This window comes from Paraburkholderia sp. SECH4 (assembly GCF_030511745.1).
Lineage (GTDB): Bacteria > Pseudomonadota > Gammaproteobacteria > Burkholderiales > Burkholderiaceae > Paraburkholderia > Paraburkholderia madseniana.
This window is the reverse complement of sequence record NZ_JALOCP010000004.1, coordinates 1-56,108: the sequence shown is the minus strand read 5'-3', so window position 1 is coordinate 56,108 and position 56,108 is coordinate 1. Positions and strand designations below refer to the sequence as shown.

Sequence of the window (56,108 nt, the reverse complement as noted above, 5' to 3'; positions counted from 1 at the left end):
GTAACGGCCGCCTTCAACCGGACCATCGCATCCGTAGGATCGACGCCGTTCGCAATCTTCGCGGTCAGCTCGACGCGCCGCACCGGCAATGCGCTGTAGTTCGAGATTGTGTCCGAAAAGATCTTGTTGTTACCCACGATGGTTACCACATTGTCGGGCGTCACGATGGTCGTGCCGAACAGGCCTAGTTCCGAGACCGTGCCCGTGACGCCGCCCGCCATGACGAAATCCCCCACCTTGAACGGCCGCAGCACCTGCATGAAGATGCCTGCCGCGAAGTGAGCGAGCAAGCCGCCCCACGCCGTGCCGATTGCAAGACCGAGGCCAGCGAGCAACGCGGCGAACGAGGTAGTCTGGACGCCGAACACCTGCAGGATCGCAAGGATCAGCAGCAGGTTCAGCAGTGCGCCGAGAATCGAACCGAGGTAATGAGCGAGTGTTGGATCGACGTGGCCGTTTTTCGACAGCAGTTTGCGAAGCAAGCCGGTGATGAGGCCGATGACCCACCGGCCGACGATCCACAAGACGATTGCGCCGAGTACCTTGGTGCCGAGGTCGATGCCTCGGGTCATGATGAACACGCGTACGGTTTCGAGATCCAAGATGTTCCTCGCTGGATGAGTTGCCTTCGACTGATTGAACGGCGGTAGTGCAATACAGCGGCAAATGCCCGGCGACGGGCGCAAACGGCAAATCTCGATCTTCGAAAGTTATACGCGACGGCGCGTGCAACCGCAAGGTCCGTTCCTGTTGATGATGCGGATTGCGTAAGGGAAGAAAACGGGCCGTGTGGGACTACATCGGCGGTTGAGATTCGGAGTACGGGGACGTGCGAATGACCAGCGTGTTGTGGTTGGTTTTGGCGGCGCGCGCGCGACGTGCCACGTAGCGCGACGCCAATGCGGCAATGGCAGCAAGCACATACGCGCTGGCGCGTTCGAAGAACGCGGCCGGCGTGCTGAGTTTGCCATAGCGGCTCTGCGCATCGGCGAACACGAGAAAGGTTAGCGCGGCATCGAGCAGCAAGGCGGCCGAAATCATTGCGACGAAAATGTGCGCACCATTGAGCGCGGCGCCGGGTACGAACCGGTTGCACAGATGACATGCGCTCAGCACGATAGCCAGCAAAACAAGGTTCGAGACGAGGTCGAACAGAAAATTGGTCATGTTGACAGAATGAAAGCGCAGGGATCTGCGGCGTTGCCAAAGCGTCTGCTCACGCAGCGTTGCAGCGTGATTCGCAGAATCGGCGGCGATCATTGCACGTCTTCACGTCTCAATAAATATCAATGTTCGGAGTCCGTTGTATCTGTTTCGTATCGAAGAGGCGTGATGTAAGAGGGGGCCCGTGGGTGCGTGGGGTTTTGTGATTGGCGCTGTGAGAATGCTTCGCACGCGTGTAAAGAGTGCGGCGATATCGTTCCGATTTCGTCGCTTTCGCTCGTCACTCAAACGGTGTTTCTCGCGACGCCATTCGGTTGGGGCGATACGGACGAATGGTGACGGCGTGATTCGCCGAGACCGCGCGCGGATTCGAGCCGCAAAAAGAAAAGGGCTTGCACGCTGACGCGTGCAGGCCCTTGAATCTTTTGGTAGGCCGTACGGGATTCGAACCTGTGACCAACGGATTAAAAGTCCGCTGCTCTACCAGCTGAGCTAACGACCCAAAAGAGAAGCGAGATTATAGCGATAGGACCTATGGCCTGTCAACCCATGGTGGTGAGTCGAGCTTTCCGCACTTCAGATAGTGAAAAGCCCGAGGTATCGCTACCCCGGGCTTTCCGGCGAGAGGCGCGCGTGGCCGTTAATTTGGAGACTGCGCAGCCACTGCGCGTTACATCAACTGCCAAACCCTGTACGACTACTTGATCTGCGACAGCTTGCTCTGAGCCGACTGCGCGACGTCCGAGCCGCCGTACTGCGCGACGATCTGCTCCAGCGTCTTCTTGGCCGCAGCCTTCTGACCTTGCTCAAGCTGATTGTTCGCAATCGCGAGCAGCGCTTCCGGCGCACGCGGATGCTGCGGATACTTAGCCACCACACCTTGCCAGGTCGCCGTTGAGCCCTTGTAGTCGCGCAGCGCATACAGCGCGTTGCCGAGCCAGTACTGCGCGGTCGGCTGGTAAGGACTGTTCGGAAACTTGGAGATGAAGCTGCGGAACGAGGCCGCCGCATTCTTGAAGTCGCCGTTGCGGAACAACTGTGACGCCGCATTGAACGAATCGGTTTCGCCCGGCTGCACCTCACCCTGGACGCCATCCACCGTCTGTTGCTGCGGCTCGAATTTCTTCAGGCGCGTGTCCAGATCGGTGTAGTAGTCCTTCTGCTGTTTTTGCAGCGTGGTGAGTTGGTTGCCCATATCCTCGTTCTGCCCACGCAACGTTGCGACCTGCTGATTCAACTGGTCGAGGCGGTTGGACTGATCGAGGATCGTGCGCTGTGCGGCCGACAATTGGCTCGACAGGCTATCGGTCTTCGAACGCAGATCGAGAATGGCCTGACGGGCCTGATCGTCGTCAAAGATGCCCGCATGCGCAGGCATAGCCGCGAAGGCCGTGCCCGCGACGCAGGCCGCTGCGGCAAACCGCAGCCAGGAGAAACGATGCGTCATTCGGCTCATCACCTGTTACTTACTGTTGGTACACGAGGTCGGCGCGGCGGTTTTGTGCCCACGACGATTCGTCATGACCGGTAGCTTGCGGCTTTTCCTTGCCGAGGCTCACGGCTTCCATTTGCGAGTCCGTCACGCCCATCAGCGACAGCGAACGGCGCACAGCTTCAGCACGCTTCTGACCAAGCGCCAGGTTGTACTCGCTGGTACCGCGTTCGTCGGTGTTGCCCTGGATCAGGACGTGACGTTGCGGATGGCTCTTCAGGTATTGCGCGTGTTGTTGCAGCAGCGATTGATAGTCGTCCTTGACCGAGTAGCTGTCGAAGTCGAAGTAGATGCTGCGCTTGGCAAGCGGGCTGTTCGGATCGTTCAGCGGATCGACGTTGACCTGAGCGACATCGGTCGGATTCGGTTGCGTCGAAACTGCACCACCCTTGTTAGCGTTTTCGTCGAGCTTGACGCCCGAGTGACATGCGGCCAACGCACCGACCATCAATACGGCAAATGCGAAACGAAGTTTTGACATCATTTTGTTACTCTCCTTGTGTTGTTGCATGAACGTTACTGCATAAACGGGCCCCAGGATGGCTCGCGTACGCTGCCACCCTGAACGGAAAGGACCTGCCGAGTGCGACCGTCGGTCGATACTGCGGCCAACACGCCACGGCCGTTCACCTCTGTGGCGTAAAGAATGTACTGACCGTTCGCCGCGAAGCTCGGCGATTCGTCATGTGTGGTGTCCGTCAGGCCCGTTGCCGTGTTGCCTTGCAGGTCCTGGATATACAGCCTGAAGCCGCCGCCGACGCGCGAAATATAGGCGAGCTGCTTGCCGTCCGGGCTGACGCGCGGGCTGGTGTTGTAGCTGCCCGTGAAGGTCACGCGTTGCGCGGCGCCGGCGTTCTCGCCCTGGGCCGACATCTTGTAGATCTGCGGTTGGCCGCCACGGTCGCTGGTGAAATAGATCGACTGGCCGTCAGGAGAGAAGCACGGTTCAGTGTCGATCGAACTGCCTTGCGTCAGGCGCCGCAGGCCGCTACCGTCCGCATTGACGGCGAAAATCTGCGTGTTGCCGGTGCGCGAAAGCGCGACGGCCAGCGTGCGGCCGTCCGGCGACCATGCCGGCGCACTGTTGTTACCCTTCTGGTCCGATACGACCACGCGACGGCCCGTAGGCAGGTCGTGGATGTAGACGATCGGCTTCTTCTTTTCGAACGAAACGTAAGCGACCTTGGTGCCGTCAGGCGACCAGGCGGGCGAGATGATCGGCTCGGGGCTCGACAGCGCGATGTGCGCGTCCTGGCCGTCCGAATCGGAGATCTGCAACTGATAACGGCCACCGGTCTTGATGACGTACGACAGGCGCGTGGCGAACACGCCGCGGCCGCCCATCAGCTTCGCGTAGATATAGTCCGCAACCTTGTGTGCGCTCATGCGCAAGCCGCTTTCCGGGCTCACCAGCACGAGGCCGCCCAGGCTTTCGCCCTTGACTGTGTCGTACAGCTTGAAGCGCACTTCGTACTGGCCGTTCGGCAAGCGGTTCACGCTGCCCGACACGAACGCGTTGGCGCCCTTGGCCTTCCAACTGCCGAGGTCGACGGAATCGGTTTCCGCGACGGGCGTGCTGCCCGCGTCGATATTCGTGAATTTGCCGCTGCGTTGCAGATCCTGACGCACGATCGTACTGACCTGCTGCGGCGAGTTCGCTTCATTGGCGAAATTCGCCGTTGCGATCGGAAACTGGGTGGACCCGACGCCTGTCACGAGGACGTTGAGTTGTGCGTGGGCGGCGCCGCCGACGGCGATCAGGCACGATGCTACAAGTGTCCGCAGGCCTAGCTTGGTCATCAAACTCATGCTGAATGGTTTCCCCAAAAACGGTTTTACTAACACTTCACGACAGCAGAGAGACCCGAAAACATCTAATTCGTTCCCGGGCGCGCCGCGCTGGGCGGGGCGCGGCGTCTGCTGTCAACTGACTGTCAAACTGTTGCAATCAACCTGCCGGGCGCAACGTAATCTTGAAGCTGGTCGGCGTCTTCCCGTCGATGTCCTGAGGCATCGGATTGGAACGCTGGACGGCCCGCAGTGCCGCATCGTCCCACGCCGAGTTGCCGCTGCTGCGCGCGATCTGCGCGTCCAGCAGCGTGCCAGTCGGCGAGCAGCGCACGGAGATGACGGTCTCCAGACCTTCCGTTTCGCCACCCCACGAGATATTCGGGCGCACCACACGACGCACCTTGTCCGCGTAACCCGGCGATGTCGCCGTGCCACCCGAGCCGCTACCCGTGCCGCTCTTCGCGAGTCCATTGCCGGTCGAACCCGGGGCGCCTGCCGAACCTTGCATCTGGGCAAGCCGCTCACGACGTTCCGCATCCAGCTTCTTGGCTTGCGCCGCTGCATCGGCCTGCGCCTTGGCCTTCGCCGCTTTCTGCGCATCGGCTTTCTTCTGCGCCTCAGCGTCGGCTTGTTTCTGCTGCTCCTGCTGCTGCTTTTGCTGGTCGGCCAATTGCTGTTGTTTCAGCTTGTCGGCCTGCTGCTGTTGCTGTTGTTGCAACTGTTTCTGCTTGGCCGCGGCCGCTTTTTGCGCAGCCTGATCGGCCGCCAGTTGCTGCTGGCGCTTCGCCTCGGCTTCCTGCTGGGCTTGCAGCTTCTGCTGACGCAGTTGCTCGGCCAGTTGCGCCTGACGGGCCGCTTCCTGTTGCTGGCGTTTCTTTTCCTGTAGCGCGATATCGGCCTGTTCATCCGGCAGCGGCGGGGCAGGGGCGACGGGAACGGGCGGCGGTGGGGGCGGGCGCGGAATCGCCGAGTCCGGCACCTCGGTCCACAGTTCGGCCTCCGCGCCTGCCGGCGTGCTGTTCTGCCATTGAATGCCGTGATACAGGAAGAACCCGAGCAGCGCGTGCATCACCAGGGCGAACACAAAGGCTCGCCAGGTGCCGCGTTCACGCGGCGGCTGAAGCGGGTATTCGGAATTCTGGCGGATCATTGTGATTTGACGAGCAATCCAACGCGCTTGACACCCTGAGCCTTCAACTCGGACATCACGTTCATCACGACTTCATACTTCACGGTCTTGTCGGCGGCGATCACGACAGGCTGGTCAGGGTGCGACTGCGCGCGGTCCGAGATAAAGCCGTGCAGACCAGCCTTGGTCATGTCTTCCTGCTGCTGCGCGCCCGCGTCGTCCTTGTATTTGACGCTCATATTGCCGTCCGCGCGAATATTGACGATCACAGGCGGGGTTTGCTGCTGAGGCGCGGCGCCGCCGACGGTCGGCAGATTGACGATCGACGGGGCGACGAGCGGCGCGGTCACCATGAAGATCACGAGTAGCACGAGCATCACGTCGATGTACGGCACAACATTGATGTCGGCCATCGCGCGGCGCTGACGGGAGCCGCGCATGCTGGAGGAAGAGCCTGCCATCGTGGACTCCTTAATGTGCCTGACGCTGCAAAATGTTCGAGAACTCTTCGATGAAGGTCTCGAAGCGGATCGCCAGACGGTCGATGTCGTGCGCGTAGCGGTTGTAGGCGACCACGGCCGGAATCGCAGCGAACAGGCCGATTGCGGTGGCGGTCAGCGCTTCGGCAATGCCTGGAGCTACGTTCGCAAGCGTAGCCTGTTGCACGTTGGCGAGGCCGCGGAACGCATTCATGATCCCCCACACCGTGCCGAACAGACCGATATACGGGCTGACCGAGCCGACCGACGCGAGAAACGCCAGATTTGCCTCGAGCACGTCCATTTCACGCTGGAACGCGGCGCGCATGGCGCGGCGTGCGCCGTCGAGAATCGCGCCTGAATCGTTCAGGCGCTTTTCCTTGCCCTTGAGGAATTCGCGCATGCCGGACTCGAAAATCCGTTCCAGTGCGCCGATCGTGTGGCGGTTGTTCGCGGCGCTCTGATAGAGCGCCTGCAGGTCGCCGCCCGACCAGAAATCGCGTTCGAAGCGCTCAGTTTGCGCGCGCGCCCGGCGGATCGCAAACCACTTGCGGAAGATGAAAGTCCACGACAACAGCGACAGCAGAAGCAGCAGCGCCATGACGGCCTGCGCCAGCAGGCTCGCATTGAGTACGAGAGAAACGATCGACAGATCTTGTGTAGTGTTCATAAAGGTTCGTTTTAACGTCCCGGAAGGGGGCGTCCGGCTGCAAGGCCGCTCGAAGCTTGCCGTGAGCAAAACGGAAGCATCGGCGATATTGCAAGCCGAACCATGCTTTGTGTTGCTTGATCGATACGAGTTCACTGGCCCCGTAACAACGGGGTTCAGTCGTTGTCCGTTGACATGCCACCGTCGTTCACGCCCGGCCCGCGCCGCAAAGCCGCGAGAACCGGCGGAGGAATCGCGACCGGCCGCAGCGCAACGCGCTCGACGCAGCCGACCCGGATGGAGCCGGTAGCAAGCAGCGTGCCGTCCCGCCACGCTTCCTGCGCAAAATCGACCGACGCGCGGCCAAGACGTTCGATTCGGCTCACCACTTTGACGACATCGTCGAGCCGGGCCGGTGCCCGATAGTCGACTGCGGTGCTGCGCACGACGAAGATTGCGCCCGATTCGCCGGCGAGACGGTTCTGGTCGACGCCGCACGCGCGTAGCCATTCAGTGCGCGCACGTTCGAAAAACTTCAGATAATTCGCGTAAAACACGATGCCGCCGGCGTCGGTATCTTCGTAGTACACGCGGATTGGCCACGTGAAGCCGATTTCCGTGCCGGGCTGGCTGGTCGACATATTCATGCGGCGCATTTTACCGGAACGCACACCCCGAGGTCTGTTTCAAGATGTGCGCCCCGTCTGGCGGGCCTCAGCCGGGATTTCAGCCGCGATGAACGGACAAAGCGGAGAAGGATTGGGCCACCGGCATCAGCTCGATCGTGTTGATGTTGACGTGAGCGGGGCGCGTGGCGATCCAGTAGATCGAGTCGGCGATGTCTTCGGGTGTCAGCGGTTGTACGTTCTCGTACATCTTGGCCGCTTTTTCGTCGTTGCCACGGAAACGCACGTTCGAGAACTCGGTGCCGCCGCACAGGCCCGGCTCGATGTCGGTCACGCGCAGTGCCGTGCCGGCCAGATCGGCCCGCAGATTCAGACTGAACTGGCGCACGAACGCCTTGGTTGCGCCGTACACGTTGCCGCCTGCGTAAGGCCAGCTGCCGGCCGCCGAGCCCAGATTGAAAATGTGCCCGCGGTTGCGCTCCACCATGCCGGGCAGGAGCGCATGCGTGACCTGCACGAGGCCGGTGCAGTTGGTCTCGATCATGGTGTTCCACTCGTCCAGACTCGCTCTTTGCGCCGGCTCGATGCCGAGCGCGAGGCCGGCGTTATTGACGAGCACGTCGAGTGCGGCGAAATCGGCGGGCAACGAAGCCGGCACGGCCTCGACGGCGGCGCGGTCGCGCACGTCGAGTTCATACGGCAGAAGGGCGTCGCCGAGTTCGTCGGCGAGTGCCTGCAGGCGGTCCTTGCGGCGCGCGGTGGCGACGACACGATGGCCGCCCTTGACGAAAGCACGAGCGATAGCGGCGCCAAATCCTGCGGACGCTCCGGTGACGAACACGATCATTGCAGTTCCCTGGTTGGTAGGAGAGAAAGGCCCCAAGCCTACTTCCAATGCGGCGCTGCGGCAAGGATGAACCAGTCGCACGACTGGCTGCGGCAGTGACGCGAAGCGGGTGCCGGGCGCGCTTTCATCAGACGTTTGCGCGCCACTCGCAGCGGCGCCAGGACCGGCTTCGCGAGCGCCCGCCGGCCCGGCAGGAAGCCGGTTGCCTATTCGATCCTCTTCCAATAAACTAACGCGCTCATCCCTGCGTGACTGGCGATAGAACCGATTCGAGCAATCGGGTTCAAGGTGGAGCAACCCACCGTGAAGCGCAGGGAGCCGTTTTGCCGTTCGCCTGGGCAGCCGTGATCCGCGCGCATTGATCTGCGCTGACGGTGGCTGTCCTGCCTCGCGTGTGCGGCGACTCTCCATCCGCCACGTCAGGGCTGGCCCAGCCGCCAGCAGCGCTGCGTACCCTCTACGCAAGATTCGGCGCACGATCCGGTCAACCTGCACACACTCAACGGAATCCGTATGTTTGATAGAGCCCAAAGCACCATCGCCAACGTCGATCCTGAACTCTGGAAGGTCATCGAGCAGGAAAACCGCCGTCAGGAAGAGCACATCGAACTGATCGCGTCGGAAAACTACACGAGCCCGGCCGTGATGGCTGCACAAGGCTCGCAACTCACGAACAAGTACGCCGAAGGGTATCCGGGCAAGCGTTACTACGGCGGTTGCGAGTATGTCGACGTCGCAGAGCAACTGGCGATCGACCGCGTGAAACAACTGTTCGGCGCCGAAGCCGCCAACGTGCAGCCGAACTCCGGCTCGCAGGCGAACCAGGGCGTGTTCTTCGCCATGCTCAAGCCGGGCGACACGATCATGGGCATGAGCCTCGCGCACGGCGGTCACCTGACGCACGGTTCGCCGGTCAACATGTCGGGTAAGTGGTTCAACGTGGTGAGCTACGGCCTGAACGAAGCCGAAGACATCGACTACGACGCTGCTGAGAAGCTGGCTCAGGAACACAAGCCGAAGCTGATCGTGGCCGGCGCGTCGGCGTTTTCGCTGCGCATTGACTTCGAACGGATGTCGAAGATCGCCAAGTCGGTCGGCGCGTATTTCATGGTCGACATGGCGCACTATGCCGGCTTGATCGCCGCGGGCGTCTACCCGAACCCGGTGCCGCACGCCGATTTCGTCACCACCACCACGCACAAGAGCCTGCGCGGCCCGCGCGGTGGCGTGATCCTGATGAAGGCCGAGTTCGAAAAGCAGATCAATTCGGCAATTTTCCCGGGCATTCAAGGTGGTCCGCTGATGCACGTGATCGCCGGCAAGGCCGTCGCGTTCAAGGAAGCCCTGTCGCCGGAGTTCAAGGCGTATCAGCAGCAGGTCGTCGAGAACGCGCGCGTGCTGGCTGAAACGCTGGTCAAGCGCGGACTGCGCATCGTGTCTGGTCGCACTGAAAGCCACGTGATGCTGGTCGACCTGCGCGCGAAGAAGATCACCGGCAAGGCAGCGGAAGCGGCGCTCGGCGCGGCGCACATCACGGTCAACAAGAACGCGATTCCGAACGACCCGGAAAAGCCGTTCGTCACGAGCGGTGTGCGTCTCGGCTCGCCGGCCATGACCACGCGTGGCTTTGGCGTGAAGGAAGCGGAGCAGGTGGGTAACCTGATCGCCGACGTGCTGGACAATCCGGAAGACGCAGCCACGATCGAACGTGTGCGCGCGCAAGTCGCCGAGCTGACCCAGCGCTTCCCGGTTTACCGCTAAGCCGCCATGCACTGCCCCTTCTGCCGTCACGCCGATACGCAAGTTGTGGATTCCCGCGTATCCGAAGACGGCGCGACGATTCGCCGGCGCCGCCGCTGCCCGGCCTGCGACAAACGTTTCACGACGTATGAGCGGGTCGAGCTGGCGTTGCCGTCGGTCGTCAAGAAGGATGGCAGCCGCACGGAATTCGATCGCCGCAAGATCGTCGCAAGCATGCAACTGGCGCTGCGCAAGCGCCCAGTGGCAGCAGACGCGATCGACGCGGCAGTCGCCCGCATCGAGTATCAACTGCTCGGCAGCGGCGAGCGTGAGGTGCGCAGCGAGCGCCTCGGTGAACTCGTGATGAACGAGTTGCGTGCGCTCGATACGATTGCCTATGTTCGTTTCGCTTCTGTTTACCGGCGCTTCGAAGACGTCTCCGAATTCGAAGACGTGATCGAAGAATTTCGCCGCGCCTCTTCTCCTCCCAAGCCGTCCCGCAAGCGCTGATTGCTGTCGCGCCTGAAGTTGCGCGCCAGGTTCTGTTTTCCGCTGCGTAGGTTCGCGCATCTGCATCTCCGCTCCCGTCATGGTTCGTCACGCGTGCATTTTTGCGCGAGATAGCGTCTGAGTGCCACCTGGCCGTTCGGCCGATTGTTGACCCGCTCGTGAATCGCTAGATTGGCTGCATGCTTTGAAACGATCAGGGATGCAGATGAAATGGGATGCAGTCTGTTTGCGGCCGTGCCGCGGCTTTACGCTTGTTGAAACACTGGCTGTTGTTGCGCTGCTGGCGATAATCGCGGTGATGGCGACGCCGTCGTTCGTTGCATGGCACCTGCGGGACGAGGTTGACGCACGTGCGAAAGCGCTTGCCTCAACGCTCGCCTATGCGCGCAGCGAGGCATTGCGCCGCGGTGCTCGCGTCACCGTGTGCCGGATCGACGCGGCACGGCGTTGTCTTGCCGCAGGGCAAGCTTGTGGCAATGGCGTCACGGACTGGTCGTGTGGCTGGGCTGTATTGGCCGAACGGGGTGGCACGCTCTCACTACTGCGCGCGCATCCTTTGCTCGCAGCGGTCAGCATCACCGGGACGCAGACAAATCTCACGTTTACGCCGCCGGCGGGGCAGTTGATCGGCACGTTTCGCAGCTTTGAGATCGCGCCGCGCGCGCCGTCGAAAGCGACGCAAGGCGACAAGTGGCGACGCTGCATCCGCATCGCGGCGGGCGGGCGAGCGCGGATTGTCGAGGGCGCGTGTGGAGCGGCATCGTGAGCGGATATTCGTCGAATTCATGGGCGCGCAACTGCGCAGCAATGCGCTCAACGAGGCATAGGGGTAGTTCGCTGATTGAAGTGATGCTGGCCGTTGTCCTGATGGCGGTGACGGCGCTCGGGTTGATCGCCGGTCAATTGTGGACTGCGCGCGAAGCCCGTGCGATGGCAATGCGCGAGCACGCGGCATGGATAGCCGATTCCGTTGCCGAAGCAATGCGCGAGCCTTCGGCAGGCGATTCTGCGATCAGGCAATGGAGCGCGCGTGCAACGGCCTTGTTGCCGCATGGTGAGGCGTCGGTAGGGGAGCGCGGCGGTGTATCCGCCGCACGTGTCACGTGGACGGCCCTGCGCGACACGCCGCGGGCCGACGATGTCATCGACAAGCCCGAATCGTGCGGGGGTGCCGATGTTCCCCCAGGCTCCTCATGCGTTGTGCTGGCGTTCGCGAAATGACGCGGCGTATGGTTATCGCGCGTGGGCATACGCTCGTTGAGTTCGTGATTGCAATTGCGTTGGGGTTGGTGGTGACCGCCGGCGCGGTCGCGCTTTATGCAACGCAGCGTAACGTGTTCGAGCGCGCGGGTGATGCGATGCGGATCCGCGAAGCCGGCCTGGGCGCGCTTACGCTGATGGGCCAGCAAATTCAAATGGCCGGCTTTGTGCCCGCGGACGTCGTGAGGTTCAATGGTCCGCCACCGTTGTTCGGTTGTTCGGGCGGTCGCCCGACCGGCGCGGACGAGAGCGTTGCCTGCGAGGCGTTGCCGGGCCTCTCGGACGGCATCGTGGTTCGTTATGTCGGGGACAACGTTTCGACGTGGCCGTCAGCGACCGGCCAAACGACCGACTGTCTCGGCCAGGCGGTAACGAACAACAACGCGGCACTCGGCGGGCAGGGCGTGTTGGTGGTCAACCGATACTTCGCGAGAGTCAGCGGGTCGACGGGTGAGCCGGAGCTTTACTGCGAAGGCAATGGCAAGGCAGGGTCCGCGCAGCCGTTGGTCGAAGGCGTCGAGCGCGTGCGATTCAGGTACTGGCTGGCCGGTGGGCTGGCCGCAATAGATGCATCGGCGGTGACGGACGGCCAATGGGCAAAGATCGTCGCGGTCGATCTCTGCGTGCTCGTCCGCGGAGCGCCGCAAGGACGGCGTATGCGCTACATAGATTGCGACGGCGCGAGCACGCTTGGCGCCGACATGCGGGCGCGGCAGGCTTTCTGGCGACGGGTGGCGATACGCAATCACGCGGAGGATCCCCTGTGACAGAAGGGCTTTGCAATCCAACGCACCGCCGCGCGTCGTCGAAACATTTGACACGTCTTATCGGCACTGGTCGTCGATCTCGGGTTCGCAATCGCGGTACCGTCCTGCCGATCGTTTTACTGATTTCCGCGATGATGCTGACCACCTCCGCGGCCTGGTTCGAGACATCGCTTGCAGCGGCGCGCGGCGCCAACAACGTGCGCGACTATTTGCAGGCATTTCATGCCGCGGATTCGGCGCTGACCTTATGCGCCCGGAGCGTCGTCGCCGCGGCAGCTTTCGAGCCGCAGCCAGTGGCATCGCTCTCACCCGGCGAGCCGACGCAATGGAAGCACGAAGCTGCCTTTGAAGCCGGTGCCGTCGTGCCCGTCGCGCAATGGCCGGGATCGCTGCGTGCGCCGCAATGTTTGATCGAAGCGTGGCGTCTGGGCACTCGCGCCGATGCTCGAGCCTATTTACTGACGTCGCGTGGCTTCGGCCGGACCAGGGAGTCGCAGGTGTGGTTGCAGATGGAGCTCGTGATCGCAGGCGAACAGATCGAGCGCCATTGGCGTCGCGTTGCCGCACACCCATTTTGACGGGAGATTTATGGCGAGACCGCGCACATCCGCATTCACGCTACTGGAACTGATGATCGCGCTGGCAATAGCCGCCACGCTGGTCGTGTTTGCCGTGCCCTCGTACCGGAGCCATGTCGCGCGGACACATCGGGTCGACGCTGCGTCCGCCCTTTATCGCGCAGCGCAATTTGTCGAGGGATCGGCAAGCGATGGCCCCGCGACATTGCCGCCGGGTTTGGATCAGGCTCCGCAGTTCGGCACACCGATCTACCGGCTGCAAGTGCTACCGGCAGACGATGCAAACGGTGGTTATTCGGTAGAGGCCGTGCCGGTCGAAATCGGCCCCATGCGGGACGACGCTTGCGGCACTTTCACTCTGGACGCGACAGGGCTGCGAGGCAATAGAAGCGGCGCAAACGGTACAGCGCCGGCAAGCGGCGAATGCTGGAATACGAGCTAGGGACCGTTACTGCAGAACGCGAGTTGAGGCGTGCTAGTGCCCAAGGACCAGGCGACAAACTGCTGCTGCAAGGCGCACGCAGGAAGCGGTCGACGATCCCCGCGTTTCAGTACCCGCTATCAACCGTGTCTTCCTTGCTGTCGGCCGACGCAGCGGAATCATTCTTTATCTGCTTCCAGATTCGATACGCTTCCCAGCCGGCAAGCGCAAGGCTGCCCCATTTGAGTGCGGGTTTTGCACCTGCTGCAATAGTCGCGCGCAGCGGCTTCGCCAACAGCAGCGAAGCGATCGAACTGATGATCGGATACTGTTTGAGAAGCGCGCCAATGCTCCCTGCGTTGAGGAAGCTCGCCTTTGATCCGCGGCCCACGCGCATGCCACCGAAGCCGGGCAGAATGAATTTGAGCCAACTGAAGTGCGTGACTGCCTGCCGCAATTCGATGGTCGCCTGAGCGAGTTCCATGCGCTCGACATCCGCGCGCACCAGCAGCAGTTCCTTGCGTAGTGCCCGCAGGTGCGGCGCACTCAGATCTCTGACCTGGTGGCGTTTGTTGCGGAATGCGGTATCGGAATGGGTTTGGCTCATGGCGTGTCGGCGGCAGTGGAGGTGGGGCAGTAAAACTGTGCTGCAAATCGCTCGAGGTATTGACGAAGTCTCTTCGAAGGCGCGGGGCATGTGAGGTCCGCCCATGAGCCCGTTATGCCTGCTGCGTCACGGTTTGCGGAACACGTCGCGGTCTTTTTCGAACTCGGCAAGCGTGGCTTCGAACACCATGGGAGCGTTGCGCAAACCACTGCGCGCTTTCAAGGCACACGCTATCCCCGCGACGGCATAAACCACCGTGATGCCGGCGAGCGCTTGCCACCGGTAGGTGTCCCAGAACGCGATGGCGACCAGTGCGGTCAATGCGATCAAGGCCATCGTCGCGAGCATCATGGCGGCGAGGCCGAGGAACAGCACGCCGAGCAGACGGTCTTTTTCTTCGGCGAGTTCGATGCCGACCAGTTCAAGCCGTGTTTGCAAAATGGCAAACACGGATCCAATGATACGGCGCAACGGACTATGTTCGCCGTGCTGCGATTGTGTTTCGATCGTCATGGCTTTGGGCGTTGCGCGTGAATGCTTAGCCGGCGCGTGAAAACGAGCGCGCCAAAAGAAGCGGACCGGCCAGACGTGCGCCGGTCAACTCGATTCGCTGATGTGCCGGACGCGGATTCGCCCCGGCAGCCTCACCAGTGTTACTTGCGGTTGATCAACAGCCCCAGCAGTACGCCGACGCCCGCGGCGATGCCGATGGATGCCCACGGATGCTCATGCACGTAGTCGTCGGTGGCGCGTGCGGCCTTCTTGCCTTTCTCGACCACCACGACCTGCACGTCAGCCGCCTTTTCCTTAGCCTGCTTCAGGCGCGTAAGCGCCGTTTCACGCAGTTCCGAAGCGCGCTCGCCAGTAGCGCTCGCGGCCTGTTTCAGCAAATCTTCAGCGTCCGCGAGGACGGTTTTGATATCCGACATCAATCTCTCCTTGTTGACTTCCGACATTGACAGCTCCCCTTCGTCTCACGCCACGCGTGAATCGTAACCAAAGAAACGGCCGCTGGCGAGCGTAGCGCTCGATTCATGAACAATCGCACGAACCGTTCCTGGTTGAAGCAAAGCCTTAAAAACTCCACCCTTGCGGCGCAGGGCTGCAAAGTTTGCTTAAGATGGAGTTGATCTGTCCCGCAAAGTTTCCACTAAATCGGTGAAAATTACAAAAACGCATAAAGTAGTGACGCGATGTTGGTTAGTTGTTCACTGTCACTCCCGTATGCTGTACTTTTGCTGCGCGTTGCGGGCGAATGCTCGCGCGGAATGTCCGAATACAATCAAGGAGCTGCAATATGAGTCTACGTCTTGGCGATACCGCACCGGATTTCGAACAGGAGTCGAGTGTCGGCCGCATCAACTTCCACGACTGGCTAGGCGATAGTTGGGGCGTGCTGTTCTCGCACCCCGCCGACTTCACGCCGGTCTGCACGACCGAATTGGGTTTGACGGCGAAGCTGGCCGGCGAATTCGAGAAGCGCAATGTGAAGACGATCGCGTTGTCGGTCGACAGTGCCGAATCGCACAAGGAATGGATCAAGGACATCAACGAGACGCAGGCCGCCAATGTCGGCTTCCCGATTCTCGCCGACGGCGATCGCAAAGTCTCCGAGTTGTACGACATGATTCACCCGAACGCCAATGAAACCTTTACGGTCAGGTCGCTGTTCGTGATCGACCCGAAGAAAAAGGTGCGTTTGACCATTACATACCCGGCCAGCACCGGGCGCAACTTCGACGAAGTGCTGCGTGTGATCGACTCGCTGCAACTCACCGACAACCACTCGGTCGCTACGCCCGGCAACTGGAAGCAGGGAGACGACGTGGTGATCGTGCCGTCGTTGAAGGACGAAGAAGTCATCAAGCAGAAATTCCCGAAGGGCTATAAGGCCCTGCGCCCGTACCTGCGTCTGACGCCGCAGCCGAACAAGTAAGCGGCTGACGCGTCACGTAGCGCACCGCTAGCTGCAACGCGGCGGCGCAACGAAAAAAGGCCGGTTCAAAAAAGAACCGGCCTTTCCTTTCCTGCTGTTCGATTTTCCATTCAGCGGCCAGGACGAAACGCCGCCATCGGGGCACTCAGTGCATCAGAAAAACGCCTGAATCCCCGTTTGTGCGCGCCCGAGAATCAGCGCGTGAATGTCGTGCGTGCCTTCATACGTGTTCACGACTTCCAGATTGACCAGATGACGCGCGATGCCGAACTCGTCCGAGATACCGTTACCGCCGAGCATGTCGCGCGCGAGCCGTGCGATGTCCAGCGCCTTGCCGCACGAATTGCGTTTCATGATCGACGTAATTTCGACGGCGGCCGTGCCTTCATCTTTCATGCGGCCGAGACGCAGCACGCCTTGCAGGCCGAGCGTGATTTCGGTTTGCATGTCGGCGAGTTTTTTCTGGATCAACTGGTTCGCGGCGAGCGGCCGGCCGAACTGTTTGCGATCCAGCACGTACTGACGTGCCGTGTGCCAGCACGATTCCGCCGCGCCGAGCGCGCCCCAGGCAATACCGTAGCGCGCCGAGTTCAGGCACGTGAACGGACCGCGCAAGCCACTGACTTCGGGGAAGCGGTTTTCTTCCGGCACGAACACGTCGTCGAGAACAATCTCGCCGGTGATCGACGCACGCAGACCCACCTTGCTATGGATGGTCGGCGTGGACAGCCCCTTCCACCCCTTCTCGAGAATGAAGCCGCGGATCGAATCCTTGCCATCCTCTTCGAGCTTGGCCCACACGACGAACACGTCGGCGATCGGCGAATTGGTGATCCACATCTTCGCGCCTGACAGCAAATAGCCGCCGTCCACCTTCTTCGCCCGCGTGATCATGCTGCCCGGATCGGAGCCGTGGTTCGGCTCGGTCAGGCCGAAGCAACCGATCCATTCGCCGGTGACGAGCTTTGGCAGGTACTTCTGCTTTTGCGCTTCCGAGCCGAATTCGTAGATCGGGACCATGACGAGCGACGACTGCACCGACATCATCGACCGGTAGCCGGAATCGACGCGCTCCACTTCACGTGCGATCAGACCGTACGCCACGTAGTTCAGGCCAGGGCCGCCGTATTGCTCGGGAATCGTCGGGCCGAGCAGGCCGAGTTCGCCCATCTCGCGGAAGATCTCGATGTCGGTCTTCTCATGACGGAACGCTTCGAGCACGCGCGGCTGCAGCTTGTCCTGCGAGTACGCGGCGGCGGCGTCGCGCACCATGCGTTCGTCTTCGGTGAGCTGCTGATCCAGCAGCAGCGGGTCTTCCCAGTGAAACTGCGCGGCCTCTGCCATGACGTATCTCCTGATTTCCTGATTTCCTGCTTGACTAAAACGCGTTTGAGCTTGACTTAAGTTCCGCTATGCGAAACAATGTTTTGCAAACCACGCCCGAGTGTATCACCACATGACGCCCATATCTACTCTCTCCGAACCGCTTGACGAGCGCAAATTCGTCGTCGCCCTCGCACGTGGGCTGGATTTGCTGCGCGCGTTCAAGCCGGGCGAAACGATGCTCGGCAATCGCGATTTCGTCGAACGCACGGGCTTGCCGAAGGCGACCGTCAACCGTCTGGCCTACACGCTGACCGTGCTCGGCTATCTGCGGCTCGACGAAACGCTCGGTAAATATGCGCTGGACGCTGGGGTGCTGTCGCTCGGTTTCGCGCTGCTCTCGGGCACGGACACGCTCGAACTCGCGCGTCCGCACATGCGCACTTTCGCGCGCGAAGTGGGCGCGGCTGTGTCGCTCGGATGCCGTGACGGCCTCGACATGATTTATCTGGAGACGATCCGCAGTGAAACGGCGCTGACGCTCGGACTCGCCTCGGGCTCGAAACTGTCGATGCTGACCAGTTCGATGGGGCGCGCGTATCTGGCGGTGCAGCCATTGGATGTGCGCGCCGCCTTGCTGGTCGAGCTCAAGAAGTTAGCGGGCAAAGAGGGCGCTGCGTTGCTCGCCGATGCCGAAAAGGAAATCGAAGCCTTCGCCCAGGAACGCTGCTGCTACTCGTTCCGGGCATGGCATGACGACGTGAATGCGGTCGCGGTGCCGTTTCGCGAGCCGCGCGAAGGCCGCTGGCTGGTGCTCAGTTGCAGCGGGCCGGCGTCGTCGATGGGAGAGGATGTGTTCCGGGAAAGCGTTGCGCCGCGGCTGAAGGCGTTGGCGCGACGGTTGGGCGATACCGGTTGACGTGCCGGCCAGCGCCGCCGCGCGGCGTCAGCAGAATACTCACACCGCCCGATCGTGATAATGCGCGGTGAATAACGGCCCTTGTACGAAGCGCACGTCGTACTGCTGCAGCGCGAGGAACTGCGGCTCATCCATCACCCGATTGAAGATCAGTGGAACCCGCAGCCGGCTCGCATAGCCAACTAGCGGCTTCACCATCGCGTCGCGCAACGCGACCGCCGCATCCATCTTGATGAAGTCGAGCCGCGCCGTTTCCGACACCGACAGAATCTGCCCCGCGTTCGAGAGATTCCCCGCCACCTTGAAGCCGTAGCGCTGATAGCTCGTGGTCAGATAGCCGAGGAACGTCTTATGCGCGACCGCGGCCGCCGGCAACTCGATCACCACCCTCGACGGGTTCAGTCCGAACGACAGCAGCACGCTCGAGAAATGCCGTCCGTGGTCGTATTTGACGCTCTTGAGCAGGCGCTCGTGCACGCGCAGAAAGAGCAGCCCGTGCCGTTGCGCGCCGAAGAAATTGATGGCGTGCAGCGCGCGCGACATGCGGTCGAGGGCGACCAGTTCCTGATCGTCGGCGATATGGTCGAAGGGATCGAAGGCATCGAAGGGCGCGCCGTCGAGACGCTGCGTGACCGCCTGGAACCCGAGCTCATCGCCGAAACGATCCACGCCCTCGGCGCCCGACGACAACGACTGCGCCAACGCATGCACGCTGATATCGAAGATCGGCTCATAGGCACTGGCGAGTTCGACGCCGCCGAATTGCGCCAGCGCGATGTCGCTATGCACGCCGGTTCCCATCGCCAGATGTTCGCCGAGAAATGGGTGATCGGCGGCGCGTGCAATCAGGTTGGGGATGGTCGGCGGAATCATGTAGGCGAATGGATGGCGATAGGTGCGCACTCGGCGCCCGGCAACGCGACTCGGTTGCCGCATCCATTGATGGTAGCAGTCCGCGCCGCGCGCACTTGAACAAAATGCTCATAACGTTATCGGCCGAACGCTTGTCAGTACAGGCTGCCGCGGCTTTCGCGGCAAGTTTCCAGGGTATACGTTAATTTCACTATACGTAATTCGTTTTACTATACGTAAATTGCAGCGCGGTTGCGACGGCGGGCGCGTTTGTGTCTCCTTTGCGGGCGGCTTCTGCGTGGTCGGCGGACAGTCGGCGGTCAACGCGCTGCCACGCGGCAACGCGGCAGCCCATCCGAGCCGCGGACAGCCTGAGACAGACAGCGCACGCCGACAGATCAAGTATCAACGGAGAACCTTGCATGGATACCCCAACACGCACGCCGAATACCGCCAGATCGCGACTCGAAATCGAGCCGGGTTACCAGTCGGGATTCGCGAACGAATTCGCTACGGAGGCTTTGCCGGGCGCGCTGCCCGAAGGCCGCAACTCGCCGCAACGTCCGGCCTATGGCTTGTACGCCGAGCAACTGTCGGGCACCGCGTTCACTGCGCCGCGTGGACATAACCGCCGTTCGTGGCTGTACCGGATTCGTCCGGCGGCCGTTCACAAGCCGTTCACGCTGCTGCCCTCGGAGCGGCTCGTCGCCAACTTCGCCGAGGTGCCACCAACGCCGCCTAACCAGTTGCGCTGGGATGCGTTGCCGATGCCCGCCGAGCCGACTGATTTCGTCGACGGCTGGATAACGATGGCGGGCAACGGCTCAGCCGAAGCGATGAACGGCTGCGCGATCCACCTGTACGCGGCGAACCGCTCGATGAATGATCGCTTCTTCTACAACGCCGACGGCGAATTGCTGATCGTGCCGCAGGAAGGCCGCCTGCAGATCGCCACCGAAATGGGCCGACTCGATGTCGAGCCGTTCGAGATCGCGGTGATCCCGCGCGGCGTGCGCTTCGCGGTGAGCCTGCCGGACGGCACCGCGCGCGGCTATATCTGCGAGAACTTCGGCGCCCTGCTGCGTCTGCCGGACCTCGGCCCGATCGGCTCGAACGGCCTCGCCAATCCGCGCGATTTCCTCACGCCGCATGCTGCTTACGAAGACCGCGAAGGCGACTTCGAACTCGTTGCCAAAATGAACGGCAACCTGTGGCGCGCGGATATCGGCCATTCACCGCTCGACGTGGTGGCGTGGCACGGCAACTACGCGCCGTACAAATACGATCTGCGTCGCTTCAACACGATCGGTTCGATCAGCTTCGACCATCCGGACCCGTCGATCTTTCTGGTGCTGCAATCGCAAAGCGATACCCCGGGCGTCGACACGATCGACTTCGTGATCTTCCCGCCGCGCTGGCTCGCGGCCGAAGATACGTTCCGGCCGCCCTGGTTCCATCGCAACGTCGCGAGCGAATTCATGGGCCTTGTGCACGGTGTGTACGACGCGAAGGCGGAGGGCTTCGTGCCGGGCGGCGCGAGTCTGCATAACTGCATGTCGGGTCATGGGCCGGACGCGGACACCTTCGAAAAAGCGTCGCATGGCGATACGTCCACGCCGAAGAAAGTCGGCGACACGATGGCCTTCATGTTCGAAACGCGCACGCTGATCAAGCCGACCCGCTTCGCGCTCGAAACCGCGCAATTGCAGGCGAATTACTACGAGTGCTGGCAAGGTCTCAAGAAACACTTCAACCCGGAGCAACGATGAGCGCATTGAGCGATCTTCAGGCGACGCTCGATCCGTCGCGCAAGAGCTGGGTCGAGTCGGCTAACGATTCGACCAACGATTTTTCGATCCAGAATCTGCCGTTCGGTATTTTCAGCGACAGGACCAACGGCGCGCGCCGCGTGGGCGTGGCGATTGGCGATGAGATCGTCGATCTGCGTGTTCTCAAGGCTGCCGGCTTGCTCAAGCTCTCGACCGCCTCGGCCGGTCAACCGATTGCGACGAAGGACTGGGCGTTCGAGCAACGCACCCTCAACGATTTCATCTCGCTTGGCCGCGATACGTGGCGCAGCGTGCGCATCCAGTTGAGCCATCTGCTGGCACGCGATACCGCGACCTTGCGCGACGACACCGCCTTGCGTGCGAAAGCACTGGTGCGTCAGTCCGATGCGCAACTGCATCTGCCGGTGCAGATCCCGGGTTACACGGATTTCTATTCGTCGAAGGAGCATGCGACGAATGTCGGCTCGATGTTCCGCGACCCGAAGAATGCGCTGTTGCCGAACTGGTCGGAGATGCCGATCGGCTACAACGGACGCGCATCGTCGGTGGTGGTGAGCGGTACGCCGGTGCGGCGTCCGAACGGCCAGTTGAAACTGCCGGATCAGGAGCGTCCGGTGTTCGGCGCATGCCGCAAGCTGGATATCGAGCTGGAGACGGGTTTCGTGATCGGTAGCGGCAATACACTGGGTGAGCCGATTGCCTGTGCCGATGCCGAAGCGCACATCTTCGGCATGGTGCTGCTGAACGACTGGAGCGCGCGCGATATCCAGCAATGGGAATACGTGCCGCTCGGCCCGTTCAATGCGAAGACATTCGCGACCACGATCTCGCCGTGGATCGTGACGCTCGACGCGCTCGAACCGTTCCGTGTCGAGCAGCCCGCTCAGGAGCCGCAGCCGCTGGCGTACTTGCGCCACGACGGCAAGCACGCGTTCGACATCTCGCTTGAAGTGATGCTGCGGCCGCAAGCGGCCAAGCAGGCCACCACGATCTCGCGGACCAACTTCAAACACATGTACTGGACGATGGCGCAACAGCTCGCGCATCACACGGTATCGGGCTGCAATACGCGGGTCGGCGATCTGATGGGTTCGGGCACGATCAGTGGCCCGACCGCCGACTCATGCGGCAGCCTGCTCGAGTCCACATGGAACGGCAAGAATCCGTTGGAGTTGAAAGAGGGCGGCACACGCGGGTTTATCGAAGACGGCGACGAACTGACGCTCGCCGGATGGTGCCAGGGCGATGGGTATCGTGTGGGCTTCGGCACGTGTGTCGGGGAGATTCTGCCGGCGCGGAAGTAGAGGAGAGGTACAGCAGACCTAGCGCGGAAATCACGCGGAAGGAAGCGCTATGCAAAACGGGGAAGCCATCGCGGCTTCCCCGTTTTCGTATCCCGAGGCGAGCGTGGTTCGACGGCTCAACGGCTCAACACCTCAACGCAGCAAGGCAACAACGCAACAACACCGCAGCCGCAGCCGCACCCTCAGCCGATTGCCCGCATCGGCGCACGCCGCTTTTCCCACCAAGCCGCACCAAGAAACGCGAGCGCAGCAACCAGAAGCACACCGACCATCGCGTCGTTGCCAACCCCCTTCATCAACGCGCCGGCCACCAGCGGCCCACCGAAACTGGCCGCGCTCCACGACGCCCCCACCACCGAACTTGCCGACACCAGCGCGACACCGCGAAACCGCTCGCCACAGGCGACCAGCGACAGCGTATAGATCGCCCCAGCCGTCGCGCCGAGTACATAGAGCAACGGCCAGCACAGCCACGGCGAATTGATCGCCCAGGGCAGCAACGGCAGCAATACCACGACGATCACGCCGCAGCCGATATGCACGCGTTCGCGGCCGAGCCGGTCGGCGAGCCAGCCGATCGGAAACTGCATCGTCGTATCGCCGAGCAGCAGGGCCGACGCGAACAGCACGGCCACCTCGCTCGTGATGCCGTGCGACATCGCGAAGAGCGGCAGCAGCGACAGTGCGATCGTATCGAACAACGCGAAAAAACCCGTCCCGATCACGAGCGCCGGCATCTGCGGCAGCACATGGCGCCAACTGCCGTGCGCGGCGTGTTCATCCTTCAACGCTTGCGGCGTCTTGCGGATGCTGGCGAGCGCGGGCAAGGCCAGCAGGAAGATCGTGCCGCAAATCAGGAAGCGCCAGTGCGTGAGGTCGGCGATCTGGCTCACCAGCACCGGACCCGACATCTGGAATAGCGTGAAGTTGGTTGCATAGATCGCGATGACCCGGCCGCGGGTGGCGTCGTCAGCGAGCTGGTTGACCCATGCTTCGCTGATCGTGAAGAGCAGCATCAGTGCCGCGCCGCAGAGTACGCGCAACGCGGCCCATAGCCACAGGTTCGAGCTGAGTTGCATCAGCGCGGTGGCGACCCCAACCGTCAGCACTGCGCCAACGATCACCTGCCGGCCGCCGCAGCGCGCCGCGATCCAGGCTGCCACCGGCACGACGAGCAGGCCGCCGCCCGCTTGCGCGGCGGTCAGGAGACCGACCACATCGGTGCCATAGCCGGCTTGCGTCAGCGCGAGGGCAGTGAGGGGAAGTGTGGCGCCGCTGCCGAGTCCGACCACGGCAACACTAAGAATCAGAGCGAGGAAATCGCGAGTGAAGATGACTTTCATCGGCGGAGATGCTACTACGGCCGCGAGTCATTCGCACCTGCCTCGGTTATCCGGCCACGGCCATCCGTTGCGCGCGCCGGTCGATCGACACCGACCACAGCGTCAGCGCCAGCGCGCCGATCGAGGTCGCCACGCCGACCCACGGCAGCGTGGTGAGCGGCGCGCCCGCGCCGATTGCCATGCCGCCGAGCCACGCGCCCGTTGCATTGCCGAGGTTGAACGCGCCTTGATTCAGAGTCGACGCCAGATTCGGCGCATGGCTCGCGCGGTCGACGATCAGCATTTGCAGCGGCGGCACGATCGCGAAGGCCAGAATGCCCCACACGAAGATCGTGATCATGGCCGGAATCTCGGCGTGCATCGTGCCGGCGAAGATCGTCAGGATGACGACGATCGCCAGCAGAAACGCGACCAGCGAGGGCAGCAGCCGCCAGTCCGCGAGCTTGCCGCCGAGCGTGCTGCCCACCGTCAAGCCGAGGCCGAACAGCAACAGCACGAAGGTGACCGCATGTGGCGTGAAACCGGTCACGTCTTCGAGAATCGGCGTGATGTACGTGAAGGTGGAAAACAGGCTGGCCGACGCGAGCACGCTGATGCCGAGCACCATCAGTACTTGCGGATTCTTCAACACGCTGAATTCGCGCACGAGGCTCGCCTTCTGCATCTCGATCTTCGCCGGCAGGCACACGGCGAGCGCGCCCGCGGCGAGAATGCCGATGCCGGTCACGGCCCAGAAGGTCGCACGCCAGCCCACCGCCTGGCCGAGCGCCGTGCCGAGCGGTACGCCAAGCACGTTGGCGAGCGTCAAGCCGGTGAACATCAGGGCGATGGCCTGCGCGCGACGGTTCGGCGCGACCAGACCGGCCGCGACCACTGAACCGATGCCGAAGAACGCGCCATGGCAAAACGCCGTGACGATGCGCGCGGCCATCAGCACCGCGTAGCCCGGCGCGATCGCGCACAGCAGATTACCGACGATGAAGACGCCGATCAGACTCATCAACGCCTTCTTGCGCGGCATGTTGGCCACGGCTATCGCGACGATTGGCGCGCCGATGGTGACGCCGAGTGCATAAGCCGACACCAGCATGCCGGCCGCCGGGATCGACACGGACAGATCGCGCGCGACATCGGGCAGCAGCCCCATGATCACGAATTCAGTGGTACCGATTCCAAAAGCGGCAACGGCGAGGGCGAGCAGGGGCAAAGGCATGATGACGGAGCGTGAATCGGCGCGACGGGAAGCGTCGTGCGGCAGGCGCGCATTTTTCGGGACGAGAACGCATACGCCATGCGAGGGGAAAACAGTAGGGGATTCTACCTAAGTCAAAACACCCTTGCTGAGCGTCAAGCAGGCTGTTGTTTTTTGCTGAAAGCCCGCCTGGGAGGGTGCATTGGGAATGCACTCGACAGCACATTGCCTCGTGGAATGGGGCCGTTTTATGGCGTGCTTTCGTCTGACTTGAAAGTGTTGCCGTGACGACCGGCGCCTTCGGCAAAACGCGCGGCACCCGCGACACCTTCGTCGAATACTGCCTGATAGCCGCCGGCGCCTTCGCGCTGCAGCGCGAGAGCAAGATCCTCGAGCGTGCTGTTTTCCAATACGGAGCGGCGGTCCGCCAGCAGCGCCGCTTGCGGAAAGGCCGCGAGTTCAGCGGCCAACTGTTCTGCCGCCGCGCGTGCCTCGCCCTTGCGCACGACGCGGTTGGCGAGGCCGAAGCTGAGCGCTTCCTGGGCATCCACCGCGCGGCCGGTCAGAATCAGGTCGAGTGCTCGCGACAGTCCGATCAGACGTGGCAAGCGGATCGTGCCGCCATCGATTAGCGGAATTCCGACACGCCGGCAGAACACGCCGAGCACGGCATCTTCTTCGACGATGCGCAGATCGCACATCGCGGCCAGTTCGAGACCGCCCGCGACCGCGTAGCCGGCAATCGCGGCAATCACCGGTTTGCTGAAGCTCATACGCGTCGGTCCCATTGGACCGGGACCGCTGCCGTCGGCATGCAGTTCATTGCGACGGGCCTCGTCGGCGAGCGCGGTGAGATCCGCACCGGCGCAGAAGGTGCCGCCCGCGCCGAACAGCACGGCCGCGCGCCATGCCGGCTCCGCTTCGAAGTGGCGGAAGGCGGCGCTGAGCGCTTCCGCAGTAGGACGGTCAACGGCATTACGCCGCGCGGGCCGTGAGAGGACGATAGTGGCGACGCCGGTGTCCTCATTGGCTTCGATGCACACATGTTCATTTAGATTTTGCGTGGTTATCATCGTTGTGTCCGTAAAGGTTCGCGTCCGGCCGCTCATGCCGGATGTTCATGCGCTGCGCTCATGCAGTGCGACTAATACCGTTGGTTGTCATGCATCTTTCACAATCGGCTCGTAGCGTTAGCGCTCTTTTAACGCGCTGGCGTTTTTTTGCTAGCTTATCGAGCCCGCCTTTGCCCTTGTCCAATTCATCGCCCTCAGCCGCGCCGGCCTCTGCCGAGACGGTTTGGACCGTGCCTCTGCATGAACATGAACATCCATGGTACGACCATGTGCGCCTGAAACGCGTATTCGTGACTGACGGCACGCGCCATCAGGTAGTCATGGTCGATGCGCGCAAGTTGCTGGAATGCGCGGATCGCGACAACACCGATTACGTGTTGAAGCCGGTTGCCGAATGGCATTCGGGCAAGGTGCGTGGCATTCGCGAGTTTCTCGATCCGGAGAATCCGCGCATTCCTCAGATGCCGTACGTGACGATCTCGACGCGTCGCGCGCCGGGTCTGCTGGGCTGGTTCGGTCTCGAGCGCGAGGGCGTGGTGGCGTTTCGCAACGGGCAGCATCGCGCGCGCTATCTGGCCGATGCGGGCGCGCGCTGGTTTCCGGTGGAAGTGCACGAACGCGAGGCGGCCTTGCTGCGCGAGATATGCGGCGCAGCGGACGACGCCCGCACGGTAATCCGCCCGACTACCGTGGATGGCAGCGGCACTCCCTAACTTCGCGCCTGTACGACGTTGCGCGGCGTGCCGGCCTGCCATGCCGCGACGTTCTCGAGCGTGGTCTGCGCGATCTCGTTCATCGCCTCGCGCGTGAAGAATGCCTGGTGCGCGGTGACGATCACGTTCGGGAACATCAATAGACGCGCCAGCACGTCGTCCTGCAACGGCAGGTTCGAGTGGTCCTCGAAAAAGAGGCCGCCTTCTTCCTCGTACACGTCGAGCCCGAGATGGCCGAGCTGGCCATCTTTCAACGCGCCAATCAGCGCATTGCTTTCGACAAGTCCGCCGCGCCCCGTGTTGATCAGCATCGCGCCACGCTTCATCTTCGCGAGCGCGGGCCCGTCGATCAGATGGTACGTGCCGGGCACCAGCGGACAATGCAGGCTGACAACGTCGCTTTCGGCGAGCAGGGTGTCGAGCGGCACGTAACGCGCGCCGAGGGCAAGCAGATCCTCGGCCGGCGTACCTGGGTCATGAGCGAGCACCTGCATGCCGAAGCCCGCCATGATGCGGCCGAACACGCGGCCGATCATGCCGGTGCCGATCACGCCCACAGTCTTGCCGTGCAGATCGAAGCCGAGCAGCCCATGCAGCGAGAAATCGCCTTCACGGGTGCGCGCGACCGCGCGCGGCAAGCGCCGGTTCAGCGCCAGAATCAGACCGACCGCATGTTCGGCGACCGCGTGCGGCGAGTAGGCCGGCACACGTGCAACCGTCATGCCGAGACGCTCGGCTGCGGCCAGGTCGACGTGATTGAAGCCCGCCGAGCGCAACGCGATCATGCGTGTGCCGCCGGCATGAAGACGTTCCAGGACGGCGGCGTCGACGTTGTCGTTGACGAACGGGCAGACCACTTCGTAGCCCTCGGCGAGGATCGCGGTTTCGACATCGAGGTGCGATTCCTGGAAGTGCAGTTCATAGCGATGCGTGCCGTTGGCCTCGCCGAACGTGTCGCTGTCGTATTGGCGGCTGCTGAACAGGATCATGCGCATGAATGGCTCCGAAGGATGCGTGCCGGCGTGGTGAATGCCGACTTACGAGGCGGCAGGCGGGCACGTCAGTATATCGGCCCTTTATGGTAATGACCGCTGCTTGCGATGCACGGTCCGAAAACCATTCCGCCCTTTACTAAAGATCATCTTTTGCGAAGCGAAAACGGTCGCAATTGAAAATCATATTGACAGCGATGCCGAACTACAATATTTATTAAAAAAGCAGTCCCAATAAAACATGTTCAATCATGCCAAGAGAGAACCGGCCGCCAGCAGAACGTGCCCTTTTCAGGCGTCGGACAAACTTCGCGAGGAAAGCGCGATTGTCGAACTTGCTGAAAAGTATTTCACTATCGCTATCGTCGCTGCATTGCGGCATATCTTCTTTGGCGCCGAGAGCGTCATGCCATTGCCATAAACTTTCCATTCAATGGAATTCGGTGATGCCGGATGAGTAATTCCTGAGTCGGGTTGACTCGGATCGAATTCATTTCAAATTCCAGAAAGATTTTTTCATCTTTCTGCTAATAAACCGTAAATCGGCGAGCCAACATGATCGGTGAATTGCTGAGGTCTCAACCGGAGATCGCGCTGTTCGCAAGCCTTGCAATCGGATATTTCATTGGTTCGTTTCGCGTGGGGCCAATTCAGTTGGGCGGCGTCTGCGGCACGTTGATCGTGGCCTTGCTGTTGGGGCAGACGGGCGCGCGGCTTGCCCCCGATCTGAAGAACATCGCCTTCGCGCTGTTCATCTTTGCGCTGGGTTTCACCGGTGGACCGCAGTTCTTTGCCAACATTGGCCGGGGCTGGCGCTATGGCTTGCTGTCGGTGGTCGAGATCGTCTCGGTGCTGGTGCTGATCATGATCGCGGTCTTCGTGATGCGGGTCGACGCCGGTACGGCGGCCGGTTTGCTGGCCGGTGCGGCGACGGAGTCGGCCGTGATCGGTACGGCTTCGGAGGCGATTGCCAAGCTCGGCTTCAGCGACGCTGAGACGCTGCGCCTGCAGGCCAACATCGTGACCGCGTACAGCGTGAGCTACCTGTTCGGCCTGATCACCATCGTCCTGTTCACCAGTCAGTTTGCGCCGCTGCTGCTGCGCATCAATCTGCGCGAAGAAGCCGAGCGCGTGTGGCACAAGCTCGGCGGCGACGGTGCCTTCGGCGAGGGCCAGCGGGCTGCGGCCCCGGCGCTCGTGGGCCGCGCGTTCCGGGTCGGCACGGCGGCCGGCGCGACGATCCAGGCGCTCGAACAGAAGCACGGCTTCAACCTGACCATCGAGCAGGTTCGGCGCAACGGAGCCGACGTGCCGGTCGAGCCGCAACTGACGTTGGCCGTTGGCGACCTGATTCTCGTGGGTGGGCGGCGCGAAGCAATGGTCGCCGCGGCTACCAGCCTCGGTGAAGAAGTGGCTGACGCCGGCTTCGGTCAGATCATTGCGGAGAAGCTCGACGTCGTGCTGACGCGCAGCGACGCGCACGGTCTGACGGTCGCGCAGTTGCGCGAACGGGCGAAGCCGGAGGAAGGGCGCGGCATCTACATCGCGGCCGTCACGCGGCTTGAAACCACGGTGCCAGCGCTGCCCGGCACCGAGCTCAATCGTGGCGACGTGCTGACGCTGGTGGGCGCGAAAGCCGACGTCGAGCGTGGTGCGCGGAATCTTGGCTACGTGCTCACCGCGACCCAGAAAACCGACTTCGTCTATCTCGGCCTGGGCGTGCTGCTCGGCATGGCGATCGGCCATCTCGGCGGGCGCATCGGCGGTGTGTCGATCGCGCTCGGCACGGGCGGCGGCTGTCTGCTCTCAGGGTTGCTGTTCGGCTGGATCCGTTCGCGTCATCCGTTGGTCGGCTCGCTGCCTTCGGCCGCCGCGCAAATTCTCAAGGACTTCGGCCTTGCCACCTTCATTGCCGCCGTCGGCCTGTCGGCGGGGCCCGATGCCATCAAGCTGGTGCGCGAATACGGTCTGGCGCTGCCCGTCGCCGGCATCCTGATGGTGCTCGTGCCCGGCCTGTTGTCGCTCTGGATCGGCCGCGCGTTTCTCAAGCTCGAAGCGCCCATGCTGCTCGGCGCCATTGCCGGTCAGCAATGCAGCACGCCGGCGATCAGCGCGCTGGTCGGCGTAACCGGCAATTCGACGCCCGTGATCGGCTACACGATCACCTATGCACTCTCGAACATTCTGCTGCCGTTGATGGGGCCGGTCGTCGTCGGCCTCGCCGGGAAGTTCGGCTAGGCGGAGCAGATGGGCTGCGCGCGGCGTGGCGCGCAGTCGACCGCATATGGATGCCGTGAGGTTCGTATGCGCATGCAGCACCCAGTACTCAGTATCGCAAACTATCCAGCGAGGGCATGATGGACTGGCTACATCACATTTTTCAGAAATCACCCGAGATTGCGCTGTTTCTGTCACTTGCAGCCGGCTATTTCATCGGGCAGATCAACTTCGGCAAATTCCAGTTAGGCGGCGTAGGCGGTTCATTGCTGGCCGCGGTCCTGATCAGTCAGGCGGGCGTGACGATCGACAACGGCGTGAAATCGGTGATGTTCGCCGTGTTCATTTACGCGGTCGGCTACGACTCCGGGCCGGGCTTCTTCAACTCGCTGAACCGCAAGACGCTGCGTGAGATCGCGATGGCGATCTTTCTCGCCGTCACCGCACTGATCACCGTGGTGATCTGCGCGAAGCTGTTCCATCTGAACAAGGGACTCGCCGCCGGACTCGCGGGCGGCGCGCTGACGCAGTCGGCGATCATCGGCACGGCCGGCGACGCCATCGCGCGTCTCGGTTTGCCCGCCGATCAGGTCAAGTCGCTGCAATCCGACGTGGCGATTGCCTACGCGGTGACCTACGTGTTCGGCTCGCTCGGCGCCATCATTGTCTGCGTGAACATCTTGCCGAAGTTCATGGGGCAGAGTCTGCGCGACGCCTCGATCGAAGCGGAGCGTGAACTGTCTGCAGGTTCGTCTTCACTCGGAGCGGGGCAAATTCGTGCGTTGCCCGAACTGGTGGGGCGTGCGTACAAGATCGATGTCAGCGCCGGGAAAACGGTCAAGGCAGTCGAGACCCTGCATCAGGACATGTTGACGATCGAGCGGATCCGGCGTGATGGCCAGCCACTCGATCCGGCGCCCGATCTTGTGTTGAAACCCGATGACGTGGTGCTGGTGGTCGGCCGCCGCGAGGCTGTGGTCGAATTTGGCGCGAGTGGAGGCGAGGTGGCTACCGCCGAGGACGTCGGCGTCGTCATGCAATCGCGGGAAGGCGTGTTCACGCGCAAAGGCATGAACCACACCACGATCGCCGCTGCGCGCGAAGTCGTGGATCGCGACATGCGCCACGGCGTCTATCTCCAGAGCGTTTCGCGTGCCGGCCAGCCGCTGCCGGTTCTACCCGAAACCAAGCTCGAGCACGGCGATGTCATCACATTCTACGGTTCGCCTAAAGACACCAAGCGCGCCGTCGATGCAGCCGGCTACGAGCTGCCGTACAGCAACAAGACCGACTTCATCTATATGGGCGTCGGCCTCGTGCTCGGTCTGCTGATCGGCCTAATCGTCCTCAACGTGGGCGGCATTCCGCTCACACTCGGTTCGGGTGGTGGCTGTCTGCTGGCCGGTTTGCTGTTCGGCTGGATGCGCGGCAAGCATCCGATGTACGGCGCGATGCCGGCGGCGGCTTCGCAGTTGCTGAAGGACTTTGGTCTCGCGGCATTCGTGGCGGTGGTCGGCTTGAACTCCGGCTTGCAGGCGGTCGTGACGGTCAAGCAGAGCGGCATGACGATCTTTCTGCTCGGCGTGTTCGTCACCTTGTTCCCCCTGCTCCTGACCATGTTGTTCGGCCGCTACGTGCTGGGCTACAAGAACGCGGCGATTCTAGCCGGCGCGCTGTCGGGCTCGCGCAGCGCCAACCCGGCGTTCGGCGGCGTGCTCGACAAGGCGGAAAGCGCCGTGCCGACCGTGCCGTTCGCGATCACCTATGCGATTGCGAACGTCGCGTTGACGTTGCTCGGACCGCTAGTGGTCGGGCTGGTTTAGCCGGGTTTAGTACACGCATCTATCGATCTCTCTTACGCCGGCGGCAACTGAACGTGTCCCTCGTGGCGCCGGCGTCATTCACTTGCACATTGGAGAACGCATCATGGCAAAAGAGAAAAGCGGCAAGAAACAAGGCGACATGGCTCAAGCCGGCTTTGCGGCGCTCAGCCCGTTCGAACTTAAGGACGAGCTGATCAAGGCCGCGGGCGGTGGCGCGGTAGAGCGTGCCGCCAACGCATCGATGCTCAACGCCGGTCGCGGCAATCCGAACTTCCTCGCGACGATTCCGCGCCACGGCTTCTGGCAGCTCGGACTGTTTGCGATGCGCGAGTCGGAGCGTTCGTTTGCGTACATGCCAGAGGGTGTCGGCGGTTTCCCGCGACGCGAAGGGCTGACGGAGCGCTTCGATCTGTTCCTGCGCGAAAACAAGGGCGTGCCCGGCATCGACTTTCTGCGCGGCGCGGTGTCGTATGTGCGCGATCAGCTCGGACTCTCCGCGGGCGACTTCCTCTATGAAATGTGCGAGGGCATTCTCGCATCGAACTATCCGGTGCCGGACCGGATGCTCAAGCTATCCGAACAGATTGTCGGGCAGTATTTGCGCAAGGAGATGATCGGCAACCATCCGTTCGTCGGCGAGTTCGACGTGTTCGCGGTGGAAGGCGGCACGGCGGCAATGACGTACATCTTCAACACGATGCGCGAGAATCACCTGATCAAGCCGGGTGACACGATTGCGCTGGGCCTGCCGATTTTCACGCCGTACATCGAAATTCCGCGCCTGAACGACTATCAGTTGAACGTCGTCAATCTCGAAGCCACGGTTGAAAGCGGCTGGCAGTATTCGAAGAAGGAACTCGACAAGCTGCGCGATCCGAAGGTCAAGGCGTTCTTCCTCGTGAACCCGAGCAACCCGCCTTCGGTAAAGATCGACGACGAGAGCCTTCAATACATCGCGGACATCGTCAAGGAACGCCCCGATCTGATTCTGTTGACCGACGACGTGTACGGCACCTTCGCCGACGACTTCGTCTCGCTGTTCGCGCTCGCGCCGAAGAACACCATCCTCGTGTACTCGTACTCGAAATATTTCGGCGCGACGGGTTGGCGTCTCGGCGTGATCGCGACGCATCGCGACAACGTGCTCGACAAGCTGATCGCCGAGTTGCCGAAGGACGCGAAGAAGGAGTTGCACGAGCGTTATGAATCGATCACGACCGAACCGGACAAGCTCAAGTTCATCGATCGGCTGGTCGCCGATAGCCGCACTGTCGCGCTGAATCACACGGCGGGTTTGTCGACGCCGCAGCAGGTGCAGATGGTGCTGTTCTCGCTGTTTTCGCTGATGGACACGCCTGACGCGTACAAGAACGCGTTGAAGCGCCTGATCCGCAAGCGCAAGCAGGCGTTGTACGAAGAGGTGGGCATTTCGTTCGAAGACGACGATCCGAACCAGGTCGACTACTACACGATTCTTGACATCGAGTTCCTCGGCGAGCGCATGTTCGGGCGCGAGTTCGTCGACTGGCTGCTGAAGAACACCGAGCCGTCGGAATTGCTGTTCCGCCTCGCGCGCGAAGCACGCGTGGTGCTGTTGCCGGGACGCGGCTTCGGTACGCAGCATCCGTCGGGACGGGTGTCGCTGGCTAATCTGAACGAGTCGGACTATCGGCAGATCGGCCGCGCGATGCGCAAGCTGATCGAGGAATACGTCGAGCGCTACAACGCGGCAACCGGCAAGAAGCTCGATAAGTCCAAGGTGAAGTGAGGCTTTAATTCACGCTTGATTTGTGCGGGATCCGCGCTGGAACTCGGCTTCGAGCGCGGTCAGGCATGGACAAAAAACTTGCGCAATTGTGCGGATCAGTGAATGATCGGTGAAGCGGCCCCGCCAGTGTCATTGCTGGCGGGGCCGCTTGTCCCTTTGCACTCTGACATTCACGTACCGATCATGCCGACTTCATCCACCTCTGCCGCACCGGTTTCCTACGCTGTGCCTTGTCCGGTTGTCGAATCGCTCGACGCCATTCTTCCCGAAGAGCCGTTGCTGATGATGGGCGCCGGCCCCGTGCCGATTCCCGCGGCGGTGGCCAAGGCCAATACGGTGGTGATCAATCACCTGGGCAGCACGATGGTGAAGGTGATTGGTCAGGTGAAGACCATGGCGCGCTACGTGTTCCAGACGAATTCGAAGTGGGTGCTGGGCGTAGCCGGGCCGGGTTCTGCTGCGATGGAAATGGCGATCTCCAACCTCGCATGGGAAGGCACGAAAGTGCTGAGCATCAAGAACGGCTTTTTCAGCGAACGGATGGCGGAGATGGGCCGGCGCGTCGGCGCGGAAGTTGCGATTCTCGACGTCGAGGACGGTACTGTGGCGAGTCTCGAAAGCGTGGCTGAGGCGATTCGCCGCGAGCGTCCCGAGATTGTGACGATCGTGCAGGGTGAGACATCCAACACCGTGTGGAACCATCAATTGAAGGAGATTGCGGCGCTTGCGAAAGCAGCCGGTGCGCTGGTCATCGTCGACGCGGTGTGTACGCTGAGCACGATGCCCTTGGAGATGGACGCGTGGGGTATCGATGCGGTCATTACAGGTGGGCAGAAGGGCTTGTCGTCGATCCCGGGTGTTTCGCTGATCGCGTTTTCGGATGAGGCATGGGCGCGGGTGAAGGGGCGCACGGCGCCGAATGCGCATTGGTGCCTTGATGCTTCGCTTGCGGAGAATTTTTGGCACAACGCGGGGTATCACTATACGGCGCCCGTGTCGGGGGTGCTGGCGTTGCACGAGGCGTTGCGGCTCGTGTGCGCGGAGACGCTTGAGAAGCGGTTTGCGCGGCATTTGAAGTGCTCGGTTGCGCTGCAGGCGGGGATTACTGCGTTGGGTTTGCAGTTGTATGCGCCGGCGCCTTGTCGTTTGAATTCGGTTGTTGGCATCGTTGTGCCGGAGCGATTGAGTCCTGCTGATATTTGCGGTCATATCTCGCGGCATCATCAGGTGGAAATCTCCGGTTCGTTTGGTTTGCCGATTGTGCGTATTGGGCAGATGGGCGAGCAGTGCCGGGAACATAACCTGTTCAGGACCTTGCATGCGCTTGGGCGGACGATGGTGGATCTTGGAGTTAAGGTTGAGTTGCCGGCTGGGGTGGCGGCGCTTGAGCGGGGGTTATCGGAAGGGAAGTGAGGTTTTTTGCCTTCGCGGCGCTTATTGTCAGTGTTCTTATGGCGTTGGCCTTTCCTTGAATTGGTAGTGGTCTATTAGCGTTGCCCCTGTGCGGGGCGGCACCTACTTTTCTTTGCCGGCTGCAAAGAAAAGTAGGCAAAAGAAAGCAGCTCAAACCGCTACTGCTAAGTGGGCACCATGGTTTGCGGTGGGTAGTGGTGCATTTGGAATCCGTGTTCTCGCGCGTTCAGCGTTAGTGACAAGGGGCTCATCAGTTCCCACTCCGCACTGCGTGCGTCGCGGACGGGTCTGCATGTGAAACCACGGGCTTCGGTTCGGGTCTGTGGGGCCGTCGGCTTTGCCTCGGCGACACGCTTCTGCACCCACGCGGGAACACCCGCTTCACATGATATGTCGGTGTGCTGACTACCGTCCTGGTCCCGATCACGTTCACAGTCGCTGCGGCAGCGGCGGTGGGTGGTTGCAGTTGCTGTTCCAATCACAATCGCGGCGGTGGTGGTGCAATGACGAGCCACGGTTCGGTAGCGAGACGCGAGCGTCAAAACGTAGCGGGGGTATGAAGTACTCTTCGGCGCGCGCAGCGCCGCCGGAAGTATGACTCCCTTGTCACTGACGTATGCAGGTGCACGAACACAGATTCCAGATGCACCACTACTCGTAGCAGGCCACGATGCCCACTTAGCATTAGCGGTTTGAGCTGCTTTCTCTTGCCTACTTCTCTTTGCAGCCGGCAAAGAGAAGTAGGTGCCGCCCCGCACAGGGGCAACGCTAATAGACCACTAGCAATTCAAGGAAAGGCCAACGCCCCAGGCAAACAGACAACAACCGTCACGCATGCCACTAACAATTCAAGGAAAGGCACCAAAGCCAGAGGCACGAACAACAAGCGCCGCGCAGGCAAAAAAAATCAGGTCGCCGCAGGCGCATTAGGCGCCCGTGAATTCCGCAAATACATCATCGTCGACAGCACGACTGCCATCGCGGAAGCGACCGCTGCAAACAGAAACACCTGCGCGTAGCCAAATTCGCCAGCGATATACCCGGCCAACGGCCCCGTAATCCCCAGAGAAAGATCAAGAAACACAGAATAAGCCGACAAAGCCGCCCCACGGCTAGCAGGCGGCACAAGCCCAACCGCCTCAACGCCAAGAGCAGGAAACACCAAAGCAAACCCAAACCCGGTCAACGCCGCCCCCGCGAGGGCAATATGCGGCTCCGGCGCCAACCACAACATCAACAACCCAGCACATTCAAACGAAAACGAAGCAATCGCGACCCGGAACCCACCGTAAGCCTTGATCGTATTAGCGAACAACAAGCGCGCACCGATAAACAACGTGCCGAAAACAGTCAACGACAAAGCCGCATTAGGCCAATGCCGCGCGGCATAAAACAGCGTAATGAACGTCGCAATCGACCCAAAGCCGGCCGAGCCCAACGCCAACCCAATCCCATGTGGCAGCACCCGCGTGAACACACTCCGATACGACATCCGCTCACCATGCACGATCGGCACCGGCGCGATAGGCCGCGCCAGATAAAACCCGAGCGCCGCCAGCAAAATCACCAGAACGCCCAACGCGGCAAACCCGATCGTGTGCGCAATCGCTACGCCAAGCGGCGCGCCAATCGCAAGTGCGCCATAAGTCGCGATGCCGTTCCAAGAAATCACCCGCGCATTGTTGCTCGTGCCCACCCGGCCGATGCCCCACAAAATCGCGCCAGTACCGCACAGGCTTTCGCCGAACCCGAGTACGAGACGGCTGCACACCAGCAGCCCCAAGCTCACCACGGGCCAGCGCCCGCACAACACCGCCAGCAGCAACAAGATCCCGCTCGCGCCGCAACCCAGCAGGCCGATTGTGACCGTCCGCTTCGGCCCTAACGTGTCGGCCGAGCGGCCGGCGAGCGGCCGCGATGCCAGCGTCGCCAGGTACTGAACGCTGATCGCCGCGCCGGCCAGAATCGCGCTGTAACCCAGATCGTCGTGGACGTAGCCAGGCAGCACCGCGAGCGGAATTCCGATCGTCAGGTAGCAAAGAAATGTGAAAAAGACGACCGGAATGATCTGCATGGTCGTCGCAAATTCGCTGCGCGGTGTCGCTGAGTCGGTGGACATGGGGAAAACGAGACTTGAAAACGGCGGGAAGGCGTGATTTTCCCATGGAACCGATTCCCTTGCAGGGGTTGCTTAATAATTTCGGTGCCTAAATAACGGTGCCGGATCGATATAGTGGTCCATTTTCACTCTGCACGAGCGGTCTTCCGATGCCAACCGGATGAATGCGCCCTGGTCGTCCGTGGCTGTAAAGCTACAATTTATCTAGAAATGCGGCAAAACAGCCAAATCAACATAAGCCAACCGAACCCCAAACCCATCTCTATATCGTTTCACGAATATGTCCCGCATGCGATCCCCGCTATGGGTTGTATTTATTGATGGTGATAGTTTTCGAACCATCATCGCAGCACGTCCCAACGGACACAGAACATTGAGAGTAACGAGACATGACTGAGCCGATTCGCTTCTACCACCGCAACGCGATCCGTGAGATCAAGGATGCGCCCGTCACCCGCACCGTCCTGCAGTATTTGCGCGAAGACGTGCATTGCACCGGCACCAAGGAAGGCTGCGCCGAAGGCGACTGCGGCGCGTGCACGGTCGTGATCGGCGAGCGCAACGAGGCGGGCGGCGTCGACTTCAAGGCGGTCAACGCCTGCATCCAGTTCGTGCCGACGTTGGACGGCAAAGCGCTTTTCACCGTCGAGGACCTGCGTCAGCCGGACGGCTCGCTGCATCCGGTGCAGGAAGCGATGGTCGAGTGTCACGGTTCGCAATGCGGTTTCTGCACGCCGGGTTTCGTGATGTCGATGTGGTCGCTGTATGAAAAGCACGGTCACGAACATAGCTGCGCGAACAAGACCGTGCCGTCGCGCGACGCGATCAGCAACGCGCTGACCGGCAATCTGTGCCGCTGCACCGGCTATCGTCCGATCGTCGACGCGGCCGTGCGCATGTTCGAAGCGCCCGCGCCGAAAGCGCCGGTCAATGTCGAAGCGCTGTCGAACGCGCTCGCCGCGCTCGAGCGCAAGGACACGTTCCATTACCAGCACGCCGGCCAGCAGTTCGACGCGCCGCGTACGGTCGAGGCGCTCGCGAAAATCAAGCAAGCCGAACCCGCCACGCGTATTCTCGCCGGCAGCACGGACATCGGTCTGTGGGTCACCAAGATGATGCGCGATCTCGGCAACATCGTGTATGTCGGGCAGATCGCCGAATTGCAGAAGCTCGAAACCAACGACGACTGGATCGAGATCGGCGCAGGCGTGAGCGTCGAAAAGGCCTACGCGGAAATCGCCAAGCAATATCCGGAACTCACCGAAATGTGGCAACGCTTCGCGTCTCTGCCGATCCGCAATGCCGGCACGCTCGGCGGCAATATCGCGAACGGCTCGCCGATCGGTGATTCGATGCCTGGCCTGATCGCGCTCGGCGCGCATGTGATCGTGCGCGGCGGCGAGATCGAACGCGAAATGCCGCTCGAGGATCTGTACCTCGCGTATCAGAAGAAGGACATGGCGGAGCACGAGTTCGTCGTCGGACTCAAGGTGCCGACCCGCACCGGCGCGCGCAAGAATCTGCAGTTCCGCACCTACAAACTGTCGAAGCGTTTCGACTCGGACATCTCGGCCGTGTGCGCCGCGTTCTCCTTTATCGCCGACGGCAACGTGATCCGGGAGCCGCGCATTGCGTTCGGCGGCATGGCCGCTACCTCGAAGCGCGCGACGCACGCTGAAGCGGTGCTGCGCGACGCCGAATGGCACGAAGCCACCGCGCAAGCCGCGATGCTCGCGCTCGGCAACGACTACGCGCCGCTTAGCGACATGCGCGCGACCAGCAACTACCGCCTCGAAGCGGCGAAGAACACCTTGTATCGCTTCTGGCTCGAAACGCGTCCGAACAATCCGCTGCCCAAGAGTTCGCTGGATGTTCGAGCAGTTGCCGCTGCTTGCGCCCCGGCCGGCGCGAGCGCCTGACGCCACAAGGATACGGAGAACACAAGAATGAATCAGCATGCCGAACCGTTCCTGAAAGACCTTCAGGATCTCGACGACTTTACCCAGGTCCACATCTCGCGCCCGCACGAGTCCGCGCATTTGCACGTAAGCGGCCGCGCCACCTACACCGACGACATCCCGACGCTTGCCGGCACGCTGCACGCCGCGCTCGGCCTGTCGCCGAAAGCGCACGCGAAGATCGTCTCGATGGCGCTCGACAAAGTGCGCGCCACGCCCGGCGTAGTGGCGATCTTCACCGCGGGCGATATCCCCGGTGTCAACGACGTGGGTCCGATCATCCATGGCGACGATCCGATTCTCGCGGACGGTGTCGTGCAATACGTCGGCCAGCCGATGTTCATCGTGGTCGCGACCTCGCATGAGATCGCGCGCCTCGCTGCGCGCCGCGCCGAAGTCGTCTACGAAGAACTGCCGGCCATTCTCACCGCGCAACAGGCCCGGGCCGCGAACCAGCACGTCTTGCCGCCGATGAAACTCGCGCGCGGCGAAGCCGATACGAAGATCGCCCGCGCCGCTCGTCGCGAAGCCGGCGAGATGCTGCTCGGCGGCCAGGAGCAGTTCTATCTGGAAGGCCAGATTTCGTACGCGGTGCCGAAAGACGACGACGGCATGCACGTCTACTGTTCGACGCAGCACCCGACCGAAATGCAGCACATGGTCGCGCACGCGTTGGGCGTGGCGTCGCACAACGTGCTGATCGAATGCCGCCGGATGGGCGGCGGTTTCGGCGGCAAGGAATCGCAATCGGGTCTGTTCGCCTGCTGCGCGGCGCTTGCAGCATGGAAGCTGCTGTGCCCGGTCAAGCTGCGTCCGGACCGCGACGACGACATGATGGTCACCGGCAAGCGCCACGATTTCCACTATACGTATGAAGTGGGCTACGACGACAAGGGTGTGATCGACGGCGTGACGGTCGACATGACCTCGCGTTGCGGCTTCTCCGCCGACCTGTCTGGTCCGGTGATGACGCGCGCGCTGTGCCACTTCGACAACGCGTACTGGTTGTCCGACGTAACGATCGATGGCTTCTGCGGCAAGACCAACACGCAGTCGAATACCGCGTTCCGCGGCTTCGGCGGTCCGCAAGGCGCGTTCGCGATCGAGTACATCATGGACAACGTCGCGCGTTCGGTCGGCGAGGATTCGCTCGACGTGCGCCGTCGCAATCTGTACGGCAAGACCGAGCGCAACCAGACGCCGTATGGTCAGGTGGTCGAAGACAACGTCATTCACGAACTGATCGACGAACTCGAAGCGACCAGCGAATATCGTGCGCGCCGTGCGGCGATCAACGAGTTCAACGCGAACAACGAAGTGCTGAAGAAGGGTCTGGCGCTCACGCCGGTCAAGTTCGGCATCGCGTTCAACGTGACCCACTTCAACCAGGCCGGCGCGCTGGTGCACATCTACACCGACGGTTCGGTGCTGGTGAACCACGGCGGCACCGAAATGGGCCAGGGTTTGAACACCAAGGTCGCGCAGGTCGTGGCGCATGAACTGGGCATCGGCTTTAACCGCATCCGCGTCACGGCGACCGATACGAGCAAGATCGCCAATACCTCGGCGACCGCTGCGTCGACGGGTTCGGACCTGAACGGCAAGGCTGCGCAAGGCGCCGCGCGCCAGTTGCGCGAACGGCTGTCGGCTTTCGCCGCCGAGCGTTTCGGCGCAGGGCAGGTGGCCGCGTCGGAAGTGCGTTTCGTACACGACCGCGTGGTGGTCGGCGAGATGATCGTGCCGTTCGAAGAAGTGATCGCGAAGGCCTATGTCGCGCGTGTCCAGCTCTGGTCGGACGGCTTCTACGCAACGCCGAAGCTCTACTGGGATCAATCGAAGCTGCAAGGCCGGCCGTTCTACTACTACTCGTACGGCGCGGCCGTGTCGGAAGTGGTGATCGACACGCTGACCGGCGAAATGCGCGTGCTGCGCGCGGACGCTTTGCATGACGTGGGCGCCTCGCTGAACCCGGCGCTCGACGTCGGCCAGGTGGAAGGCGCGTTCATTCAGGGCATGGGCTGGCTCACGACCGAAGAACTGTGGTGGAACACGGGCGGCAAGCTGATGACGCACGCGCCGTCGACCTACAAGATTCCGACCGTCAACGATACGCCGCCCGATTTCCGTGTGCGTCTGTTCAAGAACCGCAATGCGGAGGACAGCATCCACCGTTCGAAGGCGACCGGCGAGCCGCCGCTGCTGCTGCCGTTCTCGGTGTTCTTTGCCGTGCGCGATGCGGTGTCGGCCGTGGGTGACCACAAGGTCAACCCGCCGCTGAATGCGCCCGCAACCAGCGAGGAAATCTTGAAGGCAGTCGGCGCAGTGCGGGTGGCGACTGCGGCGGCGCGGCAGTAAGCGCGTGAGCCCTGGTCGAACCCTGGCGTGACCTCCGGGTCGCGCCATGAACCGCCTGAAAGTGGCCAGCTAAGGCAAATCGTGCAAATATTGAAACCAACTGGAATGATCGCCATGAACGACTTTTCTTCCGTTCAGATCGGCCGGCGCAGCGCCGTGCAAGCGCCGCGTCCGGCGCCGATGCACATCGTGCTGTTCGGCGCGGGGCATGTCGGCCATGCGCTCGTCACGCTGCTCGGCAGCTTGCCGTGCGTCGTCCAGTGGGTCGATGAGCGCGATGAACTGTTCCCCGACGAAACGCCGGCCAATGTGCAGATCGAAGCGACCGACACGCCCGATGCGATCGTCGACACGGCGCCGCCCGGCGCGTATTTCCTCGTGATGACGCATAACCATGCGCTCGACTTTTCGCTCGCCGCGCGCATCATGCGGCGGCGCGATTTCACCTACTTCGGCATGATCGGGTCGAAGACAAAGCGCGTGAAATTCGAGCGTCGTTTGCTGGATCGAGGCGTGGATCTGGATCGGCTGGTGGAGATGACCTGCCCGATCGGCGTGACCGGCATTGTGGATAAAGCGCCTGCGGCGATCGCGGTCGCGGTGTGTGCCGAGTTGCTGCAGATCCGTTCACGTCAAGCCGCGGCTCAGGCGGCAATGCAGAAGCTTTGCGCGAGCGTTTGAGTAGATAGAGCGAGGCGCCTGGCGTAAGGCGTTCAACGCCAGGCTCGTAACCTGAACTCCCCAGACTTCAAACCACAGCGTCAGCCCTCCGCGGCTGACGTTTCCTTTTTCGCCGGCCGTTTCGCGCGCCGCACCTTCTGCGCGATCAATTCATCCGACACTTGCGACATCAACGTACGCAGCCAGCCGACATCGCTCGGCCGATCCGGCTGAGGATGCCACAGTTGATAGCACTTGATGCGTGGAAACGGAATCGGCACTTCGACCACGGCGAGCGGCAGGATGCTCGCATAGTGCGTCGCGAAACGGCGCGTGGTCGTGAAGATCAGATCCGATTGCAACAGCGTTTGCGGCACGAGGCCGAAGTAGGGCAGCGTGGCGACGATGCGCCGCTCGGCGCGGGCCCTGGCGAATCCGATGTCGACGGCGCCGCCGCTTGCGCCGCTATAAGGCGTCGGCGCGAGATGCGGCGCGGCGAGATACGCTTCGCGCGTCATCGGCGTGCGTGCGAGCGGATGATCGGCGCGCATCAGGCACACCACCGTATCGGAGAACAGGTCACTGCGCTCGAAACGCGGATCAGGCTTCGGCCAGTTGCCGATCACCAGATCGAGTTCACCGGCGTCGAGCGCGGCCGAATGGTCGAGCATCGGGCTTAGCGAATCGATCTCCAGACGCGCATGCGGCGCCGCTTCGCGAAACTGCGCGATCACGGTGGGCATGAAGAAGTCGTTCAGATAATCCGGTGCCGCCACGCGGAAGGTCCGGCGCGAGCGGCCGGCGTCGAAGTCGCCATGCGGCGTCGCAACGAAATCGACTTCGCGCAGCACGCGTTGCGCCGAGGCCAGCAACGACTCGCCGTATTCGGTCGGCACCATGCCCGACTTGCCGCGCACGAGGATCGGATCGTTCAGCGTCTCGCGCAGTTTGCGCAGCGCGGTGCTGATCGCGGGCTGGGTCTGATTCAGACGCAGCGCGGTTTGTGTGACGCTGCGCTCGACGATCAGCGTGCGCAGCACGCGCACGAGCCAGATATCGAGGGAAGCGGCGGAATCGTCCATGGTTTAGGCGAGGCGGTGCAAGCAGGTCGGGCCCGGATGAAGCGTCGTACGGAGCCGCCCGCGAGCCAGATCGCGAGAGCGGGGCGCAAAGGTTATAACCTTAGGCCCGTTTGCGCTGTGGCGGCATAGCAGGCACGGTATGGCCAGCATCAGGACGGCCTTTTTGACGCCATCAAGTCAAAAAAGCCATGCATAGATATGAGCACGGCACGCCTGTCTGCACGAATATTACGTCTTGCTTTCGCTTAGTCGTCCGCGAAGCCTGAAGGCAGCGAACTGACCCGCTTCACTTCCTGCGAGTCGAGCCAGTTCGGCGTGCGTGCGCAATACAGCACCATAGGCAACGCGTCTTCGCCCCAGAACAATTGGTCGTTCAGAAAGAAGGTCGGCACGCCGTAGACGCCCAGACCGATTGCGTCCGTGGTGTTGCGCTGCAATTGCGCCTTCACTTCTTCATTCTTGATCAGTGCCGGGCCGTCCGGCTTGCCGACGCGCTCGCACAGTTCGGCGAATGCTGCATCGCTCGACGGATCGCGGCCTTCACGCCAGATAAAACGGAAAATCTCGCGGACGAAACTGATGTCGCCGTTCGCCGCGGTGGCGAGCAGGAGCGGTTTCATCGAGTCGAACGGATGGGCCGGCGGCATCTTGAACGGAATGCCGAGTTGCTCCGCGCGAAACAGCGCGTGACGGTACATGAAGGTGCGTTTGGCGGGCACGCTATAAGCGGGCCGCTGGCCCCAGTGGCGATACAGATCGTTCAGCACGACCGGCGTGAACGCGAAGTCGAAGCCCGGCCACTTGTCGTGTTGCTCGAGCAACAGGTAGGTGAACGGCGAGACAAAATCGTAAAACCACAGCGGTTGCCTGGCGTCGGTGCCTACGGTCATAAGTGTCTCCCGGATTGCCCTTTCCGAACGGTGTCGTCTGCTGGACCGTCGGAATTGTAATGATCTTACGCGGTGCAGCCGCCGCTTGCACCGGTCAATGTGGTTTTGGATCGGGATGGCCGATACGGGGGACGGCAAACTCGACCACGTGGGTCGAGACGGGTCCCTAGGCGTGGCGGCCGGCCGAAGGCTCGTCGGCTCCCCGCGCTTCAGGTGATTCCGTTGCGTCATCTGCTTCTGCTGCGCGCGCCGAAGCAGATGGCGGCGGCCCGTCGTCCGAGTCTCCCGCTACGTCGCGCTGAGCCTCGCGGCTATGCGTGAGCCGCTCGCGCACGAAGCCGATATGCTCGCGCAGCACGTAGAACTGATCCGCATAGGCGAGCGGCATTTTTAGCCCGTTCACCGATTCTTCGATCGCATCGAGCCGCTCGATCAGCGTGGCGCGTTCTTCGGCCGAGTATTCGCTGAGCGCGCTGCGCTCGATCGCGATCAGCGCGCCATACCAGCGGTAGATGCGCGATTTCACCCGCCACGTGTACAGCGACGGCACGACGCGCAGCGCCGGAATCAGCAGCACGATCAGCGGCACCACGACCACCAGCAGCCGGTCCGCGAGACTCGCCAGCCAGAACGGCAGGATCCGGTAGAGGAAGCCCTTGCCTGACTTGTAGTAGCGGGCGGCGTCGTCGCTGATCGGGAAATCGTGGGCGAGCGGTGCGGGGAATTCGCCGGCGCGCTGCATGATGTTTGCCTTGCCGTGGACCTCGCGTGCCGCTTCGATCAGCAGATCGGACAGCGCGGGGTGCAACGAGTCGCGCGCCACCAGTTCGGCGGTCGGCGCCACCATATGAATCGGCGTGGACGGCAGATTCTTGCCGAGGTCGAACGCGCCCATCGGCATCTGGAGCTGCGTCAGATACGGAAAACGACGGGTGTAGGCATCGGCCTGGGTGAAATCGTAGAACTGCACATTCGGCGTGCGATAGAGCTTGCCCATCACCGCCGGTTGCGCCGAATCGCCGGCCAGAAACGCCGCGTCGACTTTGCCGGTGACGAGTGCCTGGGCGGCGTCGTCGCCCGAGAGCGGCAGCAGTTTGGTCGGGCCGCCCGGCACGATGCCGTTTGCCTTGAGCAGTGCGAGCGCCAGTTCGCGCGTACCGCTGCCCTCGGCGCCGACCGCGAGGCGCAAGCCCTTGAATTCGGAGAGCCGCGCGATTGTCGGCCCGTGATAGAAGATCGCCAGCGGGACATAGGCCACGCTGCCGAGCGACATCAGGCCCTCGCTCGCCGGGCCGGGCGCGACCCCGTCCTGCACGAAGCCGACGTCGACGTTCGACTTCGGGTCTGAGAGCCGTTTGAGATTCTGCAGCGAGCCTTCCGAGGGCAAGACGTTCAGGGTGATACGGTTGCGCGCCAGAATTTCCTTGTACTTCTGGGCCGCATTCCAGAAGGTGCTGCCTTCGGGGCCGGCGCTGATCGTCAGCGTGCTGGGCGGGGCGGGCTGGATCAGGCGCACGGCGACCCAGATCGCCGCGACGGCGATCAGCAGGAGCGGTCCGAACGAGACCGCCAGATCGCGCCAGGAGATCGCGACGAAACGGGCGACGAGACGGGGAGGGCGTTTGCGGCCGGTGGCTGGCTTCATCGGATGACGTGACGGCTACGGTCGAAAGTGAACAGGATGACGGCGTTCTGCGGCGCGCGAACTGCGGCAAAGCGTTCGCGCCATGCCGGGCTGGCTGCCGTGCAAGGCACACAAGCCGCACAAACCGCGCGGCAGCGCGTCGCGCCGATGGTACCTGAGATTCGCGCGGCGGCGCAGCGTCCGGCCGGCGCGGGCGCCGTCAAACCCGTAACAAATCGTGAACGGCGCGTGAACGGTACATGAACGGCCGATGAACGTCCCATGAACGTCCCGTGAACGGCACATGACCAGTCGGCGAAGCACGCCCGAGCCAGAATATGAACGGCGCATGAACAAAACACGCCCGATGCCCCCTATGACAACCGGAATGCACCGCAACGTACGACTAAACCCTTTGCGCTTCTGGCGCGGCTAGATTAAATTGTCGTTCGCTGCCGCGAACAGATGTTTGCACAGCGTGACCCGGCACGACAGACAAGAACCGGGCGCGCTGGCGGACCTCGCGGCTTGCCGGCTCCCGTACCGCATTGCATGCGTGGCATCGCATGCGACTAACGGCGGCCGGCCTCTCTCGCCTCTCGCACACCGTGTCGCAGCCATAGTCGGCCGTCGCTGAGCCGCGCGTTGTCGCGTCCCGAATGGCCGCCGGTAGTCGTAACGAAGCCGCTTGTACATGCGGTCCAATGTGTAGCTAAGGAGAATAGAAACTATGAAATCGGTCGGTTTTCTGAAAACGCTGGGCTCGGTTGTGGCAATGGTGGTGGCGTGCAATGTGTACGCTCAGGCAAGCGATGCAACGGCTACGGGCACGACCGCAGCGCCGGCTGCAAGCGCCAAGGCCGGCAAGAAGGCTAATAGCCAACTGGGTCGCAAGGTGCGCGGCGCGCTTGCCAAGGCGCAAGGCATCGACGTCTCGAACATCGCCGTGCGTGCTCGTGGCGGTGCAGTGACTCTGACGGGTTCGGTGCCTGACCAAGGCCAGATCGACGCTGCCGGTGAAGCGGCCAAGGGCGTCGCCGGCGTGACGTCGGTGACGAACAAGCTGACCGTTGTGCAGCAGTAAGACGGTTGCAATGAGCAGGCCGCGATAAGCGGCCTGGCATAAGCGGCTTGCAACATGAGCACGAAGCGCCGGCAGGCGCGAAAGGCGGCAACAGGAGGTGCATGCGATTCGCTATCGCGCCATGCGCCATCGTGATGCATGCCAGTGCGGGGGCTCCGGCGAATAACCGGAGCTTTTTTTCGCTTTATTTTTCGTAGCGGTGATTTTTGAAACGGTGATGATGAGTTGGCCAGTGCCGGGCTGAACGCCGGTGCCGCAACAGCCCGTCTGTGTGCTGTGACACACTATCGACGCGGAGCGAAGCGTACTGTGATGCAAGCGGAACCGGAGTCAACGCCATGGAAACCACGCATTTGCGGTATACCGATCTGCCGATCAGCGATCGGGCGGCTTTCGAACTGGTATGTGCGCGGCACGGTTTTGCGCCGGCGCATTTCGACATCAGCGCCTGCCCGGACCCGGGCGATGCCGCACACGAGCGCCTTGTCACGGTTCGGCGCGGCGGCTGGGCGCAGTCATATCACGACCATCAGGGTCAATGGGTCAGGCAGTTCGAGACCGATCTCACCTGCCGGTTTTTCAAGTAGCGCGGCTACTTTATGACAGCACGAGGCGCACGCCGACCAGCGTGAGCGTGGCCGCGAGCACGTTGCGCAGTAGCGCGTCCGGTGCGCGCGACGACAGGTAACTGCCGATCGCGATGCCCGGCAATGATCCCACCAGCAGTGACAGCAGCATCGACCAGTCGACCGAGCCCAGCAGCCAGTGACCGGCGCCCGCCAGCAGCGTGAGCGGCACTGCGTGCGCGATATCGGAGCCGACGATGCGCGTGGTCGGCAGCAACGGATACAGCAGCAACAACACCGTCACGCCAATGGCGCCCGCACCCACCGACGTCAGCGACACCAGCACGCCCAGGATCGCGCCGGTCAGCATGGTGAGCGCGAGCGTACGCCCTTGCCTCGGCGCACGCTGACGGCGCGCGCCGAGCGCCGCGAGTTGCGGCCGGAATACCAGCGCCACGGCCGTGACCAGCAAAGCGGCGCCGAGCACGATCTGGATCAGGCGGCTCGCGCCCGGCGTGTCCATCCCGTACCGATGCAGCAGGATCAAGGTGATGGTTGCCGCCGGTACGCTGCCGGCCGCGAGACGCAGGGTGATCTGCCAGTCGACGGAGCCTTTCAGGCCGTGCACCAGCGTGCCGGTCGCCTTGGTGGCGGCCGCGTACAGCAGATCGGTGCCGACCGCGGTGGCCGGATGTACGTTGAACAGCAGGACCAGGATCGGCGTCATCAGCGAGCCGCCGCCGACACCCGTCAGTCCGACCAGAAAGCCGACGAACAGGCCGGAGACGGAGTACAGCAGATCGATGTGGGGAAGAGCCATTGAGCAGACCGCTGACGGTCGGGTGGGTTGAACAGGTTAGACGGCAAGGCCGGCGCACACTCGCCTTCGAGCGCCGGCGCATCTCGGCGACAGGCGCACGACGGCGCGGCGAAAGCCGCTATTGTCGCAAAACTGCCGCGCTTGCGTACGAAGTTGCTACGACACGCCCTGCTGGGCCGCCTGCATCCGGTCGATCAGCGCCAGCACTTCGGGCCGGCTCTCGCCCTTTGCATGCACGAAGTAATAAGTCAGTGGCGAGGCGACTTCGTGGCGGCTCACCCGCACGAGGCCGCTTTTGCGCAGATACGCATCGGCGACCGGCACGCGTGCCAGCGCCACGCCGAGTCCCGCTTCGGCGGCGGCCAGCACCAGTGTGTAGTCTTCGAAGCGCCGGTCCTGCGTGCGCGGCTTCAGCGGAATAGCCAGCGCGCCGAACCAGGCGCGCCAGCCGGTCACATCCGAGTCGTGCAGCAGCGGCACATCGAGCAGCGCGGCGTCGCCATGTTTATGCCGCTGCTTCGCGAGGCGTGCGGCGAGCGCGGGATGCGCGACCGGATAAAGCGTCTCCGGCAGGAAAGGTTTGACCTCGAGCTGACGCCAACTGCCGCGCCCGTAGCGAATCGCCAGATCTGCTTCGCCGCCGGCGATGTCCACGTTGCGATGATCGATATCGAGCTGTATGCGCAGCGCCGGGGCGGCGCTCTCGAATGCCGCCTGGCGCTCGAAGAACCACAGTTTGGCGAACGCCGGCACCACGCTCAGCTTGACCAGTTGCGGGCTGCGCGGCAAGCGCCATTGAACCGCGGCGCTGTCGATGATGCCGAACGCCTGCTCGATACGCCCGACGAAACGCTGCCCGTCCGGCGTCAGCCGCACGCCGCGCGCATGGCGTTCGAACAAGGTCATGCCGAGCCAGTTTTCGACCGCGGCCACTCGCCGGCTGATCGCGCCGTGCGTCAATCCGGCGACCTCGGCAGCGGCGAGAAACGAGCCTTCGCGGGCGACGGCGCAGACGGTTTCGAGGCTTGCGAGCGGCGGCCGCGCCAACGAGGTCTGTGAGGAGGTGTGAGCCATTTTCACATCACGATGTTCATTTGTGCGCTAGCTTAGCAGCTCGCGGCGCGGCACCATCTGAGCATGAACACACTCACTTCGTCTCCATCGCCCCGTTCCGAGCGGCAGCCGCTGCTGGCGGCAGGCGCGGTCGCCTTCACCATCGTGTCCTGGGCGTCCGCCTTTCCATTCATTCGCATCGGCTTGCAGGGTTTGGCGCCTTTGCCTTTGGCGGCGGCGCGTTTCGCCACCGCGGCGCTGCTGGTGATCGCATGGCTTGCCTATCGACGCCCGCCGTTGCCGGCATGGCGCGACGGTCTGCGTTTCGTGCTGTGCGGTTTTCTCGGCATCGCGCTTTACAACGCGCTGCTCAACACCGGCGAGAAAACGGTGGCGGCAGGCGCGGCGAGTTTCATCGTCAATACGCTGCCGATTTTCACGGCGCTGCTGGCGGCCGTGTTCCTCGGCGAGCGATTCAATCGTTGGGGATGGCTCGGTTCGTTAGTCAGTCTCGCCGGCATCGCGGTCATTGCGCGGGGTCAGCCCGGCGGCCTGACGCTCGGCGCGGGCAGTACGCTGATTCTCGGCGCGGCGCTGTGTTCGGCGAGCTATTTCGTGCTGCAGCGGCGCCTGATTCCGGTCTACGGGGCACTGACGTGCACCGCCTACACGTTGCTGGCAGGGGCGGTGTTGCTGGCGCCGTGGCTGCCGGGCGCGTTGAGTTCGCTTGGCAGTGCGCCGCACGGTACGTTACAGGCGGTGCTGGTGCTCGGCGTATTTCCGGCGGCGCTTGGTTATGCAACGTGGACGTTCGCGCTCGGCTACTTCGGCGCGGCGCGCGCGGCCAATTTTCTGTATCTGACGCCTGCGGTGGCGACGGCGTTGTCCGCCGTGCTGACCGGCGAGCGTCCAGGTCTCGCGACGCTATGCGGTGGATTGATGGCGATTGCGGGTGTGGTACTCGTGGCGTTGCGGGGGCGCTCGTGAGTCACAAGGCGCATCGTTGAGGGCCCTTGTGCGGTCCTGCTAACCCTCTTCAAAGCGCGCGGCGAATCTCGACGATACCGAACGTCGCCAGCGTGAATCCGACGATCCGGTCGATCGCCACGCGCAGCTTGCTGCCGATCGCATGGCGCGCGAGCGACACCACGGTCACGAGAAAACACCACCACGCGATCGAACCGCAAAACACGCCGCCTACAGTGGTCAACGCGATGCTCGATGAAAACGCGCCACGCGGTGCGAGCGTCGTAAACAGCGCGGCAAACATGATGACGGTTTGCGGATTGGTCAGCGTGAGCAGCAATGAACTCGCATACGCGCGCAGTGCGCCGGCGCGGCCCACCTGTGCGAGCTTGCCGTTGCCGTTGCCGTTGCCGTTGCCGTCGCTGTTGCCGTTGCCATTGCCGTTGGCCGCATCGGCGGGCGCTTTTTGCAGCAAGGTACGCACGCCGAGATAAAGCAGGAACAGACCGGCGAGCAGATGCAGGGGCCGGTCGTAGGCGAGCATGAACTGCGAAATGCCGACAAGGCCGAGTGCCGCGATCAAGCCATAAACCGCATCGCCGGTCGCAATGCCGAAGCCGATTGCGAGCCCAGCGCGCGGACCGCCCGTCAGCGTGCGGCGGATGCATAGCATGCCCATCGGGCCGACCGGTGCGGCAATCGCGAGGCCGACGCCCGCAGAGGTGACGAAGAGACTGGCGGTGGACATGGGAAAGCCTTGGTCGGTTGTTCTGATTGCGCAGTTTGACACACGATTCGCGGTCACAACCTGGCGCGCGATCGACGACGCAAACCGGCATGCCGGCCGTGGATACCCTGGGATGGACTTGGCGGCCGCCTTCCTCGGGCATAATTTTCTCACTTCAAACACCCAGGGCGCGCCCGTTCATGTGGCAAATCGATCAGGTGACGTTGCGCTTGTTCATCGCCGTCTGCGAGGAAGGCACGATCGCGCGGGCGGCCGAACGTGAGTTCATCGCGCCGTCTGCGGTCAGTAAGCGGCTCGCCGATCTCGAAGCGCTGGTCGACGTCGCGCTGCTCTCGCGCAGCCAGCGCGGCGTGCGCGCGACTGCCGCCGGCGAAGCGCTGCTCAGGCACGCGCGGCTCATCATGCGCGGCCATGAACGCTTGCAGGCGGAGCTCAGCGAATACGCGGCCGGCGCGCGCGGTCATGTACGGGTGCTGGCGAATGTGTCGTCGATGGTCGAGTTTCTGCCCGAGGCGCTATCGGTGTTTCTGAAGGCCAATCCGCAGGTTCGTGTCGATGTCGAAGAGCGTGTCAGCGCCGAGATCGTGCGCGGTCTGGAAGAGGGCGTGGCCGATCTGGGCATCTGCCGCGATGTGGTGCCGATGGGCAGTCTCGATGTGCTGCCGTATCGCTCCGATCATCTCGCGCTGATCGTGCCGCGCGATCATCCGCTCGCCGGTGAAACTGCGGTTGGCTTTGAGCAGACCCTGGCGTTCGATCATCTCGGGCTCGCATCGAATGCATCGGTGAATGCGCTGATGCAACGCATTGCTGTTGAAAAAGGCAGCGAGCTCAACTATCGAACCTATGTATCGACCTTCGACGCCGCCTATCGTTTTATCCAGGCAGGCCTTGCCGTCGCGATCCTGCCGAGCGAGGCGCTGCCCAAACATGCCGCTGACGAATACGGCATCGTCGCCGTGCCCTTGCGCGAAGCATGGGCGGAGCGGCGCTTCGTGATCTGTATGCGCGACCGCAAGGCGCTGACGCTGACGGCGGCGCATTTACTCGACCATCTGCTGCGCCTAGGTTGAGCGCCGGCTCCTGGCTGCCTCGGAGCTCCCTCTGAAAAGCCCTTAAGGGTTTCCCCTTTGCGACGGCGCACGCCCGTCCCGCATGCCACCGCGGCCATCGCGAGCGGCGATGGAGTGCGTCGTCAACGCAGACTTTGCCGTACGGTCGCGCGCGGGCACGCTGTCACTCAGTTGCTTCTTTCCCTGCATTCCACGCAAGACTCAAGACCGGGATTCAAGACCATGAATGACACCCAGGAGCGCGTCGTCGTGACCGAAGTCGGCATGCGCGACGGCCTGCAAAGCATCGCACGCACGATGCCCACCGAGTTCAAGCGGCGCTGGATCGACGCTGCATACGCGGCCGGCGTGCGGCATATGGAAGTCGCGTCGTTCGTGCCGGCGAAGCTGTTGCCGCAAATGGCCGACGCCGACGAAGTGATCGCCCACGCGCTCACCTACGACGATCTGATCGTGACGGCATTGGTGCCGAACCTGAAGGGCGCGCAACGTGCGCTCGAATCCGGCGTGCATCGGATTGTCGCGCCGATTTCGGTGAGCACGGCGCATAGCCTCGCCAATGTCCGCAAGACGCCGGTCGAGATGATCGAGGCATTTGCCGCGATGCGCGAGCTGATCGATAGCGCGGCTAGCGCGAACGCGCGGCGCGTGGAACTGATCGCAGGATTATCGACCGTGTTCGGCTGCACGCTGCAAGGCGCGGTGCCTTACGCCGATATCGCCGCGATTGCACGCGCAGCCTTGCAGGCGGGCGCCGATGTCATCGCGCTTGGCGACACCACCGGTGAAGCGACGCCGCGCCAGGTCGGCGAAATCATCGAACTGGTGCGAGAGGTTGCGGGAAACAAGCTGCGCTCGCTGCATTTCCACGACACGCGCGGTCTCGGTCTCGCAAACACGTTGGTCGCGCTGCAGCACGGCATCCGTGAATTCGACGCGTCGCTGGCTGGCCTTGGCGGCTGTCCGCATGCGCCGGGTGCGACCGGCAACGTGAACACCGAAGACCTCGTGTTCATGCTCGACAGCATGGGTTACGACACCGGCATCGACCTCACCCGACTTATCGCGTCGCGCGACGTCCTCGCCGACGCGCTCCCCGGCGAACCGCTGTACGGCTATCTGGCGCGGGCCGGTTTGCCGAAGCAGTTCAGTGCCGCTGCTCAACGTTTTGAACCTTCCGAATCACGGGTGTTGCAATGAATCCGCTTTCTTCCACGTCTGCTGCTTCCGCTTCTTCTGCATCTGCTTCTGCTACATCTGCGTCTTCAGCAGAGCAACAGGGCGCGTTGCCGCTTGCAGGCATTCGCGTGATCGAGCTGTCGCATATGGTCATGGGGCCAACCTGCGGGATGATTCTTGGCGACCTCGGTGCTGAAGTCATCAAGGTCGAGCCGCCGCGCGGCGATGGTACGCGTCGTTTGCTCGGCACCGGTGCGGGTTTTTTTCGTACCTTCAATCGCAACAAGAAGAGTGTCGCGCTCGATCTCGATAGCGAAGCCGGACTGGCCGCGCTGCACAAGCTCGTCGATACCGCGGATGTATTCGTCGAGAACTTCAAGCCGGGCCGCATGGCGAAGCTGGGCCTCGATTACGCGTCGCTTCGTGAGCGCAATCCTAGGTTGATCTATGTCTCGCACAAAGGCTTTCTTAACGGTCCATACGAGCACCGTCTCGCTCTGGACGAAGTCGTGCAGATGATGGCCGGCCTCGCCTACATGACGGGACCGGTGGGCCGGCCGTTGCGCGCGGGCAGTTCGGTCAACGACATCATGGGTGGCATGTTCGGTGCGATCGGCGTGCTTGCCGCGCTGCACGAACGGCATACGAGCGGACGCGGCAAGGAAGTACAGAGCGCGCTGTTCGAAAACTGTGTGCTGCTTTCCGCGCAACACATGCAGCAGTTCGCCGCGACCGGTGTGCCCGCTGCGCCGATGCCCGAGCGCATCAGCGCGTGGGCCGTCTACGACGTGTTCAGGCTTGCCAACGACGAGCAGATGTTTATCGCCGCGACCGGCGACGGTCAGTGGCGCGCGCTGTGCGCGATTCTCGATCGCGCCGACCTATTGGCTGATCCGCGCCTCACGACTAACAACGACCGCGTGCTGGCCCGCGAGTGGTTGTTGCAGACGCTCGGTGAAACCTTGAGTCGTTTCGAAGGCGCGGCGCTCGTGCCGCAGTTCGAACGTGACCACATTCCTTTCGCGTCGATCACGAAACCCGAGGACCTGTTCGACGATCCGCATCTGAACGAGAGCGGCGGCCTCGCGCGATTGACGCTCGATGACGGAAGCGAAACCGCGATGCCCTTGCTGCCGATTTCGATGGATGGCGCTCGTCTGCAACCGCGCTCGCCGATCGCAAAGATCGGTGAGCACACCGCCGACGTGCTGCGCGGTTTGGGCTACGACGAAGCGCAGATCACGGCGTTGGGCGGCGGCGTAGCGCAGACGCCGCGAGAAGCTGCGTGAGGGTAGCGGTGCGCTCGATGCGTCAAACGTAGTCAATCAATCTCATCCGGCGTCAGACCGGAAATCATGGAGACGGACGATGAAATCGTCGAATCATGTGGTGTATGCGACAGCGGTCGGCGATGCCGGCACGCTGGGTGGTTTGCCCTCAGGCGCCGGTGCATCGGCAAGCGGCCGCGCAGAAGAGATCGCGCTGAATGGCGCGCGCATTTCCGCGCGGCTCGATCGCTTGCCCGCCACGCGCTCGATCTGGCAACTGGTGATGCTGCTGAGCCTCGGGCTCTTCTTCGAACTGTACGACCTGATGTTCTCCGGCTACATCGCGCCGGGCCTCGTGCGCAGCGGCATTCTCACAGCGACGACGCACGGTCTGTTCGGCACCAGCGGCGTGGCGAGTTTCATCGCGGCCTTATTCGCAGGCCTGTTTATCGGCACGGCGGCATGCGGTTTTCTCGCCGACCGTTTCGGGCGGCGTGCGATCTTCACATGGTCGCTGCTGTGGTACACGGCGGCCAACATCATCATGGCGTTCCAGGACACGGCGCTTGGGCTCAACCTTTGGCGCTTCATCGCGGGGATCGGCATCGGCGTGGAGATTGTGACGATCGGTACGTACATCTCCGAGCTCGTGCCGAAACATGTGCGAGGACGTGCGTCGGCCTTTTCACAGGCAGTTGGTTTTTGCGCGGTGCCGATCGTCGCGTTTCTATCGTATTTGCTGGTGCCGCACCGTTACTTCGGCCTCGACGGCTGGCGCCTAGTCGTGCTGACCGGTGTGGTGGGTGCGATCGTGGTGTGGTGGATCCGCTTGCGTTTGCCGGAAAGCCCACGCTGGCTCGCACAGAAGGGCCGCATCGAGGAAGCCGACGCCGTGATGAAGCGACTCGAAGCACGCGTGGAACGAGAATATGGACGGCCCTTGCCGGAGCCGGCGTTGCCTGAACCGGTGCGCGCGCGTGCGGCGTTTCGCGATCTGCTGGTGCCGCCGTATCGCAAGCGCACGCTGATGCTGATCATTTTCCACGTGTTCCAGACGATGGGTTATTACGGCTTCGCGAACTGGATTCCGACGTTGCTGATCAAGCAGGGCATTACCGTCACGACGAGTTTGATGTACGCGAGCATCATTGCGATTGCGGCGCCCCTTGGACCGTTGCTGGGGATGCTGATTGCCGACCGCTTCGAGCGTAAGACGGTGATTATCTGCATGGCGGCGGTGAACGTCGTGTGCGGGTTGCTGTTCAGCCAGGCACGGGAGACGGTATTGCTAGTGAGCTTGGGCGTGTGCCTTGTGCTGGCGGGCAACATTATTTCTTATAGCTATCACGCATATCAGGCCGAGCTGTTTCCGACCAGTATTCGAGCGAGGGCAGTGGGGTTTGTTTATTCGTGGAGCCGGATTTCGGCGATGTTTTCCGCGTTTGTGATTGCGGGATGCCTGAACCGCTTTGGCGTGAACGGGGTGTTTGTGTTTATTTCGGGGGCGATGATGATCGTCATGCTGGCCATCGGGACGCTTGGGCCGAAGACGCGGGATGTCGCGTTGGAGGATATTTCGAGGTAGTGCGGGTGGTTGAGGTGAGGCCCGCCTGGCGGGGCGGGCTTGCTGCTTGGTTGGTGCTGCCTTAGTGTTTCTTTGGCGTTGCCGAAACGGTCGGCGCCACGCGGATCGGCGGCGCGCCCGAGGGCGTCGTGGCCGGTGTGGGTTTTTTGGCCTGCTTCGGTTTCTTTACTTCGCGGTTACTGCGCATTTGACCTTTTGCCATGATGGGCTCCCCAGTAGGCTTTTATCGCTCCGCGAGGGAGCAGTTGGATAGTGTGCGCTGAAATTTGGGTTTATGGGAGGGATTTGGGGTTTTTTTGCCTGCTCGGCGCTTGTTGTCAGTGTTCTTAGGGTGTTGGCCTTTCCTTGAATTGTTAGTGG

At 62.5% G+C, this 56,108-nt stretch carries 54 protein-coding genes, 1 tRNA gene and 1 riboswitch (1 of these 56 running past the window's edge); of the genes, 26 read left to right on the top strand and 29 right to left on the bottom strand.

Going from position 1 to position 56,108, the window contains the following annotated elements; all coding sequences use genetic code 11:
• From M0D67_RS07495 to ydfG, 11 genes are all read right to left on the bottom strand, one after another.
• Positions 1-602: the 5' portion of a mechanosensitive ion channel family protein gene (locus M0D67_RS07495; protein ID WP_154565854.1), read on the bottom strand. 211 nt of this gene lie to the left of the window's left edge; 602 of the gene's 813 nt are visible here — the first part of the coding sequence; its start codon is at positions 600-602; its stop codon lies beyond the left edge, outside the window.
• Between the two features lie 193 nt (positions 603-795).
• On the bottom strand, positions 796-1,260 hold the full coding sequence (locus tag M0D67_RS07490) for a hypothetical protein (RefSeq protein WP_308112558.1): 465 nt from the start codon (positions 1,258-1,260) through the stop codon (positions 796-798).
• A gap of 330 nt (positions 1,261-1,590) precedes the next feature.
• Positions 1,591-1,666, bottom strand: a tRNA-Lys gene (locus tag M0D67_RS07485).
• A 195-nt stretch (positions 1,667-1,861) separates the two neighbouring features.
• Positions 1,862-2,611, bottom strand: coding sequence for a tol-pal system protein YbgF (ybgF, locus tag M0D67_RS07480; protein ID WP_171926338.1), 750 nt, complete (start codon positions 2,609-2,611; stop codon positions 1,862-1,864).
• Positions 2,612-2,630: 19 nt separating this feature from the next.
• Positions 2,631-3,140 carry a peptidoglycan-associated lipoprotein Pal gene (gene pal, locus M0D67_RS07475; protein WP_035552920.1) on the bottom strand — a complete coding sequence of 170 codons (510 nt, stop codon included), beginning with the start codon at positions 3,138-3,140 and terminating at the stop codon, positions 2,631-2,633.
• Positions 3,141-3,172: 32 nt separating this feature from the next.
• Positions 3,173-4,465, bottom strand: coding sequence for a Tol-Pal system beta propeller repeat protein TolB (gene tolB / locus M0D67_RS07470; RefSeq protein ID WP_266238372.1), 1,293 nt, complete (start codon positions 4,463-4,465; stop codon positions 3,173-3,175).
• Between the two features lie 139 nt (positions 4,466-4,604).
• Complete coding sequence (gene tolA, locus M0D67_RS07465; protein ID WP_266238371.1) at positions 4,605-5,597, bottom strand: cell envelope integrity protein TolA; 993 nt, start codon at positions 5,595-5,597, stop codon at positions 4,605-4,607.
• On the bottom strand, positions 5,594-6,037 hold the full coding sequence (gene tolR / locus M0D67_RS07460) for a protein TolR (RefSeq protein WP_171929043.1): 444 nt from the start codon (positions 6,035-6,037) through the stop codon (positions 5,594-5,596). The genes tolA and tolR overlap by 4 nt, the downstream gene beginning before the upstream one ends.
• A gap of 10 nt (positions 6,038-6,047) precedes the next feature.
• On the bottom strand, positions 6,048-6,725 hold the full coding sequence (tolQ, locus tag M0D67_RS07455) for a protein TolQ (RefSeq protein ID WP_154566575.1): 678 nt from the start codon (positions 6,723-6,725) through the stop codon (positions 6,048-6,050).
• Positions 6,726-6,880: 155 nt separating this feature from the next.
• Positions 6,881-7,360 (bottom strand): tol-pal system-associated acyl-CoA thioesterase, encoded by a 480-nt coding sequence (gene ybgC, locus M0D67_RS07450; RefSeq protein WP_266238619.1) that lies wholly within the window; start codon positions 7,358-7,360, stop codon positions 6,881-6,883.
• Between the two features lie 70 nt (positions 7,361-7,430).
• Positions 7,431-8,177 carry a bifunctional NADP-dependent 3-hydroxy acid dehydrogenase/3-hydroxypropionate dehydrogenase YdfG gene (gene ydfG, locus M0D67_RS07445; protein ID WP_093644681.1) on the bottom strand — a complete coding sequence of 249 codons (747 nt, stop codon included), beginning with the start codon at positions 8,175-8,177 and terminating at the stop codon, positions 7,431-7,433.
• Between the two features lie 238 nt (positions 8,178-8,415).
• Positions 8,416-8,524, top strand: a riboswitch (ZMP/ZTP riboswitch).
• 166 nt (positions 8,525-8,690) lie between these two features.
• Between ydfG and glyA the strand changes: the two genes are divergently transcribed.
• The 7 genes from glyA to M0D67_RS07410 all read left to right on the top strand — a co-directional run bounded on the left by glyA (position 8,691) and on the right by M0D67_RS07410 (position 13,474).
• Positions 8,691-9,938, top strand: coding sequence for a serine hydroxymethyltransferase (gene glyA, locus M0D67_RS07440; protein ID WP_154566577.1), 1,248 nt, complete (start codon positions 8,691-8,693; stop codon positions 9,936-9,938).
• 6 nt (positions 9,939-9,944) lie between these two features.
• Complete coding sequence (nrdR, locus tag M0D67_RS07435) at positions 9,945-10,427, top strand: transcriptional regulator NrdR (protein WP_027799387.1); 483 nt, start codon at positions 9,945-9,947, stop codon at positions 10,425-10,427.
• Positions 10,428-10,626: 199 nt separating this feature from the next.
• Positions 10,627-11,193 carry a GspH/FimT family pseudopilin gene (locus M0D67_RS07430; RefSeq protein ID WP_266238368.1) on the top strand — a complete coding sequence of 189 codons (567 nt, stop codon included), beginning with the start codon at positions 10,627-10,629 and terminating at the stop codon, positions 11,191-11,193.
• 41 nt (positions 11,194-11,234) lie between these two features.
• The gene (locus M0D67_RS07425) at positions 11,235-11,648 is read left to right on the top strand and encodes a prepilin-type N-terminal cleavage/methylation domain-containing protein (RefSeq protein WP_154566599.1); all 414 of its coding nucleotides are present in this window, start codon (positions 11,235-11,237) and stop codon (positions 11,646-11,648) included.
• Positions 11,649-11,656: 8 nt separating this feature from the next.
• Entirely contained in the window at positions 11,657-12,454 is a 798-nt protein-coding gene (locus M0D67_RS07420; protein ID WP_266238366.1) for a PilW family protein, read from the top strand.
• Positions 12,455-12,501: 47 nt separating this feature from the next.
• Positions 12,502-13,032: a hypothetical protein gene (locus M0D67_RS07415; RefSeq protein WP_266238364.1), complete on the top strand. Its 531-nt coding sequence runs from the start codon at positions 12,502-12,504 to the stop codon at positions 13,030-13,032.
• A gap of 10 nt (positions 13,033-13,042) precedes the next feature.
• Positions 13,043-13,474: a type IV pilin protein gene (locus tag M0D67_RS07410; protein ID WP_266238362.1), complete on the top strand. Its 432-nt coding sequence runs from the start codon at positions 13,043-13,045 to the stop codon at positions 13,472-13,474.
• Positions 13,475-13,580: 106 nt separating this feature from the next.
• Here M0D67_RS07410 and M0D67_RS07405 read toward each other — a convergent pair whose 3' ends face one another.
• From M0D67_RS07405 to M0D67_RS07395, 3 genes are all read right to left on the bottom strand, one after another.
• On the bottom strand, positions 13,581-14,060 hold the full coding sequence (locus tag M0D67_RS07405; protein ID WP_266238359.1) for a DUF3318 domain-containing protein: 480 nt from the start codon (positions 14,058-14,060) through the stop codon (positions 13,581-13,583).
• Positions 14,061-14,186: 126 nt separating this feature from the next.
• Positions 14,187-14,573, bottom strand: coding sequence for a phage holin family protein (locus M0D67_RS07400; RefSeq protein WP_093644691.1), 387 nt, complete (start codon positions 14,571-14,573; stop codon positions 14,187-14,189).
• A gap of 140 nt (positions 14,574-14,713) precedes the next feature.
• On the bottom strand, positions 14,714-15,016 hold the full coding sequence (locus M0D67_RS07395) for a YqjD family protein (protein WP_094780836.1): 303 nt from the start codon (positions 15,014-15,016) through the stop codon (positions 14,714-14,716).
• A gap of 341 nt (positions 15,017-15,357) precedes the next feature.
• Between M0D67_RS07395 and M0D67_RS07390 the strand changes: the two genes are divergently transcribed.
• A complete protein-coding gene (locus M0D67_RS07390) occupies positions 15,358-15,996 on the top strand; it encodes a peroxiredoxin (RefSeq protein WP_154566583.1) in 639 nt (212 codons plus the stop codon).
• A 153-nt stretch (positions 15,997-16,149) separates the two neighbouring features.
• Here M0D67_RS07390 and M0D67_RS07385 read toward each other — a convergent pair whose 3' ends face one another.
• Positions 16,150-17,340, bottom strand: coding sequence for an acyl-CoA dehydrogenase (locus tag M0D67_RS07385; RefSeq protein ID WP_154566584.1), 1,191 nt, complete (start codon positions 17,338-17,340; stop codon positions 16,150-16,152).
• A gap of 112 nt (positions 17,341-17,452) precedes the next feature.
• Here M0D67_RS07385 and M0D67_RS07380 point away from each other — a divergent pair, with 112 nt between their 5' ends.
• Positions 17,453-18,238, top strand: coding sequence for an IclR family transcriptional regulator (locus tag M0D67_RS07380; RefSeq protein WP_154566585.1), 786 nt, complete (start codon positions 17,453-17,455; stop codon positions 18,236-18,238).
• Positions 18,239-18,277: 39 nt separating this feature from the next.
• On the opposite strand, the gene M0D67_RS07375 is transcribed toward M0D67_RS07380, so the two are convergent.
• Positions 18,278-19,111 (bottom strand): EAL domain-containing protein, encoded by an 834-nt coding sequence (locus M0D67_RS07375; protein WP_266238617.1) that lies wholly within the window; start codon positions 19,109-19,111, stop codon positions 18,278-18,280.
• A gap of 401 nt (positions 19,112-19,512) precedes the next feature.
• Between M0D67_RS07375 and hmgA the strand changes: the two genes are divergently transcribed.
• Positions 19,513-20,859 (top strand): homogentisate 1,2-dioxygenase, encoded by a 1,347-nt coding sequence (gene hmgA, locus M0D67_RS07370; protein WP_266238351.1) that lies wholly within the window; start codon positions 19,513-19,515, stop codon positions 20,857-20,859.
• Entirely contained in the window at positions 20,856-22,184 is a 1,329-nt protein-coding gene (fahA, locus tag M0D67_RS07365; RefSeq protein WP_266238349.1) for a fumarylacetoacetase, read from the top strand. The genes hmgA and fahA overlap by 4 nt, the downstream gene beginning before the upstream one ends.
• Positions 22,185-22,366: 182 nt before the next feature.
• Here fahA and M0D67_RS07360 read toward each other — a convergent pair whose 3' ends face one another.
• The 3 genes from M0D67_RS07360 to M0D67_RS07350 all read right to left on the bottom strand — a co-directional run bounded on the left by M0D67_RS07360 (position 22,367) and on the right by M0D67_RS07350 (position 25,792).
• Entirely contained in the window at positions 22,367-23,527 is a 1,161-nt protein-coding gene (locus tag M0D67_RS07360) for an MFS transporter (protein ID WP_266238347.1), read from the bottom strand.
• A 46-nt stretch (positions 23,528-23,573) separates the two neighbouring features.
• Positions 23,574-24,740 (bottom strand): MFS transporter, encoded by a 1,167-nt coding sequence (locus M0D67_RS07355; RefSeq protein WP_154566589.1) that lies wholly within the window; start codon positions 24,738-24,740, stop codon positions 23,574-23,576.
• Positions 24,741-24,967: 227 nt separating this feature from the next.
• On the bottom strand, positions 24,968-25,792 hold the full coding sequence (locus M0D67_RS07350; RefSeq protein WP_266238344.1) for a crotonase/enoyl-CoA hydratase family protein: 825 nt from the start codon (positions 25,790-25,792) through the stop codon (positions 24,968-24,970).
• A gap of 89 nt (positions 25,793-25,881) precedes the next feature.
• Between M0D67_RS07350 and M0D67_RS07345 the strand changes: the two genes are divergently transcribed.
• A complete protein-coding gene (locus tag M0D67_RS07345) occupies positions 25,882-26,505 on the top strand; it encodes a hypothetical protein (protein ID WP_266238342.1) in 624 nt (207 codons plus the stop codon).
• Here the strand turns inward: M0D67_RS07345 and M0D67_RS07340 are convergent.
• On the bottom strand, positions 26,502-27,500 hold the full coding sequence (locus M0D67_RS07340) for a 2-hydroxyacid dehydrogenase (protein WP_200563714.1): 999 nt from the start codon (positions 27,498-27,500) through the stop codon (positions 26,502-26,504). The genes M0D67_RS07345 and M0D67_RS07340 overlap by 4 nt on opposite strands.
• Before the next feature lie 214 nt (positions 27,501-27,714).
• Positions 27,715-27,927, bottom strand: a complete 213-nt coding sequence (locus M0D67_RS07335) for a hypothetical protein (RefSeq protein WP_266238339.1) — start codon at positions 27,925-27,927, stop codon at positions 27,715-27,717.
• Between the two features lie 125 nt (positions 27,928-28,052).
• On the opposite strand from M0D67_RS07335, the gene aspT (M0D67_RS07330) reads away from it, so the two are divergent.
• From aspT (M0D67_RS07330) to M0D67_RS07315, 4 genes are all read left to right on the top strand, one after another.
• Positions 28,053-29,735, top strand: coding sequence for an aspartate-alanine antiporter (aspT, locus tag M0D67_RS07330; protein ID WP_266238337.1), 1,683 nt, complete (start codon positions 28,053-28,055; stop codon positions 29,733-29,735).
• A gap of 119 nt (positions 29,736-29,854) precedes the next feature.
• The gene (gene aspT, locus M0D67_RS07325; protein WP_266238335.1) at positions 29,855-31,537 is read left to right on the top strand and encodes an aspartate-alanine antiporter; all 1,683 of its coding nucleotides are present in this window, start codon (positions 29,855-29,857) and stop codon (positions 31,535-31,537) included.
• Positions 31,538-31,640: 103 nt separating this feature from the next.
• Positions 31,641-33,305 (top strand): bifunctional aspartate transaminase/aspartate 4-decarboxylase, encoded by a 1,665-nt coding sequence (locus M0D67_RS07320; protein WP_266238333.1) that lies wholly within the window; start codon positions 31,641-31,643, stop codon positions 33,303-33,305.
• Positions 33,306-33,488: 183 nt separating this feature from the next.
• Positions 33,489-34,718, top strand: a complete 1,230-nt coding sequence (locus M0D67_RS07315; protein WP_154566596.1) for an alanine--glyoxylate aminotransferase family protein — start codon at positions 33,489-33,491, stop codon at positions 34,716-34,718.
• 907 nt (positions 34,719-35,625) lie between these two features.
• Here the strand turns inward: M0D67_RS07315 and M0D67_RS07310 are convergent.
• Positions 35,626-36,837: an MFS transporter gene (locus tag M0D67_RS07310; RefSeq protein ID WP_093636608.1), complete on the bottom strand. Its 1,212-nt coding sequence runs from the start codon at positions 36,835-36,837 to the stop codon at positions 35,626-35,628.
• A gap of 389 nt (positions 36,838-37,226) precedes the next feature.
• Here M0D67_RS07310 and xdhA point away from each other — a divergent pair, with 389 nt between their 5' ends.
• The 3 genes from xdhA (at position 37,227) to xdhC (ending at position 41,831) form a co-directional block, all read left to right on the top strand.
• Complete coding sequence (gene xdhA / locus M0D67_RS07305; RefSeq protein WP_266238330.1) at positions 37,227-38,756, top strand: xanthine dehydrogenase small subunit; 1,530 nt, start codon at positions 37,227-37,229, stop codon at positions 38,754-38,756.
• A 27-nt stretch (positions 38,757-38,783) separates the two neighbouring features.
• Complete coding sequence (gene xdhB / locus M0D67_RS07300; RefSeq protein WP_266238328.1) at positions 38,784-41,150, top strand: xanthine dehydrogenase molybdopterin binding subunit; 2,367 nt, start codon at positions 38,784-38,786, stop codon at positions 41,148-41,150.
• Positions 41,151-41,264: 114 nt separating this feature from the next.
• Positions 41,265-41,831, top strand: a complete 567-nt coding sequence (xdhC, locus tag M0D67_RS07295; RefSeq protein ID WP_233469136.1) for a xanthine dehydrogenase accessory protein XdhC — start codon at positions 41,265-41,267, stop codon at positions 41,829-41,831.
• Positions 41,832-41,911: 80 nt separating this feature from the next.
• Here xdhC and M0D67_RS07290 read toward each other — a convergent pair whose 3' ends face one another.
• From M0D67_RS07290 to M0D67_RS07280, 3 genes are all read right to left on the bottom strand, one after another.
• A complete protein-coding gene (locus tag M0D67_RS07290) occupies positions 41,912-42,892 on the bottom strand; it encodes a LysR substrate-binding domain-containing protein (RefSeq protein WP_171929447.1) in 981 nt (326 codons plus the stop codon).
• Positions 42,893-43,137: 245 nt separating this feature from the next.
• A complete protein-coding gene (locus M0D67_RS07285) occupies positions 43,138-43,782 on the bottom strand; it encodes a 2-hydroxychromene-2-carboxylate isomerase (RefSeq protein ID WP_266238324.1) in 645 nt (214 codons plus the stop codon).
• A gap of 166 nt (positions 43,783-43,948) precedes the next feature.
• Positions 43,949-45,427, bottom strand: a complete 1,479-nt coding sequence (locus M0D67_RS07280) for a TAXI family TRAP transporter solute-binding subunit (protein WP_266238322.1) — start codon at positions 45,425-45,427, stop codon at positions 43,949-43,951.
• Between the two features lie 709 nt (positions 45,428-46,136).
• Here M0D67_RS07280 and M0D67_RS07275 point away from each other — a divergent pair.
• Together M0D67_RS07275 and M0D67_RS07270 are read left to right on the top strand one after the other, a co-directional pair.
• A complete protein-coding gene (locus tag M0D67_RS07275; protein ID WP_154566978.1) occupies positions 46,137-46,490 on the top strand; it encodes a BON domain-containing protein in 354 nt (117 codons plus the stop codon).
• Between the two features lie 338 nt (positions 46,491-46,828).
• Positions 46,829-47,077, top strand: coding sequence for a hypothetical protein (locus tag M0D67_RS07270; protein ID WP_154566979.1), 249 nt, complete (start codon positions 46,829-46,831; stop codon positions 47,075-47,077).
• A 10-nt stretch (positions 47,078-47,087) separates the two neighbouring features.
• Here M0D67_RS07270 and M0D67_RS07265 read toward each other — a convergent pair whose 3' ends face one another.
• Together M0D67_RS07265 and M0D67_RS07260 are read right to left on the bottom strand one after the other, a co-directional pair.
• Entirely contained in the window at positions 47,088-47,876 is a 789-nt protein-coding gene (locus M0D67_RS07265) for a sulfite exporter TauE/SafE family protein (protein ID WP_154566980.1), read from the bottom strand.
• A gap of 156 nt (positions 47,877-48,032) precedes the next feature.
• Positions 48,033-48,950, bottom strand: coding sequence for a LysR substrate-binding domain-containing protein (locus M0D67_RS07260; RefSeq protein ID WP_266238319.1), 918 nt, complete (start codon positions 48,948-48,950; stop codon positions 48,033-48,035).
• A gap of 63 nt (positions 48,951-49,013) precedes the next feature.
• Between M0D67_RS07260 and M0D67_RS07255 the strand changes: the two genes are divergently transcribed.
• The gene (locus M0D67_RS07255; RefSeq protein ID WP_266238317.1) at positions 49,014-49,916 is read left to right on the top strand and encodes a DMT family transporter; all 903 of its coding nucleotides are present in this window, start codon (positions 49,014-49,016) and stop codon (positions 49,914-49,916) included.
• Between the two features lie 49 nt (positions 49,917-49,965).
• On the opposite strand, the gene M0D67_RS07250 is transcribed toward M0D67_RS07255, so the two are convergent.
• Positions 49,966-50,643: a LysE family translocator gene (locus tag M0D67_RS07250; RefSeq protein ID WP_266238315.1), complete on the bottom strand. Its 678-nt coding sequence runs from the start codon at positions 50,641-50,643 to the stop codon at positions 49,966-49,968.
• Between the two features lie 179 nt (positions 50,644-50,822).
• On the opposite strand from M0D67_RS07250, the gene M0D67_RS07245 reads away from it, so the two are divergent.
• The 4 genes from M0D67_RS07245 to M0D67_RS07230 all read left to right on the top strand — a co-directional run bounded on the left by M0D67_RS07245 (position 50,823) and on the right by M0D67_RS07230 (position 55,748).
• Positions 50,823-51,716 carry a LysR substrate-binding domain-containing protein gene (locus M0D67_RS07245; RefSeq protein WP_171926907.1) on the top strand — a complete coding sequence of 298 codons (894 nt, stop codon included), beginning with the start codon at positions 50,823-50,825 and terminating at the stop codon, positions 51,714-51,716.
• Between the two features lie 222 nt (positions 51,717-51,938).
• Positions 51,939-52,916 (top strand): hydroxymethylglutaryl-CoA lyase, encoded by a 978-nt coding sequence (locus M0D67_RS07240; RefSeq protein ID WP_266238312.1) that lies wholly within the window; start codon positions 51,939-51,941, stop codon positions 52,914-52,916.
• On the top strand, positions 52,913-54,184 hold the full coding sequence (locus M0D67_RS07235) for a CaiB/BaiF CoA-transferase family protein (protein WP_266238310.1): 1,272 nt from the start codon (positions 52,913-52,915) through the stop codon (positions 54,182-54,184). Before M0D67_RS07240 ends, M0D67_RS07235 begins: the two co-directional genes overlap by 4 nt.
• Positions 54,185-54,263: 79 nt before the next feature.
• Positions 54,264-55,748, top strand: a complete 1,485-nt coding sequence (locus tag M0D67_RS07230; RefSeq protein WP_266238308.1) for an MFS transporter — start codon at positions 54,264-54,266, stop codon at positions 55,746-55,748.
• Between the two features lie 61 nt (positions 55,749-55,809).
• Here M0D67_RS07230 and M0D67_RS07225 read toward each other — a convergent pair whose 3' ends face one another.
• The gene (locus M0D67_RS07225; RefSeq protein WP_166618355.1) at positions 55,810-55,950 is read right to left on the bottom strand and encodes a hypothetical protein; all 141 of its coding nucleotides are present in this window, start codon (positions 55,948-55,950) and stop codon (positions 55,810-55,812) included.
• Positions 55,951-56,108: the final 158 nt, after the last annotated feature.

Bases quoted from the DNA above. Each gene is read 5' to 3' on its own strand.
- ybgC (WP_266238619.1), bottom strand. From the start codon at position 7,360: ATGCGCCGCATGAATATGTCGACCAGCCAGCCCGGCACGGAAATCGGC.
- M0D67_RS07315 (WP_154566596.1), top strand. From the start codon at position 33,489: ATGCCGACTTCATCCACCTCTGCCGCACCGGTTTCCTACGCTGTGCCT.
- M0D67_RS07255 (WP_266238317.1), top strand. From the start codon at position 49,014: ATGAACACACTCACTTCGTCTCCATCGCCCCGTTCCGAGCGGCAGCCG.
- M0D67_RS07335 (WP_266238339.1), bottom strand. From the start codon at position 27,927: ATGGAAAGTTTATGGCAATGGCATGACGCTCTCGGCGCCAAAGAAGAT.
- M0D67_RS07225 (WP_166618355.1), bottom strand. From the start codon at position 55,950: ATGGCAAAAGGTCAAATGCGCAGTAACCGCGAAGTAAAGAAACCGAAG.
- xdhA (WP_266238330.1), top strand. From the start codon at position 37,227: ATGACTGAGCCGATTCGCTTCTACCACCGCAACGCGATCCGTGAGATC.
- M0D67_RS07250 (WP_266238315.1), bottom strand. From the start codon at position 50,643: ATGTCCACCGCCAGTCTCTTCGTCACCTCTGCGGGCGTCGGCCTCGCG.
- M0D67_RS07285 (WP_266238324.1), bottom strand. From the start codon at position 43,782: ATGACCGTAGGCACCGACGCCAGGCAACCGCTGTGGTTTTACGATTTT.
- tolB (WP_266238372.1), bottom strand. From the start codon at position 4,465: ATGAGTTTGATGACCAAGCTAGGCCTGCGGACACTTGTAGCATCGTGC.
- glyA (WP_154566577.1), top strand. From the start codon at position 8,691: ATGTTTGATAGAGCCCAAAGCACCATCGCCAACGTCGATCCTGAACTC.
- tolA (WP_266238371.1), bottom strand. From the start codon at position 5,597: ATGATCCGCCAGAATTCCGAATACCCGCTTCAGCCGCCGCGTGAACGC.
- M0D67_RS07235 (WP_266238310.1), top strand. From the start codon at position 52,913: ATGAATCCGCTTTCTTCCACGTCTGCTGCTTCCGCTTCTTCTGCATCT.
- M0D67_RS07340 (WP_200563714.1), bottom strand. From the start codon at position 27,500: ATGCGCATGATCCTGTTCAGCAGCCGCCAATACGACAGCGACACGTTC.
- hmgA (WP_266238351.1), top strand. From the start codon at position 19,513: ATGGATACCCCAACACGCACGCCGAATACCGCCAGATCGCGACTCGAA.
- M0D67_RS07380 (WP_154566585.1), top strand. From the start codon at position 17,453: ATGACGCCCATATCTACTCTCTCCGAACCGCTTGACGAGCGCAAATTC.
- M0D67_RS07390 (WP_154566583.1), top strand. From the start codon at position 15,358: ATGAGTCTACGTCTTGGCGATACCGCACCGGATTTCGAACAGGAGTCG.
- M0D67_RS07265 (WP_154566980.1), bottom strand. From the start codon at position 47,876: ATGGCTCTTCCCCACATCGATCTGCTGTACTCCGTCTCCGGCCTGTTC.
- M0D67_RS07270 (WP_154566979.1), top strand. From the start codon at position 46,829: ATGGAAACCACGCATTTGCGGTATACCGATCTGCCGATCAGCGATCGG.
- M0D67_RS07430 (WP_266238368.1), top strand. From the start codon at position 10,627: ATGCAGATGAAATGGGATGCAGTCTGTTTGCGGCCGTGCCGCGGCTTT.
- nrdR (WP_027799387.1), top strand. From the start codon at position 9,945: ATGCACTGCCCCTTCTGCCGTCACGCCGATACGCAAGTTGTGGATTCC.
- M0D67_RS07345 (WP_266238342.1), top strand. From the start codon at position 25,882: ATGCATCTTTCACAATCGGCTCGTAGCGTTAGCGCTCTTTTAACGCGC.
- M0D67_RS07240 (WP_266238312.1), top strand. From the start codon at position 51,939: ATGAATGACACCCAGGAGCGCGTCGTCGTGACCGAAGTCGGCATGCGC.
- aspT (WP_266238337.1), top strand. From the start codon at position 28,053: ATGATCGGTGAATTGCTGAGGTCTCAACCGGAGATCGCGCTGTTCGCA.
- pal (WP_035552920.1), bottom strand. From the start codon at position 3,140: ATGATGTCAAAACTTCGTTTCGCATTTGCCGTATTGATGGTCGGTGCG.
- M0D67_RS07405 (WP_266238359.1), bottom strand. From the start codon at position 14,060: ATGAGCCAAACCCATTCCGATACCGCATTCCGCAACAAACGCCACCAG.
- M0D67_RS07490 (WP_308112558.1), bottom strand. From the start codon at position 1,260: ATGATCGCCGCCGATTCTGCGAATCACGCTGCAACGCTGCGTGAGCAG.
- M0D67_RS07360 (WP_266238347.1), bottom strand. From the start codon at position 23,527: ATGAAAGTCATCTTCACTCGCGATTTCCTCGCTCTGATTCTTAGTGTT.
- M0D67_RS07245 (WP_171926907.1), top strand. From the start codon at position 50,823: ATGTGGCAAATCGATCAGGTGACGTTGCGCTTGTTCATCGCCGTCTGC.
- M0D67_RS07385 (WP_154566584.1), bottom strand. From the start codon at position 17,340: ATGGCAGAGGCCGCGCAGTTTCACTGGGAAGACCCGCTGCTGCTGGAT.
- tolQ (WP_154566575.1), bottom strand. From the start codon at position 6,725: ATGAACACTACACAAGATCTGTCGATCGTTTCTCTCGTACTCAATGCG.
- M0D67_RS07395 (WP_094780836.1), bottom strand. From the start codon at position 15,016: ATGTCGGAAGTCAACAAGGAGAGATTGATGTCGGATATCAAAACCGTC.
- M0D67_RS07320 (WP_266238333.1), top strand. From the start codon at position 31,641: ATGGCAAAAGAGAAAAGCGGCAAGAAACAAGGCGACATGGCTCAAGCC.
- M0D67_RS07290 (WP_171929447.1), bottom strand. From the start codon at position 42,892: ATGGACGATTCCGCCGCTTCCCTCGATATCTGGCTCGTGCGCGTGCTG.
- ybgF (WP_171926338.1), bottom strand. From the start codon at position 2,611: ATGACGCATCGTTTCTCCTGGCTGCGGTTTGCCGCAGCGGCCTGCGTC.
- M0D67_RS07425 (WP_154566599.1), top strand. From the start codon at position 11,235: ATGCGCTCAACGAGGCATAGGGGTAGTTCGCTGATTGAAGTGATGCTG.
- M0D67_RS07355 (WP_154566589.1), bottom strand. From the start codon at position 24,740: ATGCCTTTGCCCCTGCTCGCCCTCGCCGTTGCCGCTTTTGGAATCGGT.
- M0D67_RS07260 (WP_266238319.1), bottom strand. From the start codon at position 48,950: ATGGCTCACACCTCCTCACAGACCTCGTTGGCGCGGCCGCCGCTCGCA.
- M0D67_RS07275 (WP_154566978.1), top strand. From the start codon at position 46,137: ATGAAATCGGTCGGTTTTCTGAAAACGCTGGGCTCGGTTGTGGCAATG.
- M0D67_RS07400 (WP_093644691.1), bottom strand. From the start codon at position 14,573: ATGACGATCGAAACACAATCGCAGCACGGCGAACATAGTCCGTTGCGC.
- fahA (WP_266238349.1), top strand. From the start codon at position 20,856: ATGAGCGCATTGAGCGATCTTCAGGCGACGCTCGATCCGTCGCGCAAG.
- M0D67_RS07230 (WP_266238308.1), top strand. From the start codon at position 54,264: ATGAAATCGTCGAATCATGTGGTGTATGCGACAGCGGTCGGCGATGCC.
- tolR (WP_171929043.1), bottom strand. From the start codon at position 6,037: ATGGCAGGCTCTTCCTCCAGCATGCGCGGCTCCCGTCAGCGCCGCGCG.
- ydfG (WP_093644681.1), bottom strand. From the start codon at position 8,177: ATGATCGTGTTCGTCACCGGAGCGTCCGCAGGATTTGGCGCCGCTATC.
- M0D67_RS07280 (WP_266238322.1), bottom strand. From the start codon at position 45,427: ATGAAGCCAGCCACCGGCCGCAAACGCCCTCCCCGTCTCGTCGCCCGT.
- M0D67_RS07375 (WP_266238617.1), bottom strand. From the start codon at position 19,111: ATGATTCCGCCGACCATCCCCAACCTGATTGCACGCGCCGCCGATCAC.
- M0D67_RS07310 (WP_093636608.1), bottom strand. From the start codon at position 36,837: ATGTCCACCGACTCAGCGACACCGCGCAGCGAATTTGCGACGACCATG.
- M0D67_RS07350 (WP_266238344.1), bottom strand. From the start codon at position 25,792: ATGATAACCACGCAAAATCTAAATGAACATGTGTGCATCGAAGCCAAT.
- aspT (WP_266238335.1), top strand. From the start codon at position 29,855: ATGGACTGGCTACATCACATTTTTCAGAAATCACCCGAGATTGCGCTG.
- xdhB (WP_266238328.1), top strand. From the start codon at position 38,784: ATGAATCAGCATGCCGAACCGTTCCTGAAAGACCTTCAGGATCTCGAC.
- M0D67_RS07410 (WP_266238362.1), top strand. From the start codon at position 13,043: ATGGCGAGACCGCGCACATCCGCATTCACGCTACTGGAACTGATGATC.
- M0D67_RS07420 (WP_266238366.1), top strand. From the start codon at position 11,657: ATGGTTATCGCGCGTGGGCATACGCTCGTTGAGTTCGTGATTGCAATT.
- xdhC (WP_233469136.1), top strand. From the start codon at position 41,265: ATGAACGACTTTTCTTCCGTTCAGATCGGCCGGCGCAGCGCCGTGCAA.